The organism is Sporosarcina jiandibaonis, assembly GCF_013184495.1.
Lineage (GTDB): Bacteria > Bacillota > Bacilli > Bacillales_A > Planococcaceae > Sporosarcina > Sporosarcina jiandibaonis.
In genome coordinates this window covers 173,014-230,684 of sequence record NZ_JAAOIY010000001.1, presented here as the reverse complement: position 1 = coordinate 230,684, position 57,671 = coordinate 173,014, and the positions used below count along the sequence as shown (strand labels likewise).

Sequence of the window (57,671 nt, the reverse complement as noted above, 5' to 3'; positions counted from 1 at the left end):
TATCTTTGCTTTTGCCTGCTCCGCATGCTGATAATAAAACGACTAAACTAACTAAGAATATTAGCGCTAATTTGCGCATATCGAATCCAAACTCCTTTTAACTATTTTATTTTTTCCGAATCAATGACTGAACACCGACCTCCTCCTAGTAATCTTGAATCATTGAAATTCAGATATGTTTTTCATGGTACCAGACTATAATATTCATAGCAAACCGCAACATGACGCAGTTTTATGAAAAGCCTCTAGCAAATCGCATAGTTATAGGTGCTACCTCTATACCCGAATTGGTGAAAATTAATCAAACTTTATTAAAAAATATCATTTAATACAGCAAAAAACCCTCATTTTATTAAAAATGAAGGTTAGTTAATTAATTTCCTATTATACTTTATCTTTCACTCGCTGGATTGGAATATCGGCTACGATATCATTCATGACCCAGCTCGCGCAAATGAGTCCAGCAACAGATGGCACGAATGCATTCGATGCTGGCGGCATTTCAGCTTTACGAATCGGTGCATTCGGCTTTCCGACAGTACCCACAACATCTTCCCGAATCACTAAAGGACTTTCATCCGTGAATACAACTGGAAGTCCTTTTGAAATACCGGCTTTTCGCAATCGCAGTCGAATAACTTTTGCTAATGGATCAGTATGGGTTTTAGATATATCAGCAATCTGCAAACGCGTTGGATCCATTTTGTTTGCGACACCCATGCACGCGATTATTTTTATGTTTCTTGCGATACATTGCTCTGCAAGATGTATTTTGTAACTGATCGTATCAGAAGCATCTATGACGTAATCAGGTTTATAACTAAAAAACTCATCTGCCGTTTCTTCTGTGTAAAACATCTGAAGTGAAATGACTTCACAGTCTTTATTTATATCGGCAATTCTTTCTTTCATAACTTCAGCCTTTGAACGACCGACTGTCGAAAGATAGGCTACGAGTTGCCGATTCACATTTGTAATATCAACATCATCTTTATCAACGAGAATAATGCGTCCAATCCCGCTTCTTGCACAAGCCTCTGCAGCAAAAGAACCAACGCCGCCGATGCCTAAAATAGCGACCGTCATGCCCCGCATGCGTTCGACGCCTTCTTTTCCTATTGCTAATTCATTTCGTGAAAATTGGTGCAACAAAGGAAACCCCGCCTTTCCATAAGTAAAAGTTTTTCAGTAAATTTTATTTTTGCCAATAAAAAACCTCTCCGCAATTTCACCAGAGAGGATTAAGTTCTTCAAAAGGACGAATCCCGAATATGCCGTCTTTGAAGTTATCGTTTTGAACCCGCACTCGGCAGGTGGGTGTCCTATTCAATTGTTTTGACGTCCCCTGAGGGGCATGTCATCCGAATTGAAATGTGAACTCCCTACGATAGAAATGTTCGGTCAAAACTTAAAGGACAAATAACGAACACTTCAGGATTCGTATTAATGTAAGATTACCATACTTTATAAAAGAGTTCAATCAATTTACTAGAATAAATTTTTACTAATGGAGGAATATTTGAGTCAATTACTTTTTAGCGATTTTTATACCAAGTTCTGCAAGTTGACTTTCAGCAACATCATCTGGCGCAGCTGTTAGCAAATCACTTGCGCTTGCTGTTTTGGGGAATGCAATCGTATCTCTTAAATTCGTTGCCCCTGATAAAATCATGACAATTCGGTCGAGTCCGAATGCGATTCCACCATGCGGCGGCGTTCCATACTCAAATGCATCTAGCAAGAAACCGAATTGTTCTTTAGCATCCTCTTCTGTAAATCCGAGTGCTTTAAACATTTTTTCCTGTAGTTCGCGCTGATAAATACGCAGCGATCCCCCGCCTAGTTCATAACCATTTAACACCAAGTCGTAAGCTTGTGCTTTCACTTCTCCCGGGTTGCTTTCTAATTCTTCTTCATTTGCCGGCATCGTGAACGGGTGATGTGCCGCATAATAACGTCCTTCTTCTTCGTCATATTCAAATAACGGCCACTCCGTAACCCAAAGGAAATTGAATATCGACTCATCAATAAGTCCGCGTTCTTTCCCGATTTTAACGCGAAGCGCGCCTAATGCATCCGCGACAACCTTCTTTTTGTCAGCGACGAACAAAAGAAGGTCTCCAGCTTCTGCGTCAGCAGCCTGTTGCAATGAGTTCGCTAACTCGCCTTCGAAAAATCTTGCAATCGGTCCTGTAAAACCTTCTTCAGTCACTTTCAACCAAGCCAGACCTTTCGCTCCGTATAACGCTGCATATTCGCCTAATCCATCAATGTCTTTACGGGAGTAATCATCCGCCCCATTTTTCACATTAATAAGCTTTACTTGGCCGCCGGATTCAACCGTCCCGCTAAACACTTTAAATGGCGCATCTTTAACAACTTCAGATACATCTGTTAATTCCATTTCAAAACGCGTGTCCGGCTTGTCAGAACCGTATCTTGCCATCGCTTCATCATAAGGGATTCGTTTGAAGGGAGTTTCAATATCTATTCCTTTGACGTTTTTCATCACTTTTTTCATGAGGCGTTCATTCAATTCAATAATTTCTTCGATTGACATGAAACTCATTTCCATATCGATTTGCGTGAATTCTGGTTGGCGATCTGCACGTAAATCCTCGTCCCGGAAACAGCGTGCTATCTGGTAATAGCGGTCGAACCCGGAAACCATCAATAATTGCTTAAATAATTGCGGAGATTGCGGCAGCGCATAAAATTCGCCTTCATGCACCCTGCTCGGAACTAAATAGTCTCTAGCTCCTTCAGGTGTCGATTTCGTCAGTATTGGTGTTTCCACTTCCAGAAATCCTTCATCATCCAAGAAATTACGAACTGTCTTCGTTATATCAGATCGCATTTTAAATGTTCTTGCTAATTTTGGACGACGCAAATCTAAATAACGATATTTCAATCGTACATCTTCGCCTACATCTGTCTCATCTTCTATTTGAAAAACCGGTGTTTTCGCCTTATTAATAACCGTAACGTCACTTACTTTAATTTCAATGGAACCTGTTTTCATATTCGGGTTCTTTTGTTTTTCTTCTCGGGCAATTACTTCACCAGTAATACTTAGCACATATTCGTTACGAACTGTTTCTGCAATTTCAAGGGCTTCTTGCGAAAATGTCGGATTGAATACCGCTTGAACAGTTCCAGAACGGTCCCGAAGATCAATGAATATTAATCCGCCGAGATCACGTCTAATGTGCACCCATCCCTTTAATGTTACTATGTTTCCTATATCTGTTTCAGTTATTTCGCCGCAATAATGTGTTCGTTGTTGCATGACAGTCATCCGCCTTCCATTTACTTTAAACTTTCAGAATTCCATTTAACTTTTGTACTAAATCTTGAGTAGCTACCTTTTCTTGCGAACGATTCGCCATATTTCGAAGCATGACTACGTTTTCGGCTACTTCATTTTCACCGATGACGATCACCGTTTTCGCATTAAGACGATCTGCTGATTTCATTTGCGCCTTCATTTTCCGGCCTAAATAATCGGTATCAGAACGAATTCCAGCTTCTCTTAATTGACCGAGCAGTTTGATACCGGCTCGTTTTGCCTCGTCGCCAAGCGTGACGACATAAACGTCAAGAGCCGACTCGTCATCAAATGATTTACCTTCAGCTTCTAGCGCTAGAAGAAGACGCTCAATACTCATTGCGAAGCCGATGCCCGGCGCTGAAGGTCCGCCAATATCTTCAGCAAGCCCATTGTATCTCCCGCCGCCGCACAGCGTAGTGATCGCTCCAAATCCAGCTGAAGTGCTCATGATTTCAAATGCGGTATGATTATAATAATCGAGTCCGCGAACAAGCGTTGCGTCGACTTCATAATCGATATTCGCATCATCCAAATAATTTAGTACTTCCTTGAAATATGCCGCTGAGTCATCATTTAAATAATCCGCAAGCGAAGGAGCAGAAGCGATTAACAGATTTTCGGCATCTACTTTACAGTCCAATATTCGAAGCGGATTGTTTTCTAGTCTTGACTTGCAATCCGAACAAAATTCTTCAATATGCGGTTTAAAATGTGCAATTAGCGCTTTTTTATGTGACGCTCTGCATTCTGTATCTCCTAGGGAGTTTATCACCAATTTTAAATCAGTTAATCCCGCGCGTTTATAAACGTCTAACGCCAATGCAATAACTTCAGCGTCAATTGCTGGATCATTACTTCCAATTGCTTCAACACCGAATTGCACGAACTGTCGGTACCTGCCGGCTTGTTGACGTTCATAACGAAACATTGGCCCCGTATAAAATAGTTTGACGGGCTGGTCCGGATATCCAAACATTTTTTGTTCAACATAAGAACGTACAACCGGCGCAGTTCCTTCAGGTCGTAACGTCATTGACCGATTTCCTCGGTCTGTAAAAGTATACATTTCTTTTTGAACAACGTCTGTTGTCTCCCCTACCAGGCGTTGAAACAACTCAGTTTGTTCGAACATCGGCGTCCGGATTTCTTTATACCGGTACATTTCACATACTTCATTAATAAGCTTCTCAACTTTTTGCCACTTCCACGTTTCGGACGGTAATATATCCTGTGTTCCTCTTGGCACTTTGAAATTCATTATTATTCTCCTTTCGAAAATAAAAAAAAGACCCCCATCCCTTGCATATGCAAGGGACGAGAGCCTTTATAGCTTCCGCGGTTCCACCCTAATTGGCACAATACGTGCCCACTCGTAAATCGTATAACGGCCGATAACCGTCTTTACCTAATGAAATAGTTTCGTTCAGTAAAGAACCTCGGTGGTGTTGTTCGCTGCATTTGTTTGTAGGATGGATTTCAGCCACGTCCGTCCCTCTCTAGTCAAACAGCAATACAATTACTTTCCACGTCATAAGTAAATTTATTGTTAGTTACACATTAGCTTAATGATTTTTAATAGCCATGTCAACCTTTTAGCTAAAATTGTAGTTTTTTGTTAACATTTGCCTTATACTAGATTAAAAGAGGAGATGATGATTTGAGTAGATTTGGAAAAATTGCTCTCATATTCGTTCTTATTTTTGTTCTCGCATCAGATTTTTCTAGAACAGAAGCGCAATCAGAGGCAGCTATTATCGATACTGATCGACTCAATATTCGTTCCGGTCCGGGTCTATCTTACGGCGTGATTTCTACTTTGAATAAAAAAGATAAAGTCAGTATATTGTCGACTTACGGCGATTGGTACGAGATACAATTCAAAGGCAAAAAAGGTTGGATAGCAAAATGGCACACGATTAACGACAATGGGACGCGGACCCAAAACAATTCAGAGATTGCTTCCCAAGTTAATCGCTTGAACGTACGAGCTAAACCTTCTACTTCGGCAAACGTGCTTACGCAAATGAATGCTGGAGACGTCGCTTCGAAAACGGGACAACAAGGCGATTGGACAAGCGTTAATTTCAACGGGATAGTCGGTTGGGTACATACTAGCTATATTTCGACTACGTTACCAGATCAAGCAAGCAAGTCTAACAGCTCTTCAATTGAACATAAATACTTTACTGTCGCTGTAAACGGTCTGAACGTTCGTAGTTATGGCGATTTATCATCCAAACGAATTGGCCTTATTAAAAAAGGAAGTACATTCAAAGTACTCGAAAAAAGCGGCAATTGGGTTAAATTAGAACTTGGTAAAGGAAAAAGCGGATGGGTTTACTCTTTCCACGGGAAACTAACTAATACAAAATCAAATCATACCGATGTGAAATCAACACCAAAAAAGGCTTATATTCTATCTGATGGAACAAACCTTCGTAGAAATGCAACTACTTCTTCGGAAGTTATTATGCGCGCAAATGCAGGAAACCAGTTTCCTATCATTTCAGAAACACAAGATTGGTATGAAGTACGATTGCCATCGGGCGAGACAGCGTTTGTGGCAGCCTGGGTCGTTTCTATCAATGACGGGCAGGATTCAACTGTAAAACCGATTAAGAAGAATCGTGTACCAGGGACTTTGAATGGGTTAAACATTGTAATTGATCCAGGCCACGGCGGATTTGATACCGGCACGATTGGCGTCAATGGAACTTTCGAAAAGCTTGTGACACAGCGAACCGCTGAGATGCTGGCGAGAAAGTTGAAATCCGCGGGTGCAAATGTTGTCCTTACGCGCAATATGGATACATTCATTTCCCTTCAAAAACGTGTATCGATTAGTCATCAAAATGAGGCTGATGCTTTCATAAGCGTTCATTATGATGCTTCGATCGATTCATCGATAAAAGGTTTTACAACGTATTACACGCACGGTTATCAAAGAGAACTCGCGGTTGCAGTAAATAACGGTCTAGCTTCAGCCATACCGCTACGTAACAGAGGCGCTCAACCAGCGAATTATTTAGTTTTACGGGAAAATAGACAAAATGCTATTTTACTAGAATTAGGATTTTTATCAAATGCAATCGAGGAAAGCAGCGTCAACTCAGAAAGCTTCCGCGAACAAGCTACACAAGGAATTTATCAAGGGCTCATTACTTTCTTTGATAATCAATTAAAAAAATAACCTTACCGAAAAAGTGTATGGGGATGACATTCCCTGTACACTTTTTTTCGAATTAATTTATGGTTATAAATAATAGCGTAATTCATTGTTAAGGTTTCCATGGTTAAGGTTTCCATGGTTATATAGACTGTTGATTTCCGTTCCGGGAGTCACCGCCCTGCACTCCAATCAACTAATTCCTAGAATGTTTAATTATTATTGTCTGTCCATCTAGATGGACATGCTGGCAAGTAATGAGTCAAACGACCAAAGCAGCTACCAAAGCGACCAATGCCTGTCTCCAAACGACTAAAGCCGTTTATTTCCTCCTGCTTTTACCGACTAAAGATCCCCGAATCAAGAAATGTTGAAGTAATGAATGGCAACTACTCGCTGGATGTCCTAAAAAAATAATCCCATATTATTAGACATTCTAAAGGGCTCGCGAAAAGCGAGCCCTTTCAATTTCTATTTAGTTAGATAACCATTTTTACTTCGAGTCAATAATAACCGTAACAGGTCCATCGTTCACCAGGTCAACATCCATCATAGCGCCGAAAATGCCTGTTTCGACTTTCAGGCCTTCTTGTTCAAGCAACTCATTAAAAATATTCCATAACTCGTCTGCTTGTTCAGGTCTAGCCGCATCGATATAACTTGGGCGTCTGCCTTTTGAAGTGTTGGCATACAATGTAAATTGTGAAACTGACAATATGTCGCCGCCTACTTCAAGAATCGAATGATTCATTTTCCCTTCGTCATCTTCCCATAAGCGAAGGTTTGCAACTTTACCCGCGATGTATTTTGCATCTTCTATCGTGTCATTATGTGTTATTCCGACGAGAAGCACGTAACCTTTTTCAATTGACCCGGTGACTTCCCCGTTCACTTTGACTGAAGCCGGACCGGAACGCTGCAAAACAACTCTCATTCAGTATCCCATCCTAACTTAATTAATCACACGTTCTACAGAATAAATATCTGGAACTTGCTTAATACGATCCACAATTCTGAGCAAATGCGCGATATTCGTAATTTTAATTGTCATATTGATTCTTGCGATGCTTTCACGATCTGCTTTTCCGCTTACCGCAACGATTGGTGTTTTTGTTTCGGCGACAACCATCATGACCTCATTGAGCAAGCCTTGGCGATCGAAAGCTGAAATTTCAATATCCACCTGGAACTCTTTTCTTTGTTGTTCTGGTTCTACAGCCCACTCAACCTCGATAATTCGGTCGGAATTTTCATCATCCGCAAGAATGTTGGGACAATCCGTCCGGTGAACAGAAACCCCGCGTCCTTTTGTGATGAACCCAGTAATGTCATCCCCGGGAACTGGATTGCAACATTTAGATAGGCGGATTAATAAGTTATCGATTCCTTTAACAATCACGCCGGATTCTGTAACCTGCTTTTTTTGAGATGTATTTTGTATATCTGATACAATTTTATTAATTGTTTTTTGTTCTTGGCGTTCTTTCCTCAATTTTTCCGACAATCGATTGACAACTTGTTCGGCCGTAATTCCATTAAAGCCAACCGCCGCACACATATCTTCTTCAGAAGCAAAATTGAATTTATCACAAACGCGTTCGATATTTTGATTGGTTAATACGTCTTTAACAACAAAATCTTGTGCTTTTATTTCTTTTTCAATTAAATCTCGACCTTTAATAACATTTTCTGCACGCAGTTGTTTTTTAAAGTATTGGCGAATTTTATTTTTCGCTTGAGATGAATTAGCGATTTTCAACCAATCACGGCTTGGTCCGAACGACTGTTTAGAAGTTAAAATTTCGATAATGTCCCCTGTCTGAAGTTCGGTGTCAAGCGGCACCATTTTGCCGTTCACTTTAGCGCCGATCGTCCTGTTTCCGATTTCGGAGTGAATACGGTATGCAAAGTCGATAGGCACTGATCCAGCTGGAAGTTCTAATACATCACTTTGCGGCGTGAATACGTAGATCATATCCGAAAACAAATCGAATTTTAAGGATTCCATAAATTCTTCAGCATCCGAAGATTCATTTTGAAATTCAAGAATTTCTCTGAACCATGTCAGTTTGGAATCCAGATCTTTTGGATCATTGGAAAGCGACTTGCCTTCTTTATAAGCCCAGTGCGCAGCAACCCCGTATTCCGCGATTTTATGCATTTCCGCAGTTCTGATTTGGACTTCAAGGGGATCTCCGCCCGGTCCAACGACAGTCGTATGGAGCGATTGATATAAATTCTGTTTCGGCATGGCGATATAATCTTTGAATCTACCCGGCATAGGCTTCCAAAGTGTATGAATAATACCAAGAACTGCATAGCAATCTTTTATACTTGAAACAATGATTCGAACTGCAAGTAAATCATAAATTTCATTGAATTCTTTTCCTTGAATGACCATTTTACGATAAATGGAATACAAATGTTTTGGACGTCCCGAAAGATCCGCTTCGATATTCATTTTTCCGATTTCAGTTTTTATTTGGCCCATTATATTCGCTAAATAATCTTCTCGTTCCGCCCGTTTCCGGTTCATCAAATTGACAATCCGGTAATATTGTTGAGGTTTCAAATAACGAAGGGCGATGTCTTCAAGCTCCCATTTAATCGTTGAAATACCGAGTCGATGGGCTAATGGCGCAAATATTTCAAGCGTTTCAGCCGCGACTCGACGCTGTTTTTCGGGTGATACATGTTTTAAAGTACGCATATTATGTAAACGATCCGCAAGTTTAATTAAAATAACACGAATATCTTGGGCCATTGCGATAAACATTTTACGATGGTTCTCAGCTTGTTTTTCTTCTTTGGATTTAAATTTCAGTTTTTCAAGTTTTGTCACGCCATCAACGAGCATGGCAACTTCTTCCCCGAATTCACGGATAATATCTTCACGAGCTACGTCTGTATCCTCGACGACATCATGAAGAAACCCAGCTGCAACCGTTGATGGGTCCATTTCCAATTCAGCGAGAATCCCGGCAACTTGAATCGGATGGAGAATATAAGCTTCACCTGAGCTTCTAAATTGTCCTTCATGAGCAGATTTCGATGCTTCATAAGCTTTTTTCACAAAGTTCACGTGCTCTTCATTCATATACGAAGAAACAAGTTCAAATATTTCTTCTGCCGTCATGTCTCGATCTTTCGCCATAATAATACTCCTCCAACTAGATCAGCAATGAGAGCAAAAAGATTAACAACATTCCCGCTCCATTCCTACTTATTACGAAAAAATGATAATACTCTTATTGTATGTATAAATGCATGCAAATGTAAAGCAAGGAGTACATAAAAATCCCCCGCCATTGAGCGGAGGACCTCTATTAGTACGTTATTAGCGCACGCACGTCATATCCAGATATTTTTTCTCGACCATTTAAATAGGATAATTCAATCAAAAATGCGCATCCGGCTACAACGCCGCCTAATTTTTCAACTAACTCGATGGTTGCACCGATTGTTCCACCGGTTGCAAGTAAATCATCGACTATAAGCACGCGTTGACCTGGTTTAATGGCATCGCTGTGAATCGTTAATGTATCCTTTCCATATTCCAAATCATAATCGACACTTATCGTTTCACGAGGCAACTTACCTGGTTTTCGCACAGGGGCAAAGCCGATTTCGAGCGCATAAGCAACAGGACAACCGATGATGAATCCACGTGCTTCAGGCCCTACGATTATATCTGTATTAACCTCTTTTGCATATTTCACAATTTCATCTGTAGCAAATTTATATGCCTCTCCATTATCCATGATTGTTGTGATATCTTTAAAACTGATACCTTCTTTCGGATAATTTGGAACAACTGTTACATAGTCTTTTAAATTCATGAGTAAATTTCCTCCCCGACTTTTGTGCCGTTACGTATTGTGTCGAACCATGATTTCAATTCCATATAAGGTGCATAAAGCAACCGTTCTTCAAGTTTCATTTGACTCTTTCTCTCTATATAAGCGGGCGCTTCTTTCAAATCACGTTTTTCGACCGTATCAGCAATGGATATTACTCCATCCTTAATAGTAACAAATCCTAGTTCAGAAAACACCTTTGACATGAATTTAATTGAATCATTTCGCCAGCCTTTATGTTTTGCAAGCTTTTCACCATTCTGCACAAAGTCAAAACTCCCTCGGCTTTTAATGAAACTATAATACCAGCCGAATTGCTCACGGCTCGGTAACCCGTCGAAATAACGCGATTCAGGAACATGAAAATGCGCATAAATCCGTTCTGGAATATATTCCTTAACGATTTCTTCTAATAGCGAGACATGGGTCGGTATATCCAGCAAAACGATGTTCGCCGCCTTCGATACTGCATCTTCCCCGTATAAGTGAATCGAATTGCCGTTCAGTACAGGACGAAATTGTTCAATGGTATGTTCGTGGAACGCAATGTATGCAGTATTGACCACTGGAATTGAATGTAACCACCTTGACGCCTCCCGAATTCCTCGCAGATCAAACAACTGCCATTCGTCGGAAAGGATATCCCGAACGAGCAACTGCGGCTTTTTGTTGCCATTCCATTCATTCACTTGTAAATCGCCGACAACAGATAATTTAACATTAGGCGTAATTTGATCTGCTATGTCGCCAAATCCGAAACCGATTGTGTCCAGTGACAAACCGCCATCGGTTAAGTCGAGTTTCATATGGTTTTTTGCTGCTCCAATTTTCCTGACAGATCCGGCAATTAAATCTTCGAATAAATAGGTCGGTTTTTCAAAACCCATTCCGAAGGGACGCAATAACTCTAATTTCTCGAGCGTAGTTACATCAATTTCTTCTAGCGTTAGCGGTACATCAATCGAAAGTTTTGGTATGAGTTGTTCCTCGGTCAAAACCGACTCGGCTTGACGATTTAAATTTTCACGTAGCAAATGAAGGTTTTCAACATCTACAGTCATTCCCGCTGCCATCGGATGTCCACCATAGCCGGCAAGAATATGTGCATTTTCAGTAAGCTCCTCGTACATATTGAAACCATCGATGCTTCTTGCCGACCCTTTTGCAATGCCAGCCTCGGAATCTATCGATAGAACAATTGACGGACGGTAATACTTTTCAGTTAATCGAGAAGCGACGATTCCCACAACACCGGAATTCCAATTTTCTTTCGCGATAACGAAAACTTTCGGGATTTCATCGCCGTACATTTCCATAATAATCGCTTCAGCCTCTTTGGTGATTGTAGATACGAGTTCTTGTCTTTCTTTATTTAAAGTATCCAGCTTTTCTGCCAGTCCTGTTGCAATGCCTGCATCAGTTGTTTTCAATAAATCAACCGCAGGTGATGCATCACCAAGTCGCCCGACTGCATTTAAACGCGGACCAATCATGAAGCCGATTGTCTCTTCCGTAAGTTTAGATTGCTCGGTACCGGCGATTTTCGTTAGAGCCTGTATAGAAGGTCTTCTGGAAGAACGGAGACGTTTTATGCCTTCTTTCACAAAGTATCTGTTTTCTCCTCTGAGCGGTACAAGGTCGGCAACTGTGCCAATTGCGACAAATTCTAATAAATCAAAAGGAATTTCATCGAGAAGCGCGGATGCAAGTTTGAATGCAACCCCTACACCTGCAAGGTCTTTGAATGGATAATCACCATCAGGATGACGCGGGTGTATGATAGCATCCGCATCAGGCCATGTTTCACCTGCTTCATGATGGTCTGTAATGATTACCTTCATGCCAAGCGTCTTAGCGAATGCAACCTCGTCAATCCCAGAAACACCGTTATCTACCGTAACAATAACCGATGCGCCTTTATTATATATTTCTTGAAATAAATCCTTATGCGGCCCATAGCCATGTTCAAATCGATCTGGAATAATAAAAAACACGTCCGCACCAAGTTGTTCAAGAGCCGTTGACAATACAGCGATACTAGTCACACCATCTGCGTCATAATCTCCATAAATTGCAATCTTTTCTTTATTTTCAATCGCATTTTTAATTATAGTAACTGCCTTTTTCATGTCATTCATCAAATATGGGTCGTGCATAGACGATTCATCCATATGTAAGAATAGCTTTGCTTCTTCCGGATCAGTAATGCCTCTAGAGGCAAGTATTTTCGCATGCACACTCGGAATCGCTAAAGCGGATGACAATTTTTCAACAACAGTTTCATCTGGACGTTCAATCATCCATTTATTTTTTGATTCAATCAACACTTTCACATCCTTAACTCTATTATAACGGATGCTAGTGTTTGTGAGTAATTTTTTGGTTGTGATTATTTCATCAAAAAAGTACAGCACTGACCACATTGAGCCAGTGCTGTACTTTTTGCAGTTATTATTTCAAGTTTTCTCTCCATCATCAACAGGATCATCGGCGGGCACTAATTTTTGCAACTCCATGATTTGGTTCTGCTGTGCTGCGATTGTTAATTCCTTCGCGTTTACATCTCTCATCAATTCTTTAATGCGGTGATTCGCGAGAACAAATCGGAACATCGCTACAATTCCGCTTATTGCCGCGCCTAGTAATGCTGAACAGAGAATGACAAGTACGAGTGGCCATTCGGATGTGCCGAATGCATAATTTACAGGAACAGCGTCTACATTCAATACTGAAAAGACCGCAATAATAATAGCAAATAAAAGTCCGAGTAGCCATGTCCATTGAAATTTCATAAAAGATTCCCCTTTCCACCCAAAAACAGGATATACAAGAGTATACCCTGTTTCTATTAGTTCTGAAACCATTTATACAACAGGTTCTATCGATACCATCATCAATTAAAAAAACTAACTGAGCAAACTCCCAAAAAATAGGATAATAATGAGGTGAAAAAACAGGATATACACTAAGTATATCCCGTTAAAGTTAATTTAGGAATAAATTATACAACAGGTTCATCAGATCCCCATTGCTTTTTCTCTTTATCCACTTTAATAGTTCCCTTTTTGCTTATTTCACGTTTCTTCAATGCATACCAGATTTGGGCTGAAATGAAGATCGACGAATATGTCCCCGCAAGTAGTCCGATTAAGAGCGCAATTGAGAAGTTCTGAATGGACTCAGCACCTAGGAACATTAATGCGACTACAACTAAAATTACTGTAAGAACTGTATTCACAGAACGACCTAATGTTTGTCGCAATGATTTATTTACAATATCTGCAAGCGCATCTGCGTTATCAATTTTCCCGATTCGTTGCAAGTTTTCTCGAATCCGGTCAAATGTAACGATTGTATCGTTAATGGAGTAACCGACTATCGTCAATACAGCCGCGACAAATGTTATGTCTACTTCGAGTCGAAGTAAACTGAATACTGCAATCATAAAGAATGCATCGTGGAAAAGTCCGATGATCGAAGCAAGACCCATTCTCCACTCAAACCGGAACGCGACGTAAATGATGATTCCGATTGCTGCAAATAAAAGTGCGTAAATCGCATTTTTTACGAGTTCCTTACCGACTGTTGATGAGACGGAGCTGACATTCGGCTCGGCGCCATAAACGGAAGAAACTTCAGCTTTCAGTTTGTTTATTTCTTCTTGTGAAAACTCTTCTGCGTATCTGACAACGCCAATTGATTGATTTTCCCCAGAAATAACGATATCTGTGGATGGATGACCAATTGAGCTGATATATTCAGATACTTCTTCAGTTGTCAGTGGTTTATCCGCCATGATTTCAACGCGTGTACCACTAGAGAAGTCGATACCAAGATTCAATTTAAACACACCGAGCATGATTGCTCCTGCGATTAGTAAAATGATTGAAATCGTGAAGAAGCGTTTTCTATTATGCACGAAATCTAAACGATCGAATTTCGTAGTAAGATCAAGCGTATCCACTTCATCTTTCGGTGAGTGAACACGGCTTTTTGATATTCCGAATAATCCAGGTTTATCATCAAGTATTCCACTTCTGACGAGAAGACCAAGGAGAAGTCGTGATCCCCAAACCGCAGTCAAGAAACTCACCAGGATACTGATAATGAGCATTAACGCAAATCCTTTAACAGAGCTTGTCCCGAAGACAAATAGAACTAATGCCGCAATGATTGTCGTAATGTTCGCATCTAAAATTGCGGTGAATGCCGATTTCGCACCGGATTGGAACGCCTCAAAGACTGATTTCCCGACGCGCAATTCCTCTCGTATTCGTTCATACGTTAAAATGTTCGCATCGACCGCCATACCGACCCCGAGCATAAGTGCCGCAATCCCCGGAAGTGTCAGAACCGCGTTTATGCCTGTAAAGACCACTAAAATCAAGTAGATATAGACAGATAGTGTAATAACCGCGATTAGGCCTGGAATGCGGTAGTACAGTACCATAAATATAAATATTAAAGAAATACCGATAATACCAGCTAAAATTGTTTTATTCAGTGCTTGTTCACCAAATTGAGCGCCGACAGATGTCGAATAGATTTCTTCAAGCTGAACCGGTAATGCACCAGCGTTCAAAATTCCTGCGAGTTCTTTCGTTTCTTGAACTGTGAACGAACCACTGATTTCTACGTTTGCAGAATGAATTGGCTGGTCAACACTAGGTGCAGAGACGAATGCCGGATCAGGCTTCATGATTTCTTCCTTATAAGAATCGACACCCTCTTCAAAATCCAACCAGATAACTAAAATGTTTTTGCCTTGCGGTTTTAATTTTGCAAGTTCAGTCGTGACCTCGCCGAATTTATTCGGGTCTTTCATTTCAAGCGTAACAACAGGTTTTCCATCTTGGCGAAAATCTGGTTTCGCTTTCCCTTCTTTCAAATCCGTACCATCTAGAATGAGATTGTCATCTGTATCTCTGAATGTTAGATTTGCTTGTGTAGAAAGCAGTTCTCTTGCAGCTTCTTGATTTTCAACACCTGCAAGTTGAACTCGGATACGATCCGTCGATTCTATTTGTATCACCGGCTCGCTAACTCCGATTACGTCAATTCGTTTTCGTAATGCGCCTGCCGTGTCACTAACCATGCTTTCCGTTATTTGGCCATCATCTTTTATTGGTTTGACTTGATACAAGACTTCAAATCCACCTTGCAAATCTAGTCCCAGTTTCACATCTTTTAATATCGGATTTACGGTCGTTCCTATCGTCGACGCGAAAATGACGAGTAGTAGTAAAAACGATACAATCCGTCCTCTAGTTTTCATAGTGAAAATTCCCCCTCATTCTGATGAGTGGTACTTCCTTTTATGTACGCACTCGAAAAACACAATAACCTTATTATGAAACACATGACACTACGTGTCAATTAGACAAGGTCATTTCTATTGTTCATTTTCAACATCTTTTTTAGGATTAAGAAGGATTTGCAAATCAGCACTGTTCAGATCCGAAAACCAATCTGAATTACGTTGGGCTTCAATCTGGGTATATGTCATGAAAGCAGCGGGCAGTATTTGTAAAATGTCATTCATAATTTGATGGCTTCCCATTTGAGTGACATCCTTCTTTCGCCATATTTTACGGATGCAATAAATCCAAATATCTTCGACCGTCACTGTTGTATAGCCGTACAAATGAAATTCATTCATTTTGCTTTGAAGCGCAGGCAGCATTTTCGCATATATAGGACCATGCTCTGTACTCATTTATCTTCAACCCTTTCCATTCCATTCAGTTGGACATGGTTACCCACTATACTCAGTATAACAAATATTACAGGTGATGTAACATTTAACTTTCCGAATTCTTCATCTAATAAAAACAAGCTATCCAATAGTTAAAAATGAGACCATGGACAACTTGTTTTATTTTGAGAGCTTTATTTCTTAATAGAAATTATATTTTCTTCTGAAGTATCAACATGACCTAACTTATTAATACTAATTTCTTCACCGTCAAACAAATTCGTGAAGATGATAGGCGTAATAATAGATGTTGCATGTTCTTTGATATAATCAAGATCAACTTGTAGCAACGGTTGACCGATTTCAATGCGGTCATCTTGTGCAACCAGCGCTTCAAAGCCCTTGCCTTCCAATTTGACTGTATCGATTCCTACATGTATCAAAATTTCCCTACCCGAATCAGCTAGAATGCCAATCGCGTGTTTAGTCGGGAACAAGCTGACAACTTTCCCGTTTACCGGAGATACGATTGTCCCATCTGCAGGAAGAATCGCAAATCCATCACCCATCATTTTTCCAGAGAATACAGCATCTGGCACTTCAGACAAAGGCTTGAGTTCTCCTTTTATCGGCGATACGAATTCGTCTGTTGCATCAACAATCGGCATTTCCGGTGTTGTCGGTTCAGAAATCACTTCAGCGCGAGGACGCTTACCACTGATAACGTCTTGAATTTGGCCTTTAATAATTTCAGAACGCGGACCGAAGATTGCTTGAATATTATTTCCAACTTCCAGCACGCCTGCTGCGCCTAATTTTTGCAATTCTTTTTTGTCGACATTTTTAACATCTTTGACAGAAACACGAAGTCGTGTAATACAAGCATCTAGATTACTGATATTTTCCTGTCCGCCCATCGCTGCAAGAATATCATAAGGAAGATCGCTCGTGCTCCCAGTTTCTCCGTCTTCTTCCCCGTCTTCATCACCTTTTTCACGTCCTGGCGTCATCAGATTGAACTTGCTGATCATGAAGCGGAACAATAAATAATAGATAAGCGCGAAGACAAGCCCTAGTAAAATCACTATCCACCAAGATTCCCTGCCCGGTAATATTCCGAATAAGAAGAAGTCAATCGCTCCCCCTGAGAACGTGTAACCGACATGAACATTGAAGAAAGTCATCAAGACGAATGATAAACCGTCCAAAACAGCGTGAATCAAGAAAAGAACCGGTGACAAGAATAAAAATGAAAATTCAAGTGGTTCTGTAATTCCTGTTAAAAACGAAGTTAATGCACCTGAACCCAATAAACCAGCTACCAGTTTCTTTCTTTCTGGACGCGCTGCATGATACATCGCAAGTGCCGCAGCCGGCAATCCGAACATCATGATCGGGAATTCCCCGCCCATGAAGTTTCCAGCAGTTAGTTCCACACCGTCTTTTAACTGTGCAAAGAATATCGTCATATCTCCGCGAACAATTGCGCCCGCAGTCGTCGTATACGATCCAAATTCATACCAAAATGGCGCATGGAAAATATGATGCAATCCAAACGGAATTAAAAGACGTTTGATGAATCCGAAGAAAAATACAGCGATATACGTTCCTTCTTCAAGCAACCAAAGTGAGGCGTTGTTCATGCCTGCTTGAACTGGCGGCCAAATAACGAGTAGCGCCAATCCAGCTACGAATGCAATTCCGGCTGTAGCGATCGGAACGAATCTTTTTCCCGCAAAGAACCCAAGGAAAGATGGCATTTCAATATCATGAAACTTGTTATAACTGAAAGCGGCGATCAGACCTACTATAATTCCGCCGAATACGCCGGTTTGCAATGTCGGAATACCGAATACTAGCGCGAAACTAGGATCATCATTCAACATATCTGGCGTAATCCCCAACCAAGAACTCATAACTTGGTTTAACACCAAATAACCGACCAGGGCCGCCAATGCCGCTGCCCCGTCTCTCGCAAGCCCGATTGCAACACCTATCGCGAAAATAAGGGGTAAATTACCAAATATGATTCCACCCGCATCTTCCATGACAGTTGCAGTCAACTGAATCCAATCTGCTGACAAGAACGGCATGAAACTGAGCATTGTTTCTTGTTGCGCAGCATTACCAATTCCAAGTAAAAGCCCCGCCGCGGGTAACAAAGCAACAGGTAGCATTAACGCTTGACCTACTTTTTGCAAAACCCCAAAAGATTTCTTAAACATTTTTATACCTCCTAGTTATTCAGTCATTAGATTCTTCCAATAAAAAAGGCATGAGAAAAAAAGAAATCGACAAAAGTTCAAGGACCGGGGTCCCAAACTCAAAATCAATTATCTTTTTACTCATGCCTGATCGTATCAGTAACACGTAAAAAAATATTATTAAATTAGTTGACTACTTGGAAAATCTAATGCTTTATAAAATAATTCTAGCATAATGATTTCACCTTGGCAATCAATATAAATTTATAGTTTCTTAGAATGCAAACGGTGCAAATGAAGGGTTAGATAAACGGCTTCCGCGTCTTGAACCTCTCTTTGAAGAGATTGTTGCATCACCTTTATCAATTTCCATGCCAGATTGTAATAGATTGGATATTCCGCTTTCAATAAATCCGTTAACTTTAAGGGTTCATTCACTTTCTCTCCTCGCACCATCCGCTCGATTGCATAACGAAGATGACGGATTAAACGCGTGTAGTCAATACTGCTTTATCGATTACAAGATTGAGTTGTTCTTCAATTATATTAATCAGTTTGACAATGAGTGCTGAATGCGCGGTTAAATCACCGACATTCTTATTTTCAATGGCACTATGTATATGTAAGGTTATGAAACCAATTTCACCTTCAGGCAGCTCAATGCGTAGTTTTTCATTAACCATTGCAGTAACTTCTTCCGCGATTTTATATTCATTCGGATAAAGCGCTTTCGTTTCCAACAAAAATGGATTTCGGATCATTAACCCTTGTTTCATCCGATTAATGGCAAAGGCTAAGTGGTCAGTTAAAGCGATGTGAATATTTTCGTTTAATGGCATCCCAGCTCTTTCACGAATGATTTCAACTACTGAAATAAGCATTTTTATCGTTTCTCCATCGATTGTTGATAGGAGTTGCTTGTATTGCTCTTGTTTTTCAGGATCGTTCAATACAAACATTTTCTCTACTTGTTCATGATCTATCGGTGCCCCGATTCTCTTTCCGAAGCCGATTCCGCTTCCTATTAACACAACTTCATTTCCGTCAATATCAGACGCGATCAAGACATTATTATTCAATGTTTTTTGCACTTCATATTTTTTCATCGACTTATCCCCTATGATTTTCTATCTCTATAATACCATTTATCATTACGGATGGTACTTTGATAAAGTAATAACAATTATTAAAAAGCATAGAATTGGAGAAGGCCAAAATTACCTGTTAGACCAGTGTTGATATAAAATGCTCTGTAAATTTCTTGAATCTAGAAGGAGTTGTTGCATTTGTCTTCATTCATCCGCGGGACAGCTGTCTTAATGGTCGCTGTTTTTATGTCCAAACTATTAGGATTTGTATTCCGAATTCAATTTATGCGCATTGCGGGCGAAGAATCTGTCGGTATTTATATGACAGCGTATCCTGCATTCATCTTTTTCCTATCTCTTGTCCAACTCGGCATACCAGTGGCAATAGCAAAAGTAATCGCGGAACACAAAGCAAGAGGCGAACTCGAGAAAATTTCAGCTGTTATGAAGACAGCTGTTTTTATGACGTTTTTAACAGCCATCGTTTTCATACCAGCGTCCATCGCGTTTGTGCCCTATTTAGCGGGAACACTTTTAGGGAATCCAGCATCCGCATCGGCATTATATGCAGGAATCGCGATTGTTCCGATTGCAGCGATCGGCGGATTAATTCGCGGATATTTTCAAGGAATTACACGTATCGAAGAAACTGCCTGGTCTCAAATCATCGAACAATTTTTCCGTATTCTTTTAATTACTTGGATGTTGCCATTCATGCTTTCACCTGACAACACTGCTATGAATGCAGCGTATGCGATGTTTATCACGATGCTTGCAGAAATTTCATCCGTTCTCTATTTACTATTTAAGTATCGTCAACACCGAAAACGTAAAGCACACCAGAAAATTGAGATAAAACAAAAACGCTATCCTTTTGAACCAATACTTGAAATCGCATTGCCTTCATCTGGCAGCCGATTATTCGGGACATTTACTTGGTTTTTAGAACCGATCATTTTTTTACGCGCGCTTTCCATGTCGGGAATTACCGCAATTGCCGCCACTTCTTTATACGGAATCATATCGGGTGTGCTCATACCGCTTTTATTATTCCCGGCATTCATACCGTACGCATTATCTGTCGTGTTAGTTCCAGCAGTAAGCGGAGCCGCGGCCTCTAGCAATAAGAAAAAATTGAAGGAACGCATTCATTTAGCTCTTCGTTTATCCTCAATTACTGGCACTTTCGCCGCAACTGTATTTTTCGTGCATGGACAGGTGCTTGCGGAAAAATTGTTTCACATTACCGAAGGCGGATCTTATATGACGATATTAGCTCCAGTGTTTTTCTTTTATTATATTCAAGGTCCATTATATTCGATTTTACAATCGACTGGAGAAGCCAAAGCTGGAATGATGAACTCGGTGTATGGCGGCATTGCAAAACTTGCGGTCATGTTTGTACTCGCTTCCCAACCCGGCATCCAAGAAACGGGAGCAGTGCTAGCTATCGGATTCGGCGTATTAATTACGTCATTTCTTCATATCGCAACGCTTCGGAAAAATAAAGCCACGGCTACCGGCTTTACAATGTTCGCGCTTCCGTATTTCTCTTTTATCCTGACAGCAATTATACGGCCAATCTTCATGCCCATCGGAAAATTTGGCCTTCTCACGGATTGTCTCATCACTTGTCTATTTTTAATGGTTATCTTGATGTTAACGCGCCAATTACGACTGAATGATTTTATGTTATTCAAAAAATTGCTGAATAAAAGTTATTGAAATTCTTCTTTTAATTGATAGTGGAAGCTGCCTCTTTCATACGAACAATAAAAAACATGATTAACATCGTCGATTCCTAATTTACTTAATTCCTCGATTAAATGTTGTTCAGTAAGGCCGACAATTTCAATATGTCGATGCTGAATGATTCCATCGCTAATAAGCGCCAGAACGGGTTGTGTTTCTTCTTCAGTAAATACGGAAAGATTTCCGGATGGTTCTAAAAATGCAAATGTTACTTCGCGAATAGAACCAATTTGTTGCTCCCTCAGCTGTTGGAATAAGTCATCGAGATTATAGCGTTGCCGCCTCATTTCGTTTTCTAATATCTTTCCGTTACGTATGATAACGGATGGATTACCATCAACAAGATCGCGGAACTTTTTACTTTTCAATGAAATAAAAGATGTGATTAGTTGGATGATGAGGAGGACGAGAATTGGCAAAATCGTGTGTGATATTTTGTTTTTTGGATCCTCAATTGCAACTGCCGCTACCTCAGCCATAATGATAAAAACAACAACGTCTAATATGCCAAGTTCGCCGACTTCTCGTTTCCCCATTACACGCAAGACAATTAATATTAAAAAATATAAAAAGAAAGTTCGAAAGCCTATTATTAATAAATCGTTCAAAGAAATCTCCCTCCACTAAAGAGGATGCCCAAAGAGATTCGTCTCATATACAAAAAATGCGCAAAATAAAAAGACGGGTATAAGAAATGGATGCTTCCATAACTTTGTACCGTCTTTAATATTTTACTTATGCTTGTTCAGTCACGCGACCAACAGCTTGTCTATCGAAGCGCAGTGTTGTTCCATCTGCAACCTTCAAGTAAACCGTTGCTTCGTCTACTGCATCAATCGATCCGTGAATGCCACCGATAGTAATTACTTTGTCTCCTCGTTTCAGCTGGCTTTGCATCGTTTTTGTCTCTTTTTGACGCTTTTGAGCTGGTCTGATGAGAAAAAACCACATGATTGCAAACATTGCTATGAACGGTAAAAGTCCCATTAGTGTTTCCATTATAATCCCCCTTTCAACCAAGATATATTATACAAGATTTAGAAGTTTTTTGCATTAGGTTTATTAAATCCGTAACGCTCAAAAAATTCTTCGCGGAAATCGCCAAGGCTATCTGTGCGAATTGCATCTCGTACTTGCTCCATCAAATTTAATAGAAAGTACAAGTTATGATAAGACGTTAGTCGAATTCCAAAAGTTTCTTCTGCTCGAATTAAGTGGTGGATGTATGCGCGACTATAAGTTTTGCATACATGACAGTCACAATTCGGGTCAAGCGGACCAAAATCGCGGCTGTACTTTGCATTCCTTACAACAAGTCTGCCTTCGCTTGTCATCAGTGTGCCGTTACGAGCGATACGTGTCGGTAAAACACAGTCGAACATATCAATACCACGGATAGCACCATCAATGAGTGAACCCGGAGAACCGACCCCCATCAAATAACGCGGCTTATCCTGAGGAAGGAGCGGTGTTGTGAATTCCAACACTTCATTCATCACTTCTTTTGACTCCCCGACTGATAAACCGCCAATGGCATAACCAGGGAAATCAAGCGATATCAGGTCTTTAGCGCTCTGTTTACGGAGTTCTTCAAACTCGCCGCCTTGAACGATGCCGAACAATGCTTGATCATTCGGTCGACCGTGGGCGCTCAAGCAACGTTCAGCCCATCTTGATGTTCGTTCCACACTGGCTTTCATGTACTCGAATGTCGCTGGATAAGGCGGACATTCATCGAATGCCATCATAATATCCGCACCGAGCGCGTTTTGTATTTCTGTTGCTTTTTCAGGACTTAAAAATAGCTTGCTGCCGTTTAAATGGTGTCGGAAATGGACGCCTTCTTCTTCGATTGTTCTAAATTCACTTAGAGAAAAAACTTGGAATCCGCCTGAATCCGTTAATATCGGTCTGTCCCAATTCATGAATTTATGCAATCCGCCGGCTTCTTTTATGATTTCGTGTCCCGGGCGCAACCATAAATGATAGGTGTTGCTTAAAATGATGCCGGAACCAATTTCCTTTAACTCCTCCGGCGACATCGTTTTCACGGTCGCTTGCGTGCCAACAGGCATAAATGTCGGCGTTTCGAAAGAACCATGGGGCGTATGAACAATCCCGAGGCGTGCTCCGGTTTGTTTGCATGTTTTTATATGTTCGTAAGTAACTGCTGGTGTCATTGATCTGAATCCTTTCTGTTTGGAGGCTTAATGAACATCGCGTCTCCAAAACTGAAAAAGCGATAGTTCTCCTCAATTGCCGAGTTATATGCAGCGAGAATATACTCCCTTGACGTAAGTGCCGAAACGAGCATGAGCAATGTCGATTTAGGTAAATGGAAATTTGTTAACAACCCGTCGACAATTGTAAAATGATAACCTGGGTAAATGAAAATCGACGTCCATCCGTTAGAAGCGATCATTTTCCCTTCATGTTCAGCGCCAATCGTTTCTAACGTTCGAGCAGATGTCGTGCCTACTGCAATAATTCGTCCGCCGCGTTCTTTTGTTTGATTTATCGCGGCAGCCGTTTCTTCTGTCACCTGATAATATTCGGCATGCATCGTATGATTTTCAATCGTATCGACGCTAACCGGACGAAAAGTTCCGAGTCCGACATGGAGCGTGATAAATGCGACTTTCACGCCTTTTTCACGAATCTTTTCTAAGAGTTCATCCGTGAAATGCAACCCTGCGGTCGGAGCCGCGGCCGAACCGCGTTCTTTTGCAAATACGGTTTGATACCGCTCTTTGTCATCAAGTGTTTCTGTAATATACGGCGGAAGCGGCATGCTTCCTAGTTTATCAAGAATTTCATGAAAAATCCCGTCATAAGTAAATTTGAAAACGCGTCCGCCTTGTTCAAGAATCTCCGTGCATTCCGCTTTCAATAAACCATCGCCAAATGTTACGATATTTCCAAGTTTAATACGTTTCGCGGGTTTTACAAGTGTTTCCCACTCGTCTTCCCCATTTTCTTTCAAGAGAAGAATTTCGATTGCCGCCCCAGTGTCTTCTTTCACGCCCATCAGCCGGGCCGGAAGTACGCGCGTATCATTTAAAACGAGCAAATCTCCTGTTTCTAATTCATCAAGAAAACCTGAAAATTTCTTATGTTCGATTGCGCCGGTTTCTTTATCCAAAACCAACAGACGGCTTGCTGTACGGTCTTTCAATGGCGTTTGCGCAATCAATTCCTCAGGTAAATGAAAATCAAAATCCTTTACATTCATCGTGTTGCCACCTTAATTTCAAATATTGTTTTTTTCAGGAATGACGTATCCAAAATGAGTATACGCATAATTCGTTACAACTCTACCACGCGGCGTGCGTTGAATGAAACCAATTTGCAATAAGTATGGTTCATAAACATCTTCAATCGTAACGGATTCTTCTCCGATGCTCGCGGCAATCGTATCGATTCCGACGGGCCCGCCTCTGAATTGCTCAATCATTCCTGTAATAAGTTTATGGTCGATATGGTCCAGTCCATGCGAATCGACTTGAAGCATTTCAAGCGCTTCTTGCGCAGTACTCAACGAAATCTTCCCATCGCCTCGCACTTGTGCATAATCGCGCACGCGACGAAGTAATCGGTTGGCGATTCGAGGCGTGCCGCGTGAACGTTTCGCCATTTCAACCGCAGCTTCGCGGTCGATAGAAACGTCAAAGACAGATGCGCTTCTCACGACGATCTCTGTTAGCGGTTCCTCATTGTAAAACTCCAACCTTAACGGTACCCCAAAACGGTCTCGCAGGGGTGCTGACAATGCGCCTGCGCGCGTCGTCGCGCCGATTAAGGTGAACGGCGGAAGATCGAGCCGGACTGAACGAGCGGATGGCCCTTTCCCGACAACGATGTCTAAACAAAAGTCTTCCATCGCGGGATAAAGCACTTCTTCGATCGCCCGATTGAGGCGGTGAATTTCATCAATGAATAAAACATCGCCTGGTTCGAGTGAAGAGAGGACCGCCGCTAGGTCCCCCGGACGTTCAATAGCGGGGCCGCTCGTCATGCGAATATTGACGTTCATTTCATTCGCGATGACCGTTGCCAGCGTCGTTTTCCCGAGTCCAGGCGGTCCGTATAAGAGAACGTGATCCAGGCACTCGCTCCGGCCCTTTGCCGCTTCGATAAAAATACTTAAATTGTCCTTCACCTTTTCTTGACCAATATATTGGTTAAGGAGTTGCGGTCTTAGCGACTGTTCAAACCCCTCATCAAATTCTGTGGTTGCCCCTGATATGACACGGTCCTCCATCGTACACCATCCTTTTTTAAACGCGGTTTATTTTTAAATAAACAGTTATTTTTTCGGTAATAATAACCTGTTATTTTTTCAATAATAGTTGCAATGCTTTTTTCATATAGCCTTCTGTGTCGAGTTCTTCTTTTTCTAATGCAGATTTCACTTTGTTTAATTCGCGTTGTGAATAGCCTAATGCTTCTAGCGCTAATATCGCTTCATCGAGCGCGCCGTTTTCAGCCATCGTAAGAAGTGAATGTTCTTCATCATCAAAATCAATTTCAGTGAATAGGTCATGCAACTTCCCTTTTAAATCGAGAATCATTTGGCGAGCGGTCTTTTTTCCGACTCCCGGAAACTGAACGAGAAATGCTTCGTCTTCGCGCTCGATGGCACCGATAACTTGAGATGGAATGCCGCTCGCTAGAATCGCAAGCGCTCCTTTTGGGCCAATTCCTGAAACTGTGATGAGTTTTTTAAATAGTTCGCGTTGTTCCAGCGTTTTAAAGCCAAGCAACAACTGGACATCTTGGCGCACATGCAAATAGGTAAACACTTGCTGGATTTCATCTGTCATATGAAATGAGTACGGATTCGGCGTCATAATCAGCCAACCTACTCCGTTTTGATCAAGTGTTATGTATTCGGGCGTGACACGCGTGACATGTCCTTTTATGTAATCATACAAGCAAATATCCCCCTTAAATTAGCTATCTTCGATTATACCATACGAACGCACTTTCTACAGCGGTTTGTGGTGTGGGGATTTAATTATTTGTGTTTTGGAGTTGTAGTTTAATTGGAATAAATTATATCGACTGCAGGAACAGTTTATTATTTCAACACTTGCATATTTGTGCGAAATCGTTGATTTTCGTTTCGGGCGGACGCTTTCCTGCGGGGATCACCTCAATCTCCTCGTCGCTACGCTCCTGCGGGGCTTTCGGTTGATGCTGTTTCCGCGGGAGTCGCCTTCCTACACTACAATCAACTGCCGATTCCATTTTTATGGTAAGTGGTATTTTATAAGTTTCTGGGAAAGTATTGCGATGCGTTTTGAAAAATTAAAAAATCCATCCTTAAAACATCAAGGATGGATCGTAAAAATTTAATCTTCACTCGCATTATGATAAACGTCTTGCACGTCATCATCGTCTTCGAGCATTTCTAGCATTTTTTCGAATTCTTCTTCGCTGCCTTCAGGTATTGGCGTGTAGATTGATGGAATCATTTCGATTTCAGCGGAAATGAATTCGATGCCGTCTTCTTCGAGCTTTTCTTTTACTTCCAGGAAGTCAGCGGGTTCTGTGACGATTTCGAAACCATCTTCGGTCGACTCGATATCTTCAGCGCCTGCTTCGAGAGCAGCCAGCATGATCATATCTTCGTCGGTCTCTTCCGTTCTTTCAATGAACAGACGTCCTTTACGGTCAAACATATAAGAGACAGATCCGCTCGCTCCGAGATTTCCGCCATTTCTAGAGAATGCGACACGGACATTTGGAGCTGTTCGGTTTCTGTTTTCAGTTAAACAATAAACGAGAACAGCGATGCCGCCTGGGCCGTATCCTTCATAAATGACTTCTTCGTAGTTTTCGTCTGATCCTGCCCCGGTTGCTTTATCGATCGCGCGTTTCACAACGTCGTTTGGAACGTTCGCGCTTTTTGCTTTTTCAATCGCTAACCGTAAACCAGGATTCATATCTGGATCGGCGCCTTGTTTTGCCGCCATATAAATTTCTCGAGATATCTTTTGAAATATTTTACCGCGTTTCGCATCTTGTGCGCCTTTACGGTTTTTAATATTATTCCACTTGGAATGTCCTGCCATGATGCAGCCCCCCTAATTTTTCATCCGTTCTACATTGTACCATAATTTCGGCCAATGTGAGAGTGCGGACTCTGTAAAAGGGACGAGATTTTTCACTTGTCTTTCTTGTGAACGCCTAGGCAATGTGAAAAAATGCAGCCATTCTCTTAGCAGTTCATTTGGATATAGAAGTAAAGTTTTTGAACAATCATCCAAGTTTTGCAATGACGGTTGTTCATTGATAAGAAACTCGATATCGTAATCAATTTGAGGGAGCACACGATGAATCCATAAGGCTAGTTCAGTACCAGGCGGTCCGGTACATGTTAAATCGAAATCGATAAAACGGATGATTCCGTTCTTATCCCGCAGGATATTATGATGAACAACATCGCCGTGAAGAAGGGTTTCGGCTTGCTCGGACTTCCCCGTTTTCCGTACAAGCCGAAGCGCATTCGTCGCGTAAAAAAGAATATCATCAAAATTGCTTTTTCCGATGTACTTCTCGCACTCTTCCCGTATGTTTTGAAAACGATATATCCGCTCCTCCCACTTGGATACCAATGGGTATGGATGCAAATAAGGTTCTCCGGGCCAATTAATGATTGAACCCGTATCGTGCAACGCGGTTAATGCTGCAAGGGAGTCGGTTCGATCTGCTCTCTTTTTGAAATTGACGGACCTTGCTCCCTCCAACCACGGTTGCATAAATGTTAGTTGGTGTTCGTTTGGCAACACAGGCACGATATGCGGAAATGATATCGAACGCAATGTATCATGCACTGTTTTCACTTTTAAAGCGATAGCTGAAAAGTCATATTGCTTTACAGAATAAAATAGCCCATCTCGTTCAAGCTTCCAGACATTGCTATTTATTTGCTCTAACTTCCCATCTAGTTTCATAACTTCCTAGTAAATCCCAGGCCAATTTGTGTACGGGTACGGCATCATTTGGTGATAAGGCATTTCATGAATCGGCTGGTTGCACGCGTTGCAATAATTCATTTGCTGAACAGGAGCTACATGATGATGATGATACATTTGTCCTTGCCCGCAACCGCATGGTGACATCTGCATCATCTGCGGATATGGTTGACCGCAGCCGCAAGGTGAAGATGGATAAGCTGGATAGCCTTCGAATTGTCCATAAGCTCCCATGCCTTGAGGCGGCATTGACGGCATTTCCATAGAATCCATAGGCATCATTGGCGACTCTTCAAAATCTAGCTCATCCTCGACGATGCTTTCAACTTGGGATTCCACCGCCGCTTCCGCTAACTCCTCTGCGTCTGCCATCATATCTTTCATATCATTAAGTTCTGACGTCGGTGATTCCTCGAAATGGAGATCAGGCAGTTTTTCGAATTTAATCTCATCTTCGAATTCGATATTCGGCGATTCAATCATTTTCCAATCATGACGCATTGTTATGTTAGGATCTATTGGCATGTTCGGCACCATTGGCACATTAGGTGCCATTGGAATATTTGGTGCTACGGGCATGTTAGGCGCCATTGGCATATTAGGCATCATAGGTGAAGCTTCCATTTCTACTGGCAACTGCTGTGTAGGCATAGGCATCGGTTGCTGCATTTGCCCTGGATGCATGTACGGAAAACAATCTACGTCATAAATTGGCATCCAACCGCATGGGACGCCGATGAACTGCACAGGCTGTTGTTGCATTGGCGGCATTGGTTGTTGCCAAGTCATTTGTTGCATGGGCATTTCCTGCATCGGTGGCATTTGTGGAATTTCCGGCATTGGCGGTGGCATTTCAGGCATAACTACTTCGGGCGCTATTGGCATCTCGGGCATTACAGGATTTTCTGGCATTGCCGGCATTTCTGGCATCGCCGGCATTTCTGCCACTTCAGGTAATTCCTCTGCTAATTCTCCCAATCCGGGAACAGATGGCGTTTCTGGCATTGCTCTTAAATGTTCTGGCGGAGCTTGTTTTTTCTCCATTGGTACAGATGGTGTAGCTGGAGCAGCTTGACTAGGCGCTTTCACCGTTTTCTGCTCGGCTGCTGCAGTAGGTTTTTTCACCGTTAACTTTGCTGGCAATGTGATCTTCATCCCTGGAACAATATAATCTGGATTGGCGAGATGAGCATTCACCCTTTTTAATTCATCAAAAGAAACGCCGTGTTGCCTTGAAATCTTCCAAAGTGTGTCACCTTTTTGAACAATATGAACATCCACTAAAAAACTTCCCCCTTCCATCAACTCATCGTATGAGCAGACACTCGCCTTTGTGACCCTTTTTTGGCAGCAGTCCCTTGTGTCATTTATATGCGAGCGGGGCTTTAATATGCGAAAAACCGCTATATCCTTTAGTCGGATATAGCGGTTTTATCTTCATACGTATAATAGGTTCCGAACGATCGGACGGAGCACCCAAGCGCGGCAAGTTCTTCCATTGCGCCTTTCATCATCGGTTTTTCCTCTGATTCTACTACATCGATAATGAAAAAATAATTTCCGAGACCCGTTTTTAACGGACGGGATTCGATTTTGCTTAAATTCAGTTTGCGCCAGGAAAAAACGGATAACACCTGATGAAGCACACCCGAACGATCATCTTCAGGGAGTTTTACCATCAGCGTAGTTTTTGGCGTCTCTGTATGGTTCGGAACGTCCAATTGACCTTTTCGCAAAGATAACACTACGAATCTCGTATGGTTAAAATGGAAATCATGAATATTTTCTTCTGCAATATGTAAGTCATACTTTTTCGCTGCAAGACGATTTCCGATCGCAGCAATTTTTTCGTTGGGATTTTCAGAGACATATTTCGCGGCCGCAGCCGTCGATGTCGTTTGAATGAGCGGGACCCGTCTGTATTGGTACAATAAATATTTATGGCATTGTGCAAGCGCATGCGGATGAGATTGAACGGATTCAATATCATTCACAAACTCGGCTTGTTTTTTATTGACCAATAGATGTTGTTCAATCGGAATCGAAAGCTCCGCATTAATAAACAAGTTACGTTCGCTGTGCATATAATCGATCGTTAACGGCACTGACCCTTCCAATGCATTTTCTAGTGGCACGATTGCATAAGTTGCACGCCCCGAGCTAACCGCTTCGATGCAATCCGGAATGGTTGGCTGCGGCGTTAAGCTTGATTTTCCGAAAAGATAAGAAGCCGCAACGTGTGTAAACGTAGCTTCCGGTCCTAAATACGCAATAATCGGTGTGAATTCTTCGGTACTCAAATTATCATTTCCTCCCTCATCAAAGTGCTCCAGAACTTATAACGGAGACTGACTCCACAAAATCCGGCGCTTTTAATTGTTGAATAAATGTATCCATCTTTATTTCCATTTGTGTAACATCAAGCGATAACGTAATATTCGCCCTCGCTTGGACTGGAATCGTTTGGTGGATTGTGAGCACATTGCATTTCGCTGTTGAAACAATGCCGAGCAAAGTAGCAAGGGATCCTTTTCGGTCTTCAAGCTGAATGAAAATCGTTAAAATCCGTTCACGGGCAACTGATTCAAAAGGAAATACTGTGTCGCGGTACTTATAAAAAGCACTCCGGGAAAGCCCGACCTTTTTCACCGCTTGTTGAATAGTCGATGCCTCCCCGGTAGAGAGTAATTGTTTTACTTCAATCGTTTTTAGCATTGATTCTGTAAGGACATCTTCCCTTACAAGATAAAAACGGCCGTCGCCTAACCGCTTCATAAAATCTCCCCCATGCTTTACCCGTAATTATTCGATAAATTCAAATTCGAAACCAAGAAGTCGAACGATGTCTCCATTTTTGGCTCCGCGTTCACGAAGTGCATCATCGATACCCATCGAGCGCATTTGTCGAGCAAATTTCCGCACAGAAGCATCAAAATTAAAGTCCGTCATCTTAAATAGACGTTCAATGGTACTTCCAGATAGAACATATGCCCCATCATCATCGCGCGTAATTTTGAATTCCGGTGCTTCTCTTTCGTGTTTATAAAGAACTGCGTTTTCACTTTCCTCATCGATGTCGATAAGCGGGAATTCAGGCGTGACATCGATCAAATCGGCAATTGCGAAAACAAGTTGGTCGAGCCCTTTACGTGTAACTGCGGATATCGGAAAAACTTGAACATCATCTTCTAATTTCTCTTTGAATAAACGAAGATTTTCTTCCGCATCAGGCATGTCCATTTTATTGGCCACGATGACTTGCGGGCGCTCTGTCAAACGCAGATTGTATTGCTTCAGTTCTTCATTTATCGTCAAGTAGTCCTCGAACGGGTCGCGACCTTCCATTGCCGACATATCAATCACGTGAACAATGACGCGCGTCCGCTCAATATGACGCAGGAATTGATGTCCAAGCCCAACACCTTCATGCGCTCCTTCAATCAACCCCGGTAAATCTGCGATGGCAAAACTGCGGCCGTCTTCAGTTTCGACCATTCCTAAATTCGGAACGAGCGTTGTAAAATGATAATCAGCAATCTTCGGTTTCGCTGCAGATATGACGGATAGAAGCGTGGATTTCCCTACACTCGGGAAGCCTACAAGTCCAGCGTCAGCAAGCACTTTCAATTCCAGAACAATTTCTTTTTCAATGCCTGGCTCACCCTTTTCCGACAGTTCAGGCGCCGGGTTTTGAGATGATACAAATCGGCTGTTTCCACGCCCTCCACGGCCTCCGCGAGCAATCACTGCTGTTTGCCCATGTTCGACCAAATCCGCGATGACAGCCCCCGTCTCGCTGTCTGTAACGACTGTTCCGGGCGGGACTTTGACAACCATGTCTTCCGCATTTTTTCCGTGCATGTTTTTACCCATTCCATGAGCTCCGCGCGGCGCTTTAAAATGACGTTGGTAACGGAAATCCATCAATGTGCGCAAACCTTCTTCAACGATGAAAACTACGTCCGCTCCGTTTCCGCCGTCACCGCCTGCAGGCCCGCCAAACGGAACGTACTTCTCCCGACGGAACGCAACCATTCCATCACCACCGTCACCGCCTTTTACATAGATTTTTACGTGATCTACAAACATATTAGTTCCTCCTAGTGTCCACTTAACTTGAACATCCATAAATTATGTGAAAGCGATTCTTCAACGATGAGATTATCTGAGCTGATCAGCTTCTTATCAGTTTCAGGCAGCTCGCCTTTTATTGTTATCGTAATTGACCACTTTTGTTCATCGGCAAAAACGTCAAATTGAACGTCATATTCAAATAGCGGATCAATCACATCTTCAACTTTTTCGAAAATAGCTTCCAAATAGGTGACAAGGGTTTCACCATTTACTTCCCGAGCCCCTTTTTTTATCGCGCATGTCAAATTGCTGCTAAATGCTGTATAAACCCAGTCAAAAGTTAATAGCCATTGTTGCACTTTTGGCAAACCGAAGCCCGACAGTAACGAGCATTGGTTCATCGCTTTTGTCGTCTTAAGAATCGCCTTTCTTGCTTCTGACGGATTCCCCAAATCAAGATGCATTAAAATGATTTGAAGATCATTTAGAAAATCATGTCTTGCAAATGCTAATACTTCTGTTTGTGACAATTCCCCTTTACTCATTCCCCACACTCCATACTTCTAGATGTAACATACAGTATAGCATTTCTCCCAGCTTTTACGATATAGAACGAAAATAGTATGGCCGAAAGTGGTATAAGTTATTTCAGGGAGTGCTTCTTCATTAATGGTTTGACGTTTCTAACTTACCTTGGAACGTTGCCTAGTTCAGGCAGCTAATCAGGAAACGTTGACAAGCTCGCGTGAAATGTTGCCTACTTCTCGCAAAACGTTGCCTACTTTCGAAAACGTTTCCTAGTTCGGGCATTACATTGCCCGCTTATCAGGAAACGTTGACAAGTTCGCGTGAAACGTAGCCTACTTCTCGCAAAACGTTGCCTAGTACCGCAACTATTTATCCAAAGAACAAAAAAGAGGACTGCCGGAAATTCTGCAGTCCTCTCAATCTATTAATTGTTGAAAATTAAGCTTCTTGAGCTTCAGCATATACGCTTACTTTCGTTTTCTTGCGGCCGAAACGCTCAAAGCGCACGACGCCGTCAATTTTCGCGAAAAGAGTATCGTCGCTGCCGAGACCAACGTTTTCACCTGGGTGAACTTTAGTTCCGCGTTGACGGTAAAGGATTGATCCGCCTGAAACGTATTGCCCGTCAGCGCGTTTTGCGCCAAGACGTTTTGACTCTGAGTCACGACCGTTTCGAGTTGAACCTGCTCCTTTTTTCGATGCGAAAAACTGGAGATCTAATCGTAGCATGTGTGCCACCTCCTACTTTTTGAAGATGATTTTTATATGTTGCCCATAGTCTGATTCGATCGTCTGCAAAGAAACAATCATCGCTTGTACAATTAATTGAATGTCATCATCTTTTTCGCTAGTTTCTGGAAGCAGGACTTTCAAATACCCGCCGTCCTCTCCTTGGAGAATTTCAGGGGTAATGCCTGTAAGCGCGATAATGGCATTCACAGCACCAAATGATACTGCGGAAGCACCTGCGCAAACAAGATCCTTTCCGTGTTCCGCGAAATCGGCATGACCTGACATTTCAAATGCTTGTATGCGGGCAGATTGATCTTCTGTAATCGTCACTGTAATCATGATGGATTATGCGTTAATTCCATCGATAACTACTTTTGTGAACGGCTGACGATGACCCAGTTTTCTGTGATAGTTCTTTTTCGGCTTATATTTGAAAACCGTAATTTTTTTACCGCGGCCTTGTTCAACCACTTTAGCTGTAACAGTAGCGCCTTCCACGAATGGAACGCCAACTTTTACATCGTCTCCACCTACGAATAAAACTTTGTCGAAAGTGACAACGTCGTTTACTTCGCCAGCTACTTTCTCAATGAAAATCTCTTGGCCTTGTTCAACTTTTACTTGTTTTCCACCAGTTTCAATAATTGCGTACATACTTGCACCTCCTCATAGACTCAGACTCGCCTTTAAAGGTGACCCTCGTTGGGTTCTTGAACCTTTTCAGTGCGGTTGTAGCACGGGTGCGCTACAAACAATAACATTAAAATATTACCACGTAGAAATCATTTCGTCAACTCATTTATTTTTAATTTAATAAAAGCTCTTTCATATCTACGAAATCGGAACGAAGTGTAATTTTGAATGAGTAAAAATACCGCCAATAAGAGGTACGGAACCGTTTTAGGCAAATGAAAACTCAATGCAATTGAAATAACAGTTAAAATGCTCATCGAATAAATCAGCATAATTGTTTTTGCGTTCGTTTCAAAACCCCTTGCTTCCAATACTGCAGCAAGTACATGTCCGCCGTCCAGCGGCAATATCGGCAGCAGGTTAATACCGAGCAAAAACAATTGAATTTTAATTACGATATCGTTCCCCGGAAACTCGAAAATAACCGCCAAAAAAAGTATAAACATAGTTGCAGCAGGTCCCCCGAGAGCAAGTATGATCCGATGTTTTCTTCGCGCGGTAAGCCTGCCCGGTATAACCAGTTCACCACCGTAAGGCATGATTGTACAAGATCGTACTTGAAGGCCTAGTATGTATGCGCATATGAGGTGACCTGCTTCATGGATTAGAAGAGATATAAAAATTATTGTATAAACCGATAAATCTCCAGATATGATGAGAAATAAAAATACCGGGAGAAGTATTGGATGAAAACGAAATTTCATTCAACAGACCCTGATAAATACGCCGGCAGTAATGAAGAGTCTAAATGAATACCGTCGCGTTTCACCATGATGTAAATTGCTTCCTCGTCCATTAATGCGAGCGTGTCCCCTTTTTTGACAGAAGTATAAGGGAGTTTTTCGAACTTGCCGACAAATCCATACGTCACTTCGTCCCCATCGTCATAGAGAACGGTAACTGTTTTCCCCGTGTCTCTCGTTGATCCAGTGAATACAACAATTCCATCCGCCTGCGCTTGAATTGCGATTGGCACAGCATAGGAAACAAGAACGCCGTTTTTAAAAGGTTGCATCGACTCATATGTCGGCAGCAATCCGCCTTCATGACTAACGATTGTCGTATCGTCTTCAGGCTCATTGATCATTGAAGAAACCCATTTCTTCATCGTTAAAAAATCCTCGCCCGTCGTGACATATTGGGTAACGGACTTTCCAATCATCCCAGCACTCTCCAATTTGGCCACACCAATGACGCTAACCGTAAAAAGAACCGCAACCACCCACTTAACACGCCATCTCATCCACACACACCACCCATTTTTCACAGTATATGTACAGTAGGGGTAAAATAGTAATAGGCGGATGTAAGATTATTTTTTTTCAAATTAAATATGATGACAACAAACCGGAAATATTATTTCTAATTTTTAAAAACGCTGAGGCGCTGGGTGGATGCCTCCCGCGAGAAGCCTACGCTGAGTTATCTGGATAATATTGTGACGGTTCTTTTTGTGTAAATTTGTAATGATTAGCAATTTCTTATCAAGATATCCAAAGACAATATTTTTCACTAAACAAGTTTCCAGTGCAAATATATCTTTAATTAGAAAATAGACCACTAAATAGCTTTCTCCATAGAGTGGAATTTGAAGTTGATTGTAGTGTAGGGCGGCGACTCCCGCGGAAATAGCGAGACAGACGAGACCCTGGACTGAGCGTAGCGAGGGAAGCGGCTCGGCGCTCGCCCGCAGGAAAGCGTCCGCCCGGAACGGAAATCGACGGTCTAAACAGAAATCTCCTCTTCCAACCATTTTCTTGCAAATAAAAAATAGTACAGAAGGCATATAAAACACCTCCCATACTATTAATAATTTTTATGATTTCGCAAATATTGATTTGATTCGATTGAAAAATCCTTTGTTGCTATTATCGAATGACATTAACGCAACGGATTCTCCGAGAATTCTGCGTGAAATATTCCGGTAGCCGATTGCAGCCGGATTGGTTGGATCCATCACGACGGGCTCTCCTCTATTAGAAGAACTAATGACGCTTTCATCATCCATGACAATTCCCAGAAGATCGATGGATAAATGCGTAGTAATATCATTCACATCGAGTGCGTCTCCCGTATTCATGAGATGGCGCTTAATTCGATTGATGATAAGTTTCGGCGGTTCAATATCTTCCTGTTCAAGCAACCCGATAATCCGGTCCGCATCTCGAACAGCAGAAATCTCCGGCGTCGTCACGACGATTGCACGGTCCGCACCAACTACCGCATTTTTGTACCCTTGCTCAATTCCAGCGGGGCAATCAATTAAAATATAATCATAATCGCGCTTCAACTCGGTTATTAATGCTTTCATTTGTTCTGTATTCACTGCGTTCTTATCTGTAGTCTGTGCAGCTGGCAATAAAAAGAGACCATCTTCAAAACGTTTATCCTTCACAAGCGCTTGTTGAATTTTGCAACGTCCCTCAACGACATCAACCAAATCATAAATGATCCGGTTTTCAAGTCCGAGAATGACGTCAAGATTTCGTAAGCCGATATCGGTATCGACGAGACAAACTTTTTTCCCTTGAAGTGCCAATGCAGTTCCAAGGTTCGCCGTTGTCGTCGTCTTGCCTACACCGCCCTTACCTGATGTAATTACTATTGCTTCTCCCAAACTAGATGCCCCCTTTGAATGTAGATAGTTGTGGTCGGAGGATCCGGAGCTCCTGCAACCGGTCAATCGCGATGAAGCCTTTCGGATGAATATACGCACATTCCATTTCAGGTTTCTCGGATAAAATCGTGATTTCATCTGTCATTAACTGCATTTCCTCTGCGATTAATAAATGCGTAGCTTCAAGCCAAGAAGCAGCAATAACAGCATCGCGATTGCCTTTCGCTCCAGCATGAGCAATTCCTTTTAAACGTCCAAGTACATATATGCTTCCCGCCGCAACAACGCGGCCGTTTGGATTGACATCCCCGATGACGACAAGGTCGCCATCCGCTTTCACGACTTGTCCTGAACGCACGATGCCAATAAAGGTTTCGGATTGTTTTTCTTGTATTCTCGTATTGCATTCTTCCATAGTGATGACATCACTTTGAATTTTTGAAACTCGTAAATTTGGCGAGCCGTGAATAATGTTCATGATTTCCCTCAAATCATTTTCGTTACAGTAGCGATTGCCCGTGTCGACACGTACTTCTGCGAGTCCATCTAAACCATCTTCGGCTACTTTGTTACGAAGTTCGGCAAGTAAATCCGAATAGGCACATTTATCATCGAGCCGTAGAACGAGACCGTCCTTCGTCCCTTTGATTGCTACATACTGTTGCTGTTTCGTCAATTGCGTCACCTCGTATTTCTCCTCTTTTTAAAGAGCTTCACTTCCTTTAAGTAAAACTCGATTATCGATTAATTTCTTGAATATCCAACCGAACATGATGACAAATAGTGAATTTGCAATCATTGTCGGAGCAAGTCTGGTCGTCATGAAAATATCTGGCTCAATCGATGTTAATGCGATTAAACTAACAAATGAATATGATAAAACTTCTAATAATGCTACGAGTAATAAAGTTAAAATCATCACAGTAATAATATGTTTATGCACATAGCGGATAATTCCGGCCGCGATATAACAAATCAACGGATATAGAAATGCATATAATCCAATAATATCAATGTAAAACATATCATACAAGAGGCCAAAGACAATTCCGTAAATGATTGCGCGTTGCCTGCTATAATAAACTGCGATAAAAACAAGATAAACTATGACAAAACGCGGCACGAGGATAAAAAGAGTATCTCCTACCTCGATCGGCGAAAACAAACTGAAAACGGGCTCAAGGAAAAAAAGCAAAACGGCAACAAGAGGGATGATAGACCGGATCATGATCCATCCTCCCCCTCCGTACCTGCCGTCCCGCCGCCGTCCGTTCCATCCACCGTTTCAGATTTCCTCATCGCAACAATGACATGGTCAAGCATGGAAAACTTTGCAGCCGGTCGAATGTAAGCGAGCTTCGTCAGCCCGTAATCATCAGTCGAAACTTCGGTTATTTCCCCGATGGAAAGTCCTTTCGGAAAAATCCCGCCTAGACCTGAAGAAATCACTTTATCGCCGACTTTTATGTCAAAACTCGAGTCAATTCGCTTCATGATGAGCTCTCCGCGCATTTGGTCATACCCTTCGATTAGTCCATAAGCGGGATCTTTACCCGGGACAACAGCCGACACGCGAAAATTACGATTTTCCGTCGATAAAAGTTCAACAGTCGAGGTTGTGGATGAAATATTAATCACTTTTCCGATTAATCCACTTGCCGTGATGACCGCCATATTTCTTTTAATCCCATGCGCTTCGCCTTTATCAATAATGATCTTTTCTTCCCACTGATCCGGGTTTCGCGATATGACCGTCGCGTGAACAGGATCGAATGCTCGTAAATTATCATTTTTGTTAATGATTTCACGAAGATTATCATTCTCAGCTTGCACATCTACAAGCTCGGATTGTATCGCTGCATATTCACTTAGACGCGCTTTCAATTTCTTGTTTTCTTCATATGTATTCAAAACCCCGTCGATATTGCCAATGACACCTGTTATGTAATGCGCGGGCTTTGAGAAAAACGATTGCCCGAAGCCGACGACATCTTTTACAATACGTTCCGGAAAGGAGGCGTTTTGCCGATCACGCAGGGAGAATGAAATTAATGCCACGAGGACAATTACGCCGACGAGCAGTAAAATCAATCGTTTATTTGAAAAAAATCGCGGCATTGCCTGTATCCTCCTCGAGTATCCTTTTTAGGCGTTGCAAATCTCTCTATTAGACTAATAGAGAGATTTGAGCCTAACACATTATCTAACTTGCATTTTTTTAATGACATCAAAATTGTCTAACGCTTTACCTGTACCGATTGCAACACAGTCAAGTGGTTCTTCTGCAATGAAGACAGGCATATTTGTTTCTTCAGAAATAACTTTTTCAATATTTCTTAGAAGCGCCCCGCCGCCAGTTAGAACGATTCCGCGTTCCATAACATCTGACGATAATTCCGGCGGAGTTGTTTCCAATGTTTTACGAACGCCTTCAATAATTTGTGTAATAGACTCGCGTAACGCGTCGGCAATTTCATCTGAAGTGATTTCAATCGTTTTCGGCAAACCGGTCAATAGGTCTCGTCCACGAATTTCCATCTTTTCAGTTTTAGTCGTCGCACTTGCTGAACCGATATCCACTTTAATCGCTTCTGCAGTACGTTCACCAATTGTCAAGTTATACGTTTTACGAATATAGCTTGTAATCGCAAGGTCCATCGTATCTCCTCCGACACGGATCGACTCGCTCGTTACGATGCCGCCGAGTGAAATGACCGCAACTTCAGTCGTTCCTCCTCCGATATCAACGACCATGCTGCCTGTAGGCTCCCAAACCGGAAGACCTGCACCGATTGCAGCTGCAAATGGCTCTTCGATCGTATACGCATCTTTCGCGCCGGCTTGTCGTGAAGCGTCAATAACCGCGCGCTGCTCGACAGAAGTAATTCCGTAAGGCACGCAAACCATCACGTTCGGTTTTTTAAATGAACCGCCTGAAGCTTTCATTGCTTCTCTCATATAATGTTCAATCATCGCCGTCGTAATTTCATAGTCTGCGATAACGCCGTCTTTCATTGGTCTTGTTGCTATTATTGAACCGGGTGTACGTCCAATCATGTTTCTCGCTTCGCTGCCGACAGCGACGATTTCACCTGTATGTGTATTTTTAGCCACGACTGAAGGTTCGCGTAACACGATTCCTTTCCCTTTAACAAATACTAGCGTATTTGCTGTTCCCAAATCAATACCTACATCTCTTGCACCAAATCCAAACAAATGTGTTCTTCCTTTCTTCTGAACCGCTTATCTACGGTATTCATTAAATCATACACCACATTATAGCGGAAAAGCGAAGAAAGTGATAGTGTCACATATACCCCTTTTCTTTAAGGCTAATGAACTGATGGTCCCCGATTATGACATGATCTAGAAGTTCAATGCCCATTAAAGACCCAGCTTCAGTTAGTCTTTTCGTCACTTCAATGTCTTCAGGCGACGGTGTCGGATTGCCGCTAGGATGATTATGTGCGCAAATAATGGAAGCAGCGGATCGTTTTACCGCTTCGCGAAAAATTTCCCTTGGGTGTACGATGGATGAATTTAACGATCCGATAAAAATCGTTTGCTTATGAAGCACTTCATTTTTCACATTTAAAAACAAGACGACGAAATGTTCCTGTGGAAGCGCGGACATATCCGTCATTAAATAAGCTGCTGCGTCTTCTGGCGAGCGAATGGTATACCGGCCTTCGGAATGTTTTTGATACAGACGTTTTCCTAACTCGGCTGCGGCCAATAGTTGAACGGCTTTCGCTTGTCCGATCCCGTTAATTTCTATAAACTCCTCGACCGTTGCATCGCGCAAATCTTGAATTTTATCGAACGCCGACAAGACTCGATTCGCCAGGACGAGCACTGATTCATTCTTTATTCCCGTTCGAAGTAAAATCGCGATCAATTCTTGGTTCGATAAACTCGGCGCACCTTGCCTTATCAGTCGTTCACGAGGCCTGTCCGCGATGTGGACATCGCGAATCATCATCTTTGGTTCAAGATCCAACTCTAAGTTAAGCGTCATGTCCTACACCACCTCCGATTCACCGATAAGGTTATGTACGTCGATGCAGGTACGACAATGCTTCTACCACATTTTTTCATTAAATCTCCTCCTTGCCAAACATTGTAGCGGAGAATATTCAATGAGAAAATTGTGTAAAAAAGTCGATAATGGATTTTCTGACTATTTTTCGACGTCAAAAATCAATTTTCACACAGTCGTCCTTGCTCGCATAATGGGCAAGCAAATGGAGTCGAACGACTCGAACATCGTCTGTAAATGCTGTAACCGCGGTCAATTGCTTATTGAAAACCGAAGCAGTTTCGCCTTCATTTTCAGATTCCAAAGTTTTTATTTTCGCAACAGTATCAGCAACTAACGAATCTCGCAGTAATTTAGCGTTCACTGCCTCGCAACTGCTGACATTGGCAGTGACTTCCTTACGAAATGTTTCGCTGCTATCACTGTCCATGATTTCCGCATCCGATAAACCGATCGATGACCAAATGTAGTACTTGCCCTCATACTGACCATTACCTTGAATAATAGCAGCTGTAGCTAATGACGGATCAGCGGCCAAAAAAGTTGCAGCAGATTCCAAACTTGAAAAAACACCGTGTTGTCTCGCGAATAAATTTACCGGAATAACTTCTGCTTCTGGCGCCTTTCCATCTTCTGACGCAGCTGGTCCTGTTGTCGGGATTTCTGATTTCTTGGGTTCGCTCCCTATTTTTTCATTTGCGCCGACAATGATAAATCCGACGACTGCGACAGCAGCGATTCCAATAATAATTCCTTGAATAATTGCCATTACATAAGTCCCTTTTTTAAAACTTTTGCCGAATTTCACTTTTATTCACCCCGTTTTGTCCTGCTTTAACGGAAAGTATATCCACGGACCCGCTCCTTTAAAGCGGTCCGTGAGAATACCAATCCAATTAAGCCCGATTCGTTCAACTATCATTCGAAAATTATTCGCGAATGAAGCATCACTACTGTAACCGTAGCAGAACAAAGGTAAAAAAAAACATGAGGTCTGTCACATACCCCATGAAAATTTATCGACTTATGTAAACATGGTCATATACCATTCGACAAGATCAGCACCCCAGAAATAACAAATGACAGCTGCGAGCGCGATGGATGGTCCAAATGGCACTGGCGTTTTTCTCCCTTTACCCGATCTCCGTAAAATAATAATGCCAATGATCGAACCGATAAAAGCCGCCACAAACAGCGTCAGCATTGTGTTGACGGTTCCGAGAACGAGCCCGATGACAAAAAACAATTTAATGTCCCCGCCGCCCATTCCGCCTTTCGACACTACCGCGATGAAATAAAGCACGCCAAAGCCGATTAAAGCGCCCAGCAAGGCGTCCCACCACGGCGTCAGCGGGATTAGCATGCGGCAGACGAACAGCACGATAGCGAACGGTAGAAGCACTTTGTCGGGAATGAGCATATAAGCAATATCCGAAACCGTAATAATGACAAGAAGAGACAAAAATAATAACGCAACAACAAGTTCCAGACTAAATCCAAGCATGAAATAAGCCAATGCGAATAAAATACCCGTCGCAAATTCCATAAACGGATAGATCGGGCTAATTTTCGTTTTGCATCCTTGGCATTTCCCTTTTAAAAAGATGTAGGAAAAAACCGGAACAAGGTCAAGTACCCCAAGTTTCCGGTTACAATTCGTGCAATGCGAGGGCGGCGAAACAATGGATTCTTTTTTCGGCACGCGTAATCCGACTACGTTGAAAAACGAGCCGAAAATAATGCCGTATATGAAAAATAAAATCGTCATCAAAATGTCCATTTAATCCTCCATATTCTCAGAGAAAAACGTTGTAAGTTGCACTGTTACATCCAGTCTTTTATCCGGTTCTTCCTGCGCCAATTCCAACTCCCCAGGTTGATAGAAATTGACTTCATCAATGCGCACGACTCGTTCGATCCCTTCGACTTCGCGTAAAAATTGCAAGAGATGATCATAGTCCAACACTTGCAAATCGATTTTCAACGATAGCAGTTTCAGTTCTTCAGGCAATAAACTGATATCGATCGGTGTAATTGGTTTCGTCAGCTCGACTTCAGTTTTTTCGTCTTCTGATTCCGATTCTTGTTCTTTTTCTTCATCAGATTCGGTTTCTTCTTCGGACTCCTCTACTTTCTCTTCAACTTCAGGAGTTTTAATCGCTTGCGATACTTCTGCATCATAATTATTAAAAGAGATGGAAACGACCTTAGACTCACTCATCAACTCGACTTCATGGATGGTATGCAGCAATTTATCCAATTCGCGGCTGACCGGAAGTTTCTTTCGTAGCTCATATTCGTTAGAATCGTCTGTGGCAACGACACTTAGCACAGCGACTTGATTTTCCAATTCGCTATTATCGATTTTCAGTTGTTGAATCGCATACTTAATCCGTGTTTCTTCTTCACCCTTAGGAAGAATCACATAGTAATAAACAACGCCAATTAATAGAAAGGCGATCAAGCCAAACAAAGCAACTAATACTTTATTTTCACCCGTTTGTTTCATTCCGCGACACCGCCTGTCCGTATATAGTACGGATCGATCACAACCGTCAATTCATTCGAAAAGCGCTCGACTTTCTCGAATGTTTCCGTCTCCTCGTCCTCTTCTTCGTCACTCGGAGCTGGGTCAAACGTATAAATTTGCTCGACTTTCACATCTTGGAAATAAGGACTGCTGGATAAGTCGCTGACATATGTAACAACTTCAGCGAGCGTTTCAAAATCAACAGCAAAGTTAATCGTGCTCTCCGAAAAAACATAGTTTCGCAAATACGTATTTTCATTCGCATATTTATTAACTTCGATAAGGAGCGGTGATACAGGGTAAGATACACTTTCAACGAACTCCACCGAAGTCGCAAGGTCTATCTTTACCGGCGCGTCTAAATCGATAATCGACGTTTCCAACTCCGCTTTTTCAGCTTGTAATTGTTGTTCCTCGCTTTGTAGCGTCTGAATCGTTTTATTCAATGATAGATATTGTAGCGTAAGGTAAATCACCAATAACACGAATGCTGCGGCTAGTATGATCGTGAGCCAACGTCTCCCTGGTGACGGTCTTTCAATATGCGGGAGCAGGTTAATCTCAGGAGCCAAGCGAATCTTCCTCCTTTAATGAAAGACCGATCAACGCGACATGTTTATGATTCAAATCTTTGTAATGTGTTCGGACGAAAGCATCATCAATAATTTCAACAGGCGTATCAATCGTCGCTTCTAATTGCGATTTAATATAATTCATCTCCGGATTATCCCCTAGAATGACAATCTGATTCACGGATTTCTCGCCTTTATGGAATGAAAAACGATAGAAATTCAAGATCCGTTCCACTTCTAACACTTGCTCTGATAAAGACATATGGTATTCTTCAATTTCTCCATCATATGTAAAAACATTGATATCCAATAAATCCGGTGCATACTTCCAATTCCGCGTCGGCATTTCAACTGAATGGTACCGAAGGAAATCCACGTTTTCATTCGAATAAATGCTAATCGACAATGCATTAATCGACCAATCCGCGACTAAAAAAGTTTTATCAGCAGTTAAATAATCTATATTTTTCAAGAAACGGATGATTGATAACATGCGCACATCCAACACTTTAGGAGTTAGATTAATATCATGATAGAGTTGCATTATTTTAATTACTTCCTCAGAGGAAGAGGCATAGATAGTCGCTTCTCCATCCCCATCTTTGTGGTCATAAACATCAAGAAGCGGATTTTCAAAAGGCAAATGAATGGTACGCCCCAACTCCATTTCAACATAACCTTTTAATTCGTTCGACGCCAATTCTTTCGGGTGGTCAAATGTTCGCATCATGACAGAATGATCAGGGACGAAAAAGCGGAGATCACTTCGAGAAATATTCCAGTCTTTGACGAGACTTTTAAGAATCTCGAAAAATGCCAGTTCATCTTCAACGATTTCATCGACGATAACCCCCGGTGGGAGTGCATATTCATATACTTTCGCCGTTTCTAAATCCCCGTCTTGAGTTATTAGTCCGCGAATGACATAATCATTCATTTCGATTGAAACGACTTTGTTTTTATTTCTACGAAACATTTTATTGGCCCCCTTAAAAAGAAACAATTATTTCGTTTATCATCGAAGGAAACGAAAGGTTCGTTTCCTTCGATGATAAATGAAAAGTAAGACTACAGCAGCAGTTAGGCTACTGTAGATAATATTTAATCTTACGGATTCAATAGTCCATTTAATACAGTTTCATCAACGGAAGCTGTACCTGTTAAACCTCTTTTATCATTCAATGCATCAAAATTAGAATAAATTATTGACCATTCTCCCGAAGGGGCTCGCGATGCTGAATAAGCTAGAGTAGTAGAACCCTTTTGTGTAACTCCTTCTACATACTCACCTAAATTAGCCATAGTACAGGTAGTAGGTGTTGCTTCCGGGTTACAAGCATTATCAACAGCAGCGATTTTTGCACCAGCCAAAATATTTGATGCTTCTGCTAGGATAGCTTTATCCTTTGAGTTATTAATAATATTACCAATCGCCGGTACCGCAATCGCCGCAATAATCGCTAAAATCACAATAACTGCTAGTAGTTCAATAAGCGTTAAACCTTTTTCGTTGTTCAGTTGTTTCTTCATACTTTTAAACATTCCGTTACCCCCGTTTTTTTATAGTATTTAGTACGTATTAATAAATGCTGTTATTCAAATTCTTTGCATCACCTCCTTTAATAATTGAAGTCGTTGTTAAATCTGCTCGTACAAGCTGAACATTGGAACCATGATTGCGAGGACGATTGTTCCGACGATTGCCGCTAGAAAGACAATCATGAGCGGTTCGATTAAAGATTTTAAAGTGTCGACTGTCCGATCGACGTCGTCCTCGTAAAACTCTGCAATTTTTTCTAACATATAATCAAGTGAACCTGTTTGTTCACCAATTGCCGTCATTTGTGTGACCAGTGGTGGAAATAACCAACTTTTTTCTAAGGGCGCTGATAAAGTGCTTCCCTGCTCTAAACTGGATCTCGATTCCAAAACTACTTTCCCAATAACTGGATTCCCGATTACTTTTTCAACGATTGTTAATGCATTTAAAATAGGAACCGAACTACTGAATAATGACGATAATGTTCGTGTCATTCGTGCAATGGCTGATTTTTGGAACAGTTTACCGAAAATCGGCATTTTCAACATGAAATAATGAACTTGATAATGGAATGTCTTATTATTTTTAAATAAATAATTAAAACCGATAACTACAATTAACGTAAGAAGTATTAATAGCCACCAAAATCCTCTAACAAAGTCACTAATCGCCATAACAAAGATTGTTATGAACGGTAATTCAGCACCAAAGTCTTCAAACATAGCTGTAAACGTCGGTACAATCGTCAGCATTAGAAATATTACTACAGCAATCGTAATAATGAATAATACTAGCGGATACATCATTGTAGATTGAATCTTCTTTGTTAATGCGTGCTGTTTCTCATAGTAGAATGCGAGTCGGTCTAATGTTTCATCTAAGTTTCCAGTCAATTCGCCAGCTCGGATCATATTGATGAATAGCGGTGGGAATACTTTGCCTTCTTTTGCTGCGGCATCGGAAAAAGATGTACCCGATCGAACATCTTCTTCTACCGCAAATAATGCTTTTTTCAACATTTTACTGGTTGATTGATCAGCCAATATTTTAGTAGATTCTACGAGCGTTACGCCTGCACGGATTAACGTTGCGAACTGTCTACAATAGATAACAAAGTCCTCGTTTTTAACTTTCCCGCCAAGTGAGATTTGTGTGTGCAAAATACTCGTTGACTCAGCAATTTCTCTCGGATTAATGCCTTGCCTTCGAAGTTTTGCAACTGCTGCAGCTTCCGTATCAGCTGAAACGACTCCTTTTTTGAATGCTCCCGTCGATGTTCGGCCGCTATATTTGAAAACCGTTGACATTAATAATCACCTTCAGTCAAAAACTCTTTCGCTTCACTGTAATTAATGATACCGTTCGTGATAAGTTGTTGAATGGAGACTTCTAATGTGTGCATGCCCAAGCTTCGGCTCGTTTGAATAACGTTTTGGATTTGATGCACTTTTTCAGATCGTATTAAATTTGCGATAGCAGAGGTTTGGATTAATATTTCAGTAGCGGCTACCCGACCACTGCTGTTTTTATTGATGAATAATCTTTGTGAAACAATCCCCTGCAAGACGTTCGCGAGTTGAATACGAACTTGACTTTGTTGATGGGGAGGAAAGACATCAATAATACGATCAATTGTTGTTGCTGCGCTGCTTGTATGCAAAGTTGCCAACACTAAGTGACCGGTTTCTGCTGCTGTAATGGCCGTTGAAATCGTCTCAAGGTCACGCATTTCCCCTACCAAAATAATTTCCGGGTCTTGTCGGAGAGCTGCACGCAGCCCGTCGGCGAATGAGTTTGTATCTACACCGACTTCCCGCTGATTGACGATGGACATTTTATGTTGATGTAAATATTCAATTGGATCTTCAAGCGTGATGATATGGCGAGCAGAATTTGTATTTATATAATCAATCATCGATGCGAGCGTCGTCGATTTCCCAGAACCGGTAGGCCCCGTAACCAAGATGAGGCCTTGTGGTTTATTGGCTAAATCATAAAGAACAGCCGGCATTCCCAATTGTTCAAAGGAGGGTATCTTAGATGCGATTAAACGTGCTGCGATTGATATTTCCCCACGCTGATGAAATGCATTTACACGGAACCGGCAGATGTCACCGAGTGCGTAGTTAAAATCGGTTTCACCCTTATTTTCAAATTCAATAAATTTATCTTTTGGGATGATTTTCTTAGCCATCTTCTCCAATTCCAAAGAGGTGAAAATCCGTTCGTCCAATTGGCGAAGTTGCCCATCAACACGAAAAACCGCTGGAATCCCGTAAGATAGATGTAAATCAGATGCTCGTTCTTCATGTGCTTTCTCTAACAATTTGTCAATTGTATTTGGCATTTCATCACACCCTTTAATCTGATGTCGCTACACGTAATACTTCTTCGATTGTTGTAAGTCCGGATGCTACTTTTTCAAGGCCATCTTCGACAAGCGTTTTATATCCCTGACTTTTGGCGTACTGACGGATGACGCCAGGATTTTCTTTATTTAAAATTTGCGTTTTAATCGTATCGTCAATCGATAAGATCTCATGAATCGCGAGTCTTCCGCGATAGCCTGAGTCGTTGCATGAAGGACATCCTTTTCCTTCAATAATGACGTCCATAGCAACGCCGTATTTTGCAAAATACTTCACTTCATGCTCTAGCGGCATTCGAGTCGTTTTACAGTCGCGGCATACTTGCCGAACAAGGCGTTGCGCCATGATTCCAAGTAAAGAAGAAGATAATAGAAACGTTTCAATTCCCATATCGATCAATCTTGAAATGGATTCGATCGCGTTGTTCGTATGTAAAGTACTTAAGACGAGATGCCCAGTTAATGATGAACGAATGGCAATTTGGGCTGTTTCAATATCCCTAATTTCACCGACCATGATGACATCAGGGTCTTGACGAAGAATAGAACGCAAGCCAACCGCGAAAGTCAACCCGACTTCTTCACGCACTTGAATTTGGTTAATCCCTTCAAGTTGATACTCCACAGGATCCTCTACGGTGATAATATTTACTTCTTCATCGTTTAAGTAATTTAACCCGGCATATAACGTGGATGACTTTCCCGAACCCGTCGGTCCAGTTATCAAAATAATACCGTTCGGTTTTTCCAACATGGAATGGAACTTCTTATAATTTTCATCAGAAAAACCAAGTCTATCCAAATCATTTAATGCATTGCCTAGATCAAGAATTCGCATAACAATCTTTTCGCCATAAATCGTAGGCAAAGTTGAAAGACGAATATCAATCGGTCGATGATTGACAACTGTTTTTATCCGACCATCTTGAGGGACTCTGTTTTCGGTTATATTTAAATTCCCCATTATCTTTACACGAGCAATGATAATGTTTTGCATGTTTTTCGGAACCGAGCGGTCATTTCTTAAAATCCCATCCACACGGTAACGGATTTTCAATTCTGTGTCTTGCGGATCGAAGTGAATATCGCTCGCTTGCTGCGCGACGCCGTTTGCGATAATTTGGTTGACAAGACGGACAATTGGCGAGTCGTCATCCGTTATTTGGTCATCTTCTATATCCGCTGGCAAACTATCGTGAATTACTTCTTCCATCGATTCCTGCAAGTCATAATACTTCGTAATTGCTCGGAAAATATCGTCTTTTGCAGCGATGCCAGTTTCGATTTGATAACCGGTGGCCATTCGAACTTCTTCGATGATGAAATAGTCCATGGGGTCGCTCATGGCGATTAATAATTTATGGCCATTTTTACGCACCGGCATAATATTTGCGCGTTTCGCTAATTCCTTGGGTAAAATATGCGTCAAATCAGGGTCAATCGTTTGTTGACTTAAATGAATGCGCGGAATTCCAAGTTGCACTTCGAGAAGTTGTATCAATTGTTGCTCTGTAATAAGTCGTTGTTTTATTAAATAATCACCGATTTTTTCTTCTCGGCTTTTATTTTTTAGCGCATCTTCTAATTGTTCTTCCGTAATAATGTTCGATTCAATTAGCAAGTCGCCTATTCGTTTCCGTGTGGCACGTTTCACATCAAGTACCCCCACTTCTTTATTTTTCATCAGAAGTAATTAAGTTTCCGCCTTTATCGTATTGCTTACTTTCTTTTTTATCATTGGAATCCTTTTTATTGCTACTTGTGTTTGTTTTATCGTTATCACCCGTTTTTGTTTCATCATCCGCCGGCACTTTCGATTGATTCTCACCTGAATCTTCATCATCTACTATAGAATCTGTTGACTCCTCGCTTGTAGCCGATTCTTCTGGTTTTTCAGAGGAAACTAATACAACCTTATTTTTAGGCGGATAAAAGTCACGACTTATGAGCTCATCATCTTCATAGGAAGAATCTAATTCAGAAATCTTTCTATACACTTGAATACGCAAACCATCTTGACCTTTTTCCAGAACTTTCTCTTGTCCTATCGGCAATTTAGCAGAAAGTCTATAAATCGTTCTCGGTTTGACATGTTCTTTGTCAGAAACATAATAGGTAATTTCATATTTCGATTTAAATGAATATAGTTCAACGATTAACTTGCCTTCTCGCAGTGATGCGGAAATGATAAACGGACTTTCGGTTTTATTAATAAATTTGAAATCTTGGGCTCTTGCCTGATTTACTTTCGCTTCAATACCAGGTTGTAAATAACTTGGAATAGCGTTTTGAGAATGTCTTTCTAGTATTGTTAAGTCAGTTTGCAAGACTGCACTATATAAAGTAGAGGCGACGAAATTGGCTGTCTCTTCACTATAGAACTCACTTACTTCTTCTAATGCTTTTATGAAAGAAAACTGTTCATCATTGACGATTTTCGTTTCATCCATCGCTTCGGCAATTGCTTTAATGCCTGTCCCATCGACCGAAACGTCTTGAATTTCAAAAGCGATTCTATCTAGATTATCCTTAGAAATTTCAACTTCTGTTGCTTCGACAGATCCAACTTTTAATAATTGCGCATGTTCCATTATCGAATTAACTGTTTCATCTATATAAAATAAAGGCGCTTCTTTCAGCAACTCTTTAATATTTTCATCGATAACTACATCAATTGGCAGTTGGGTACTTTTAGTATCTTCCCAAAACTTATACCATGGGGTTTCGGTTAGTGCTATAAACTGATCGACTGTTTCATTAATATCAAATGTAAAATAAGACCCGGGTATACTGATTTTTGCAGTGGCGCCTTCAACGATTACGTCATTACTTTTCCATTTTTCAACTTCAGAAGCTACTTGTGATTGAATTGCCGCTTTTTTCGTGTCCGTAATTTCGATTCCTGCAATCGTTGCGATTGGAAAACCATCTTTAGCAGATGCTTTCACCCCAGGACTAACCATTTGATAGATTAGGAACGCAATGACCATTAGACAAAATATTGGCAAAAATGATTTTATTTTCAATGATAATTCCCCTCAATTCGATAGTTTTATCGAAGAAACTACTAATTTATCTATTAAATACGATTATTCACACTGTTAATCATTTCCTCATTTTCAGTTTATACAACACAATAGTAAAAAGCAACTAGATTTTTAAACTTATATTTAGTTATTGTGAGTTCCCTCCTAAACGGATAGTACTATTTACACTAAAGTTAATCAAAAAGCAGCTTCTATATAGTGATTAAATCACTATATAGAAGCTGCTCCATCAATCAGTAAGCATTATCACCTAACATCATTCATTAATATTTGACATCGATAATTGGCTCACCCCATTTATCTTCTACAGGCGGAAAAGTAATTGTTCCTAAAGAACATAATTTAATAAATTCTACATTTGATAACATGATGGGATTATTCTCAATCTGATTTTTAATTATATATTTATGATTGCCTTTTTCCCTAAGATAAACTTCACTCAATTTTTCTATTGTTAAATCAATAGAAGTTTCTTTATTATCAGCTGGTTCCCCTTTTAGGTCACCACCGATACAGACTTTTGAGTTATCTACAACTTTTAATTGGCCAGCTTTAAAATCACTATTTACTAAAATTGTAGTATTTGTTACTAACATATTTTTCCCTTGCAAAGAACCACCAACAACGATTGTTGAGTTATCAATACCTAAATCACTTTGGAGGTTTTGTGCTAGAAAATCTCCACTAACATTAATGTAAACATTAGACAAACCGTTCAGGTTTTGCACATCAATATTTCCATTAACATATATGTTTGAGTTCTTGAAATCTTTAGCGTTTGTATTACTTTTCGGATTAATATATCCATCTTTAAAATATACTGTGGAGCTTTCAATATTAATTAATTTGCATTTTTCCCCACCGTTGTATTGATCACAGACTTTTGCCCCCTCAGATGGGTTTTCAAAATCGATTTCTTGACCACCATCAATATCTAAATTAACATTACTTAGGTTTATAAAATTAAATTTCAAATCGAATTCTAACTCTCGTTTATCTTTATTTGTATTTGTGCTAACTCCAGAAATTTTTCCATTAACTACAACTTGTTTGGTCACTTCAACTTCAACTTCTTCTACTACGTCTTCAATTTTAACCGATAAGTCTACTAATTCATATTTTGTATCACCATCGATTGGAGTAACTCTTTCACCACCTAACAAAGTTTGAATCTTGGCGTCCAGAAAACTCTTCAACATTTCCCCTATTTCCAAACTAATATCTTGTAATTCATCTTCCTTTTGTGTTTCATTAAGTCCTGCAAAATCTGGGTTAGCAACCAATTCATTAATTTCATGTTGGGCTGCAATGATTAGTTCCTCCCGCCGATTAATAAACTCATTTAACATTGCGGTTTTATAGTGGTCTACACCCATCTCCGCAGCGACTACAGCTAGGTTGTTTTCGTCTACTGTCTTTTCTTGTTTTGCAGTAGATACGGATGCAGTAGCAAAAGATGCAGCGATGATCATGATGAAGGTAACAACTAGAAGGACAACAAGAAGTGTATAGCCTTTCTCATTTCTAATTTCCATTTTCATTCTCCTCCTCTTCATCAAATTTGGACAACGTCTTTGATTTATATCTAGTAAATACAGTGTCGACTGCAACATCTAAATTGGGATTGTCTCGATCTGTTACAATTAATGTGGTTATTAAATCATTTTCTTTAGGATCTATTCTAATTTCTTCATCACTGTCATTTTCTTCAATACCAGCATTATGCGTTAACGAATAGTTAAATTTATCACCTAATATAGTTTCCTTTCCATTACAATCCTTAAATACAATTTCATGTTCATCAGCTGAAACTTCAAGCACATAACACTCTGTATTTTCATCTCGATGTTTCTGTAATACAGCTGAAATTATATAATTTGCTTCTTGTTGTAATTTCAATTTCTTTGTTTCGACAACATTGTGGCGATGGGCAATTGAAAATGACGTAATAACAATAGCACTCACTAAGGAAACGAGAACAAGAACCGCAAGAAGTTCTACTAATGTAATTCCTTTTTCATTGTTTGTCCTCACTAGTGTTCCTCCTATCCTAGCTTCCGGTCTCTGTTTTATCATTATTAACAATTTCAAGATACCCATATGTTTCACTACTCAATTGTTCCCCATCCGTTAATATTTGTATATGTACTTTATACAAGCCTATATTTTTTGACTTTATTTCGGAATCTCCATCTTCATCTTTTAAAGCATTTTCATTATTAATAGTTATTCGATATTTGTAGTCATTTTTTTCATACTCGATTTCAATATCATCACTATCTTCACTAATAACCTCACTCGCGATTGGATTAAATTTCAAAATTTGTTCAAAGCTTAGTGGATCTGACAATTCATATGACTTAATCTCCACTATTTCCTGCTTGGCCAAATTCATCGTATCCAGCTTAGTTTCTGTTTTCTTATTAAACACTGTCATTTGTGGAAATATATTCATAAACCCTATAAAAACGATGCCTAAAATAACCAATGAGGCTAGCACCTCAATGAGCGTGAGTCCTTTCTCACACTCAGCATGACTACTTTTCACCAAATTTAGTCACTCCTCTACACTTTCTGAATCTATTATCACATATGAATAGCCCGTTGTCACTATGGGTTTACTCAATTCTGAAAACTACACATAAAAAAAGAACCGACAGACGCCGATTCTTCTATTATTGACTTATTAAACTTTTGTACCAGCTTCTTCGACGTCATTATAAACCCCGACTAAATTTCGTCCTGATTGTTTTCCGCCAATATAAAGCGCCCGGTCTGCGTTGCGAAGTAAATCTTTTGCGTTTTCCGCATCTTCTAGCGCAGTAGCAACTCCTAAACTTATCGTTATATTCACATCAATCGACACCTTATCCTCGGGTTTATCTTCCGTTAAATCAGGGGTAATTGCAAAATTAGTTTTTTCTACCTCAATTCGAATTTCTTCTGCAAGGTCGGTTGCTTCTTTTTTTGTGAAGTTCGGTAATATGAAAACAAATTCTTCCCCGCCGTATCTAGCCAACGTAGTAACAGGTGTACGATGGCTTTTAAGCAATTCGGCCAACTTCACCAAAATAACATTGCCGCATTCGTGTCCGTACGTATCATTTATCTTTTTAAAGTAATCGATATCCAGCATAATGACAGAAAGACTTGATAGTAATCCCTCTCTAAGTTCACCCATGTTCTCTTCAAGTTTGGTTTCTAAGTAAGCAAAGTTATGCAACTTCGTTAACCCGCATCGTACGCCTTTTTCAATTGTACTTTCATAAAATCGTGCTTTTTCCAATGAAATTGCAAAAAAACCATTTAATATATCTATGAGATTCAAACTTTCCGGCTTAAACATGTTCTTACGATAAGAAGTCAAGATGAGAAAACCTTCTGTAATCTCGTTACGAATAATCGGTGCCGTTAAAACACTTCGAATGTTACCGACAAACTCTATATTCTTTAATGATTTTATCTCTTTTTCATTAAAATAGATTCTAGTAAAAAATTCATCAAGCCCGTCGTCTACTTTCTTAATATCGTGAAATAAAATCCCTTTTACATCTTTCGTTATGCCATTACGGCCATTTCCCATTAATGGTACAAAATCTATACCACTTCGAAGGTCTACGACATATGCATTATCATACGGGACCACATCTTTTAATTTCACCAAAAATGTTTCCAGCACCTCGTCGAATAATAGTCGATCGGCAAGTTCAGGACCAATTTCAGCAGCACATGAGAGCTGATCATTCACTGTAGTAGAACTGTTAAACATTCTGAGGATGAACAAAAATATGACAAAGGGAATCCCGACGAGCAGTAATGATTTATTGCTAAGATGCTCATTCAAGAAGTAAAGTGCAATTCCGAACGGCACCATGATAATCGTCGAAGCATAGTCCCAGAGTGCTCCTTTCGAGGTCAAGGAAAAAATATGTGAATTGAAATGAAAATAAACCTTTAACAATAAATTATTGATTAACGAATAGGAAATTGCATAAATCAGTCCGAAATAAAACACTTTTGAAAAATCCATGGACCCGATTGTTCCGCCTAAAGAATGGTAAATCGCTCCGCTCAATAGCGATGTAAGTGCGAAAATCCCAGAGTTCACAAAGAACTTATGCGTAATTGGCAATGTACTTTTTTCTGTAAAAAGTATTAAAAACATCGCTATTTGAATAAAAATTATTTCGATGAAGAGTCCATACTGCAGGAAGATTGTTAACGTAATCCAGCGTTCCAGTGAAATCGTCATGTTTTGAAATTGAATCGGCAGCAGCATCGTTAAAAACATGATTAAAAATAAGATGACAAGATTCGTCCAGTCAAGTTCTCTCGAGGGGAAATACATTTTTGCGAAATATAAGGTAATAGGAACGACAAGTAGCCAAATGGAAAAAATGATTATCTGATTTTTTCTAGAAACATCCACTGCCATTTCCTACCTTTCTATTCTTATTTAATATAGACTGCAACACGATTCCGTCCGGCTTGTTTCGCGCCTAGATATAGAGAACGATCCGCATAAGATAATAAGGTCTTTGCTTCGTCGGTATCTTCAGGCGCATTAGATACTCCAATACTGACAGTTATGGAGATAAGTACCGGCGCAATTTGATTATTAAGACTAGGGTATACTTGAAAGGCATAGCTTTCAATTTCGGAGCGAACCTTTTCTGCTAATAACTTGGCATCGCACTTAGACATACCAGGAAGAATAAAAACGAACTCTTCCCCCCCGTATCTACCGACTATTCCATTTTGCGGAATATGTTGTCTTAGAATTCGAGCAAACATTTGAAGTACTTCATTACCGCATTGATGACCGTACGTATCATTAACATCTTTAAAATGGTCAATATCGAACATTAATATCGATAGTTCATCTAGCAAACCATCATTCACACGATCCATCGCATATTCCATACGTTCCTCTATAAATCGATAATTATAAAGCTTAGTAAGTGCACAACGTTCGCTTTGACTTACCTTTTCCTCGACGTTCCGAGCTTTTTCCACGGACACCGTAAAGTATGAACAAAGAATTTCTAAAATTTGTAGATGATATTCTTTAAATCCCGCTTTTCTCTGCGTTGAAAGAAAAAGCACTGATTCAATATTTTGATCACGAGATATTGGTAAACAGAGAACACTTTGCATTTCATCTGGCGCATAATTTTTAGAGACTCTTTCCCACTCTTCTCTTTTAGAATAAATGATTGGTTTATTCCGCATGAGCACAGATCCTGCAATTCCTTGTCCAGGCGAAAGTCGATTAAAAATAACCTCAACGAATTCGCCCTTTTCATAAGAACGCATTAATTCTAACCAACCATCTTGATGATTGAATAAATACACACATTCCGCGTTAAATAACTCCGACACTTTTTCTATAAACTGATCAACAATCTTTTTTTCGGTTAGATTGTTAGAAAGTCCATGACCGATTGCACCAGCCCTTTTTAAATTACTATTAATTTCTTCTGTATTATTATAAATTCGAAGTATATGGGTCGTTATGATAAATGGCACTCCGAGTAAAAAAACCGCTCCAAATCCAACGAACTCAATTAAATAATATAAAGTTAAAGCGAATGGGATAACGCCAAAACCAGAAATATAGTCAAATAATGTTTTGTTATATATATAATTCCGAGGTATTTTCCTGAAATGCGAATCAATCTTAAATATTAAATCCCTGACCAATACATGGGAAAACTGATAACAAAAAATAACAAAGAATAACGGCCAAAACTCCAATAAACCAATTTCACCGCCAACTAGCTTAAATACTGCGGCACTTACGATCGATAAAACAAAAAACAGTGTGGAGTTAAGTAAGAAGCGATTTATTAAAGAGATTGAATTGTTAAACGCGACTAAAATTGCAAGAACTGAAAACTGCATGACAATAACTTCTGCTACGATTCCGTATGTAAGAAAAACAGGTATTGTTACCCACATGACTAGAAAAAGAGGGTGACCGTTTTTTCTAATTGGATAAAGTAGCGTTATAAAACCAAAAATTGTGTATATGGCAAGGTACAGCCAATTAATATCATGATGATTAAAATTTAAGAACAGATATATTATCCCAGGCGGAACTATGACTAACCACACAATAAAAGTCCAAAAAGTAGTTCTATTATAGGTATTCATCATAATTCACCTCTCATTACTTAGTAACAATGGAACCGCTGAATATACTGAAATCTTACCAAACTATAATCGGTTTGTCACTCACACAATTGCATAAATACCCAAATAAACAATAGTGCCTAGCGGTATTTAAGGCTTGCTAAAAGATAGAGTGAACCTGTTACTATTTTCTTAAAATCATTCCCATTAACTAGTTCAATAATACCACTTCGGGCTGACAGCACTAGTTTCCTATTATGATTACATTTCGCCATCAATTCCTCCCCAGTAGCAGCTTCTTTATGCGGGAATGTGATAAATGTGAATGATTCTGCGACAGGAATCAGTTCGTCTAATGTTCCTTTTATGTCTTTACCTTTCAACATCCCGATAACAAAATCCACTTTCTCGCCCGGGAACTCGGTCTTGATTGTATTAGCAAGCGCCTTAGCAGCAGCCGGATTATGAGCACCATCCAAAAAGATACCCGGAGCGATTTCTTGGAATCGATGCGGGAGTGCTGTTTTTGCTACTCCCTTGCTAACTTTATCTTCTAAAAGCGGAAGGCCAGCTAAAAGCAGGGCTTCAATTGCAATCGCTGCATTCATACTTTGATGTTCGCCTTTCATCGCACGCCCGCATAACTTATAATTACGTTTTCCCTTGAACAGTTCATCGTTTTCCATACTAAAATCTGCGCCATACATTTGAAGCAGGGCCCCC

Annotated in this window: 55 protein-coding genes, 1 other RNA gene, 1 pseudogene and 2 other annotated features (2 of these 59 only partly in view); of the genes and pseudogenes, 2 read left to right on the top strand and 55 right to left on the bottom strand. The window is 40.7% G+C overall.

All coding sequences use genetic code 11. The features are described from left to right. The 5 genes from G8782_RS01110 to hisS all read right to left on the bottom strand — a co-directional run. Positions 1 to 79, bottom strand: the beginning of a protein-coding gene (locus G8782_RS01110) for an ABC transporter substrate-binding protein (RefSeq protein WP_172369072.1). It extends 917 nt beyond the left edge of the window; only the first 79 of its 996 coding nucleotides appear in the window; it begins with the start codon at positions 77 to 79; its stop codon lies beyond the left edge, outside the window. Between the two features lie 305 nt (positions 80 to 384). After that, positions 385 to 1,152, bottom strand: a complete 768-nt coding sequence (locus tag G8782_RS01105) for a tRNA threonylcarbamoyladenosine dehydratase (protein ID WP_172369071.1) — start codon at positions 1,150 to 1,152, stop codon at positions 385 to 387. Between the two features lie 106 nt (positions 1,153 to 1,258). Next, positions 1,259 to 1,441, bottom strand: a non-coding RNA gene (ssrS, locus tag G8782_RS01100) — 6S RNA. Between the two features lie 87 nt (positions 1,442 to 1,528). Beyond that, positions 1,529 to 3,289 carry an aspartate--tRNA ligase gene (gene aspS, locus G8782_RS01095; protein WP_172369070.1) on the bottom strand — a complete coding sequence of 587 codons (1,761 nt, stop codon included), beginning with the start codon at positions 3,287 to 3,289 and terminating at the stop codon, positions 1,529 to 1,531. A 25-nt stretch (positions 3,290 to 3,314) separates the two neighbouring features. Beyond that, a complete protein-coding gene (hisS, locus tag G8782_RS01090; protein WP_172369069.1) occupies positions 3,315 to 4,589 on the bottom strand; it encodes a histidine--tRNA ligase in 1,275 nt (424 codons plus the stop codon). A gap of 49 nt (positions 4,590 to 4,638) precedes the next feature. Continuing rightward, positions 4,639 to 4,872 (bottom strand) — a binding site (T-box leader). Positions 4,873 to 4,988: 116 nt separating this feature from the next. On the opposite strand from hisS, the gene G8782_RS01085 reads away from it, so the two are divergent. Next, complete coding sequence (locus G8782_RS01085) at positions 4,989 to 6,521, top strand: N-acetylmuramoyl-L-alanine amidase family protein (protein ID WP_172369068.1); 1,533 nt, start codon at positions 4,989 to 4,991, stop codon at positions 6,519 to 6,521. Positions 6,522 to 6,990: 469 nt separating this feature from the next. Here G8782_RS01085 and dtd read toward each other — a convergent pair whose 3' ends face one another. The 9 genes and pseudogenes from dtd to glcT form a co-directional block, all read right to left on the bottom strand. After that, positions 6,991 to 7,431 (bottom strand): D-aminoacyl-tRNA deacylase, encoded by a 441-nt coding sequence (gene dtd / locus G8782_RS01080; protein WP_172369067.1) that lies wholly within the window; start codon positions 7,429 to 7,431, stop codon positions 6,991 to 6,993. Between the two features lie 18 nt (positions 7,432 to 7,449). Then, positions 7,450 to 9,651, bottom strand: coding sequence for a RelA/SpoT family protein (locus G8782_RS01075; RefSeq protein ID WP_172369066.1), 2,202 nt, complete (start codon positions 9,649 to 9,651; stop codon positions 7,450 to 7,452). 172 nt (positions 9,652 to 9,823) lie between these two features. Further along, a complete protein-coding gene (locus tag G8782_RS01070) occupies positions 9,824 to 10,336 on the bottom strand; it encodes an adenine phosphoribosyltransferase (protein WP_172369065.1) in 513 nt (170 codons plus the stop codon). Next, positions 10,333 to 12,678 carry a single-stranded-DNA-specific exonuclease RecJ gene (gene recJ, locus G8782_RS01065; protein ID WP_172369064.1) on the bottom strand — a complete coding sequence of 782 codons (2,346 nt, stop codon included), beginning with the start codon at positions 12,676 to 12,678 and terminating at the stop codon, positions 10,333 to 10,335. Before recJ ends, G8782_RS01070 begins: the two co-directional genes overlap by 4 nt. A 132-nt stretch (positions 12,679 to 12,810) precedes the next feature. Continuing rightward, complete coding sequence (locus G8782_RS01060) at positions 12,811 to 13,146, bottom strand: LapA family protein (RefSeq protein ID WP_172369063.1); 336 nt, start codon at positions 13,144 to 13,146, stop codon at positions 12,811 to 12,813. A 209-nt stretch (positions 13,147 to 13,355) separates the two neighbouring features. Next, positions 13,356 to 15,629 (bottom strand): protein translocase subunit SecDF, encoded by a 2,274-nt coding sequence (secDF, locus tag G8782_RS01055; protein WP_172369062.1) that lies wholly within the window; start codon positions 15,627 to 15,629, stop codon positions 13,356 to 13,358. A gap of 117 nt (positions 15,630 to 15,746) precedes the next feature. After that, positions 15,747 to 16,070, bottom strand: a complete 324-nt coding sequence (locus tag G8782_RS01050) for a post-transcriptional regulator (RefSeq protein WP_172369061.1) — start codon at positions 16,068 to 16,070, stop codon at positions 15,747 to 15,749. 173 nt (positions 16,071 to 16,243) lie between these two features. After that, positions 16,244 to 18,274, bottom strand: a complete 2,031-nt coding sequence (ptsG, locus tag G8782_RS01045) for a glucose-specific PTS transporter subunit IIBC (RefSeq protein WP_172369060.1) — start codon at positions 18,272 to 18,274, stop codon at positions 16,244 to 16,246. A gap of 243 nt (positions 18,275 to 18,517) precedes the next feature. Beyond that, positions 18,518 to 19,359, bottom strand: a pseudogene (glcT, locus tag G8782_RS01040) (glucose PTS transporter transcription antiterminator GlcT). A gap of 180 nt (positions 19,360 to 19,539) precedes the next feature. On the opposite strand from glcT, the gene G8782_RS01035 reads away from it, so the two are divergent. Continuing rightward, positions 19,540 to 21,066 (top strand): putative polysaccharide biosynthesis protein, encoded by a 1,527-nt coding sequence (locus G8782_RS01035; protein ID WP_172369059.1) that lies wholly within the window; start codon positions 19,540 to 19,542, stop codon positions 21,064 to 21,066. Here G8782_RS01035 and G8782_RS01030 read toward each other — a convergent pair. The 41 genes from G8782_RS01030 to G8782_RS00830 form a co-directional block, all read right to left on the bottom strand. After that, a complete protein-coding gene (locus G8782_RS01030; RefSeq protein WP_172369058.1) occupies positions 21,060 to 21,701 on the bottom strand; it encodes a DUF421 domain-containing protein in 642 nt (213 codons plus the stop codon). The genes G8782_RS01035 and G8782_RS01030 overlap by 7 nt on opposite strands. 127 nt (positions 21,702 to 21,828) lie before the next feature. Continuing rightward, entirely contained in the window at positions 21,829 to 22,092 is a 264-nt protein-coding gene (yajC, locus tag G8782_RS01025; protein ID WP_172369057.1) for a preprotein translocase subunit YajC, read from the bottom strand. Positions 22,093 to 22,130: 38 nt separating this feature from the next. Beyond that, on the bottom strand, positions 22,131 to 23,273 hold the full coding sequence (tgt, locus tag G8782_RS01020) for a tRNA guanosine(34) transglycosylase Tgt (protein ID WP_172369056.1): 1,143 nt from the start codon (positions 23,271 to 23,273) through the stop codon (positions 22,131 to 22,133). Further along, positions 23,270 to 24,325 (bottom strand): tRNA preQ1(34) S-adenosylmethionine ribosyltransferase-isomerase QueA, encoded by a 1,056-nt coding sequence (queA, locus tag G8782_RS01015; RefSeq protein ID WP_172369055.1) that lies wholly within the window; start codon positions 24,323 to 24,325, stop codon positions 23,270 to 23,272. Before queA ends, tgt begins: the two co-directional genes overlap by 4 nt. 18 nt (positions 24,326 to 24,343) lie before the next feature. Then, entirely contained in the window at positions 24,344 to 25,354 is a 1,011-nt protein-coding gene (gene ruvB / locus G8782_RS01010; protein ID WP_172369054.1) for a Holliday junction branch migration DNA helicase RuvB, read from the bottom strand. Between the two features lie 70 nt (positions 25,355 to 25,424). After that, positions 25,425 to 26,027 (bottom strand): Holliday junction branch migration protein RuvA, encoded by a 603-nt coding sequence (gene ruvA, locus G8782_RS01005; protein ID WP_172369053.1) that lies wholly within the window; start codon positions 26,025 to 26,027, stop codon positions 25,425 to 25,427. A 420-nt stretch (positions 26,028 to 26,447) separates the two neighbouring features. Further along, entirely contained in the window at positions 26,448 to 27,170 is a 723-nt protein-coding gene (locus tag G8782_RS01000; protein WP_172369052.1) for a YebC/PmpR family DNA-binding transcriptional regulator, read from the bottom strand. Between the two features lie 12 nt (positions 27,171 to 27,182). Beyond that, positions 27,183 to 28,052 carry an aminoglycoside phosphotransferase family protein gene (locus tag G8782_RS00995; RefSeq protein WP_172369051.1) on the bottom strand — a complete coding sequence of 290 codons (870 nt, stop codon included), beginning with the start codon at positions 28,050 to 28,052 and terminating at the stop codon, positions 27,183 to 27,185. Positions 28,053 to 28,058: 6 nt separating this feature from the next. Further along, on the bottom strand, positions 28,059 to 29,354 hold the full coding sequence (locus G8782_RS18380) for a LysM peptidoglycan-binding domain-containing protein (protein WP_343034904.1): 1,296 nt from the start codon (positions 29,352 to 29,354) through the stop codon (positions 28,059 to 28,061). A gap of 131 nt (positions 29,355 to 29,485) precedes the next feature. After that, positions 29,486 to 30,373, bottom strand: a complete 888-nt coding sequence (pheA, locus tag G8782_RS00985; protein WP_172369050.1) for a prephenate dehydratase — start codon at positions 30,371 to 30,373, stop codon at positions 29,486 to 29,488. Between the two features lie 19 nt (positions 30,374 to 30,392). Further along, positions 30,393 to 30,848, bottom strand: coding sequence for an ACT domain-containing protein (locus tag G8782_RS00980; RefSeq protein WP_172369049.1), 456 nt, complete (start codon positions 30,846 to 30,848; stop codon positions 30,393 to 30,395). A gap of 27 nt (positions 30,849 to 30,875) precedes the next feature. After that, complete coding sequence (gene obgE, locus G8782_RS00975; protein WP_172369048.1) at positions 30,876 to 32,162, bottom strand: GTPase ObgE; 1,287 nt, start codon at positions 32,160 to 32,162, stop codon at positions 30,876 to 30,878. A gap of 11 nt (positions 32,163 to 32,173) precedes the next feature. After that, the gene (locus tag G8782_RS00970; RefSeq protein WP_172369047.1) at positions 32,174 to 32,692 is read right to left on the bottom strand and encodes a Spo0B domain-containing protein; all 519 of its coding nucleotides are present in this window, start codon (positions 32,690 to 32,692) and stop codon (positions 32,174 to 32,176) included. A 421-nt stretch (positions 32,693 to 33,113) separates the two neighbouring features. After that, on the bottom strand, positions 33,114 to 33,404 hold the full coding sequence (rpmA, locus tag G8782_RS00965) for a 50S ribosomal protein L27 (RefSeq protein ID WP_172369046.1): 291 nt from the start codon (positions 33,402 to 33,404) through the stop codon (positions 33,114 to 33,116). Positions 33,405 to 33,416: 12 nt separating this feature from the next. Beyond that, a complete protein-coding gene (locus G8782_RS00960; protein ID WP_172369045.1) occupies positions 33,417 to 33,746 on the bottom strand; it encodes a ribosomal-processing cysteine protease Prp in 330 nt (109 codons plus the stop codon). A gap of 6 nt (positions 33,747 to 33,752) precedes the next feature. Next, on the bottom strand, positions 33,753 to 34,061 hold the full coding sequence (gene rplU / locus G8782_RS00955) for a 50S ribosomal protein L21 (RefSeq protein ID WP_172369044.1): 309 nt from the start codon (positions 34,059 to 34,061) through the stop codon (positions 33,753 to 33,755). Between the two features lie 12 nt (positions 34,062 to 34,073). After that, positions 34,074 to 34,148, bottom strand: a sequence feature (ribosomal protein L21 leader region). Positions 34,149 to 34,189: 41 nt separating this feature from the next. Then, positions 34,190 to 34,804 (bottom strand): site-2 protease family protein, encoded by a 615-nt coding sequence (locus G8782_RS00950; protein WP_172369043.1) that lies wholly within the window; start codon positions 34,802 to 34,804, stop codon positions 34,190 to 34,192. Then, on the bottom strand, positions 34,801 to 35,343 hold the full coding sequence (locus tag G8782_RS00945) for a peptidoglycan DD-metalloendopeptidase family protein (protein WP_172369042.1): 543 nt from the start codon (positions 35,341 to 35,343) through the stop codon (positions 34,801 to 34,803). Before G8782_RS00945 ends, G8782_RS00950 begins: the two co-directional genes overlap by 4 nt. A 126-nt stretch (positions 35,344 to 35,469) precedes the next feature. After that, positions 35,470 to 35,886, bottom strand: a complete 417-nt coding sequence (locus tag G8782_RS00940) for a hypothetical protein (protein ID WP_172368870.1) — start codon at positions 35,884 to 35,886, stop codon at positions 35,470 to 35,472. Between the two features lie 30 nt (positions 35,887 to 35,916). Then, a complete protein-coding gene (gene minD, locus G8782_RS00935) occupies positions 35,917 to 36,717 on the bottom strand; it encodes a septum site-determining protein MinD (RefSeq protein ID WP_172369041.1) in 801 nt (266 codons plus the stop codon). 1 nt (position 36,718) lies between these two features. Further along, positions 36,719 to 37,402, bottom strand: a complete 684-nt coding sequence (gene minC / locus G8782_RS00930; RefSeq protein WP_343034903.1) for a septum site-determining protein MinC — start codon at positions 37,400 to 37,402, stop codon at positions 36,719 to 36,721. An 18-nt stretch (positions 37,403 to 37,420) separates the two neighbouring features. Beyond that, positions 37,421 to 37,945 (bottom strand): rod shape-determining protein MreD, encoded by a 525-nt coding sequence (mreD, locus tag G8782_RS00925; RefSeq protein ID WP_172369040.1) that lies wholly within the window; start codon positions 37,943 to 37,945, stop codon positions 37,421 to 37,423. Beyond that, entirely contained in the window at positions 37,942 to 38,835 is an 894-nt protein-coding gene (gene mreC / locus G8782_RS00920) for a rod shape-determining protein MreC (protein ID WP_172369039.1), read from the bottom strand. Before mreC ends, mreD begins: the two co-directional genes overlap by 4 nt. 81 nt (positions 38,836 to 38,916) lie before the next feature. Beyond that, the gene (locus tag G8782_RS00915; RefSeq protein ID WP_172369038.1) at positions 38,917 to 39,933 is read right to left on the bottom strand and encodes a rod shape-determining protein; all 1,017 of its coding nucleotides are present in this window, start codon (positions 39,931 to 39,933) and stop codon (positions 38,917 to 38,919) included. A gap of 91 nt (positions 39,934 to 40,024) precedes the next feature. After that, on the bottom strand, positions 40,025 to 40,735 hold the full coding sequence (radC, locus tag G8782_RS00910; RefSeq protein ID WP_281357863.1) for a RadC family protein: 711 nt from the start codon (positions 40,733 to 40,735) through the stop codon (positions 40,025 to 40,027). Positions 40,736 to 40,910: 175 nt separating this feature from the next. Further along, a complete protein-coding gene (locus G8782_RS00905) occupies positions 40,911 to 41,564 on the bottom strand; it encodes a hypothetical protein (RefSeq protein WP_172369037.1) in 654 nt (217 codons plus the stop codon). A gap of 216 nt (positions 41,565 to 41,780) precedes the next feature. Continuing rightward, entirely contained in the window at positions 41,781 to 42,536 is a 756-nt protein-coding gene (locus G8782_RS00900) for a prepilin peptidase (protein WP_172369036.1), read from the bottom strand. Beyond that, positions 42,537 to 43,265, bottom strand: coding sequence for a hypothetical protein (locus G8782_RS00895; protein WP_172369035.1), 729 nt, complete (start codon positions 43,263 to 43,265; stop codon positions 42,537 to 42,539). Beyond that, the gene (locus G8782_RS00890; RefSeq protein ID WP_172369034.1) at positions 43,262 to 43,858 is read right to left on the bottom strand and encodes a PilN domain-containing protein; all 597 of its coding nucleotides are present in this window, start codon (positions 43,856 to 43,858) and stop codon (positions 43,262 to 43,264) included. The genes G8782_RS00895 and G8782_RS00890 overlap by 4 nt, the downstream gene beginning before the upstream one ends. Continuing rightward, the gene (gene pilM, locus G8782_RS00885; protein ID WP_172369033.1) at positions 43,848 to 44,834 is read right to left on the bottom strand and encodes a type IV pilus biogenesis protein PilM; all 987 of its coding nucleotides are present in this window, start codon (positions 44,832 to 44,834) and stop codon (positions 43,848 to 43,850) included. Before pilM ends, G8782_RS00890 begins: the two co-directional genes overlap by 11 nt. 131 nt (positions 44,835 to 44,965) lie before the next feature. Beyond that, positions 44,966 to 45,400, bottom strand: coding sequence for a prepilin-type N-terminal cleavage/methylation domain-containing protein (locus tag G8782_RS18575; RefSeq protein WP_281357862.1), 435 nt, complete (start codon positions 45,398 to 45,400; stop codon positions 44,966 to 44,968). A gap of 96 nt (positions 45,401 to 45,496) precedes the next feature. Next, entirely contained in the window at positions 45,497 to 46,705 is a 1,209-nt protein-coding gene (locus G8782_RS00875) for a type II secretion system F family protein (protein WP_172369032.1), read from the bottom strand. Continuing rightward, positions 46,705 to 47,745, bottom strand: coding sequence for a type IV pilus twitching motility protein PilT (locus tag G8782_RS00870; RefSeq protein ID WP_172369031.1), 1,041 nt, complete (start codon positions 47,743 to 47,745; stop codon positions 46,705 to 46,707). The genes G8782_RS00875 and G8782_RS00870 overlap by 1 nt, the downstream gene beginning before the upstream one ends. Positions 47,746 to 47,758: 13 nt before the next feature. Then, a complete protein-coding gene (locus G8782_RS00865; protein ID WP_172369030.1) occupies positions 47,759 to 49,450 on the bottom strand; it encodes a GspE/PulE family protein in 1,692 nt (563 codons plus the stop codon). Continuing rightward, a complete protein-coding gene (locus tag G8782_RS00860; RefSeq protein ID WP_172369029.1) occupies positions 49,440 to 50,792 on the bottom strand; it encodes a VanW family protein in 1,353 nt (450 codons plus the stop codon). Before G8782_RS00860 ends, G8782_RS00865 begins: the two co-directional genes overlap by 11 nt. 284 nt (positions 50,793 to 51,076) lie before the next feature. After that, on the bottom strand, positions 51,077 to 52,348 hold the full coding sequence (locus G8782_RS00855) for a hypothetical protein (RefSeq protein ID WP_172369028.1): 1,272 nt from the start codon (positions 52,346 to 52,348) through the stop codon (positions 51,077 to 51,079). Continuing rightward, on the bottom strand, positions 52,338 to 52,847 hold the full coding sequence (locus G8782_RS00850) for a prepilin-type N-terminal cleavage/methylation domain-containing protein (RefSeq protein ID WP_172369027.1): 510 nt from the start codon (positions 52,845 to 52,847) through the stop codon (positions 52,338 to 52,340). Before G8782_RS00850 ends, G8782_RS00855 begins: the two co-directional genes overlap by 11 nt. A gap of 16 nt (positions 52,848 to 52,863) precedes the next feature. Beyond that, positions 52,864 to 53,361: a type IV pilus modification PilV family protein gene (locus G8782_RS00845; protein WP_343034995.1), complete on the bottom strand. Its 498-nt coding sequence runs from the start codon at positions 53,359 to 53,361 to the stop codon at positions 52,864 to 52,866. A gap of 138 nt (positions 53,362 to 53,499) precedes the next feature. Further along, on the bottom strand, positions 53,500 to 55,248 hold the full coding sequence (locus G8782_RS00840; RefSeq protein WP_172369025.1) for a GGDEF domain-containing protein: 1,749 nt from the start codon (positions 55,246 to 55,248) through the stop codon (positions 53,500 to 53,502). Between the two features lie 17 nt (positions 55,249 to 55,265). Beyond that, the gene (locus tag G8782_RS00835; protein ID WP_172369024.1) at positions 55,266 to 56,969 is read right to left on the bottom strand and encodes a sensor domain-containing diguanylate cyclase; all 1,704 of its coding nucleotides are present in this window, start codon (positions 56,967 to 56,969) and stop codon (positions 55,266 to 55,268) included. A 119-nt stretch (positions 56,970 to 57,088) separates the two neighbouring features. Beyond that, on the bottom strand, positions 57,089 to 57,671 hold the final stretch of the coding sequence (locus G8782_RS00830) for a bifunctional folylpolyglutamate synthase/dihydrofolate synthase (RefSeq protein ID WP_172369023.1). It continues 623 nt past the right edge of the window; 583 of the gene's 1,206 nt are visible here — the last part of the coding sequence; its start codon lies beyond the right edge, outside the window; the stop codon is at positions 57,089 to 57,091.

Bases quoted from the DNA above. Each gene is read 5' to 3' on its own strand.
- radC (WP_281357863.1), bottom strand. From the start codon at position 40,735: ATGACGCTTAACTTAGAGTTGGATCTTGAACCAAAGATGATGATTCGC.
- queA (WP_172369055.1), bottom strand. From the start codon at position 24,325: ATGAATGTAAAGGATTTTGATTTTCATTTACCTGAGGAATTGATTGCG.
- G8782_RS00970 (WP_172369047.1), bottom strand. From the start codon at position 32,692: ATGAGTAAAGGGGAATTGTCACAAACAGAAGTATTAGCATTTGCAAGA.
- dtd (WP_172369067.1), bottom strand. From the start codon at position 7,431: ATGAGAGTTGTTTTGCAGCGTTCCGGTCCGGCTTCAGTCAAAGTGAAC.
- mreC (WP_172369039.1), bottom strand. From the start codon at position 38,835: ATGCCGCGATTTTTTTCAAATAAACGATTGATTTTACTGCTCGTCGGC.
- G8782_RS00945 (WP_172369042.1), bottom strand. From the start codon at position 35,343: ATGAGATGGCGTGTTAAGTGGGTGGTTGCGGTTCTTTTTACGGTTAGC.
- G8782_RS00995 (WP_172369051.1), bottom strand. From the start codon at position 28,052: ATGAAACTAGATGGGAAGTTAGAGCAAATAAATAGCAATGTCTGGAAG.
- ptsG (WP_172369060.1), bottom strand. From the start codon at position 18,274: ATGTTTAAGAAATCTTTTGGGGTTTTGCAAAAAGTAGGTCAAGCGTTA.
- G8782_RS01050 (WP_172369061.1), bottom strand. From the start codon at position 16,070: ATGAGTACAGAGCATGGTCCTATATATGCGAAAATGCTGCCTGCGCTT.
- G8782_RS00980 (WP_172369049.1), bottom strand. From the start codon at position 30,848: ATGAAGCGGTTAGGCGACGGCCGTTTTTATCTTGTAAGGGAAGATGTC.
- G8782_RS00870 (WP_172369031.1), bottom strand. From the start codon at position 47,745: ATGCCAAATACAATTGACAAATTGTTAGAGAAAGCACATGAAGAACGA.
- G8782_RS01070 (WP_172369065.1), bottom strand. From the start codon at position 10,336: ATGAATTTAAAAGACTATGTAACAGTTGTTCCAAATTATCCGAAAGAA.
- G8782_RS00855 (WP_172369028.1), bottom strand. From the start codon at position 52,348: ATGGAAATTAGAAATGAGAAAGGCTATACACTTCTTGTTGTCCTTCTA.
- yajC (WP_172369057.1), bottom strand. From the start codon at position 22,092: ATGGAAACACTAATGGGACTTTTACCGTTCATAGCAATGTTTGCAATC.
- G8782_RS00840 (WP_172369025.1), bottom strand. From the start codon at position 55,248: ATGGCAGTGGATGTTTCTAGAAAAAATCAGATAATCATTTTTTCCATT.
- G8782_RS00875 (WP_172369032.1), bottom strand. From the start codon at position 46,705: ATGTCAACGGTTTTCAAATATAGCGGCCGAACATCGACGGGAGCATTC.
- aspS (WP_172369070.1), bottom strand. From the start codon at position 3,289: ATGCAACAACGAACACATTATTGCGGCGAAATAACTGAAACAGATATA.
- G8782_RS00900 (WP_172369036.1), bottom strand. From the start codon at position 42,536: ATGGACATTTTGATGACGATTTTATTTTTCATATACGGCATTATTTTC.
- G8782_RS00835 (WP_172369024.1), bottom strand. From the start codon at position 56,969: ATGAATACCTATAATAGAACTACTTTTTGGACTTTTATTGTGTGGTTA.
- ruvB (WP_172369054.1), bottom strand. From the start codon at position 25,354: ATGGAGGACCGTGTCATATCAGGGGCAACCACAGAATTTGATGAGGGG.
- hisS (WP_172369069.1), bottom strand. From the start codon at position 4,589: ATGAATTTCAAAGTGCCAAGAGGAACACAGGATATATTACCGTCCGAA.
- G8782_RS01060 (WP_172369063.1), bottom strand. From the start codon at position 13,146: ATGAAATTTCAATGGACATGGCTACTCGGACTTTTATTTGCTATTATT.
- rplU (WP_172369044.1), bottom strand. From the start codon at position 34,061: ATGTACGCAATTATTGAAACTGGTGGAAAACAAGTAAAAGTTGAACAA.
- G8782_RS00940 (WP_172368870.1), bottom strand. From the start codon at position 35,886: ATGCCTTCTGTACTATTTTTTATTTGCAAGAAAATGGTTGGAAGAGGA.
- G8782_RS00865 (WP_172369030.1), bottom strand. From the start codon at position 49,450: ATGAAAAATAAAGAAGTGGGGGTACTTGATGTGAAACGTGCCACACGG.
- pilM (WP_172369033.1), bottom strand. From the start codon at position 44,834: ATGTTTCGTAGAAATAAAAACAAAGTCGTTTCAATCGAAATGAATGAT.
- secDF (WP_172369062.1), bottom strand. From the start codon at position 15,629: ATGAAAACTAGAGGACGGATTGTATCGTTTTTACTACTACTCGTCATT.
- G8782_RS00950 (WP_172369043.1), bottom strand. From the start codon at position 34,804: ATGAAATTTCGTTTTCATCCAATACTTCTCCCGGTATTTTTATTTCTC.
- rpmA (WP_172369046.1), bottom strand. From the start codon at position 33,404: ATGCTACGATTAGATCTCCAGTTTTTCGCATCGAAAAAAGGAGCAGGT.
- obgE (WP_172369048.1), bottom strand. From the start codon at position 32,162: ATGTTTGTAGATCACGTAAAAATCTATGTAAAAGGCGGTGACGGTGGT.
- G8782_RS00960 (WP_172369045.1), bottom strand. From the start codon at position 33,746: ATGATTACAGTGACGATTACAGAAGATCAATCTGCCCGCATACAAGCA.
- tgt (WP_172369056.1), bottom strand. From the start codon at position 23,273: ATGACACCAGCAGTTACTTACGAACATATAAAAACATGCAAACAAACC.
- G8782_RS00895 (WP_172369035.1), bottom strand. From the start codon at position 43,265: ATGAAACAAACGGGTGAAAATAAAGTATTAGTTGCTTTGTTTGGCTTG.
- mreD (WP_172369040.1), bottom strand. From the start codon at position 37,945: ATGATCCGGTCTATCATCCCTCTTGTTGCCGTTTTGCTTTTTTTCCTT.
- G8782_RS18575 (WP_281357862.1), bottom strand. From the start codon at position 45,400: ATGTTTAAAAGTATGAAGAAACAACTGAACAACGAAAAAGGTTTAACG.
- G8782_RS01000 (WP_172369052.1), bottom strand. From the start codon at position 27,170: ATGGCAGGACATTCCAAGTGGAATAATATTAAAAACCGTAAAGGCGCA.
- G8782_RS01075 (WP_172369066.1), bottom strand. From the start codon at position 9,651: ATGGCGAAAGATCGAGACATGACGGCAGAAGAAATATTTGAACTTGTT.